Source organism: Pseudomonas sp. MWU12-2020, assembly GCF_023100605.1.
Taxonomy (GTDB): domain Bacteria; phylum Pseudomonadota; class Gammaproteobacteria; order Pseudomonadales; family Pseudomonadaceae; genus Aquipseudomonas; species Aquipseudomonas fluorescens_H.
The window spans coordinates 1-54,866 of record NZ_JALMEX010000011.1; the positions used below are offsets into that span (position 1 = coordinate 1).

Below are 54,866 nucleotides of genomic sequence, written 5' to 3' on the forward strand. Positions count from 1 at the left end.
CGTTAATTTCAGTTTTCTTTCAACAACTTACGGATCGGATAAAAAACATACAAACCCCTCTATATATAAGAAGGAAAACCACTCCTTCTATATAGAAGGGACGCTCAAAGCACTCCATCCGCCCTGAGCGCATCCACTGTACCTGCGTCCAGACCCAGCACCCGCTGCAAAACCTCCAGCGTATGCTCGCCCAACAACGGAGGCGCGCGACGGTACTCAACAGGCGTCTGCGACAACCGGATCGGACTCGCCACCTGCGGAACCATCCCCGCCAGCGCATGCGGGAGTTCTATAGCCAGCCCACGCGCCTTCACCTGCGGATCCTCAAACACTTGGGACAGATCATTGATCGGCCCACACGGCACACCCGCTTGCTCCAACTGAGCCACCCATTCGGCGGTGGTCTTGAACACCGTCGCCTGACGGATCAGCGGAATCAACACCGCACGGTTAGCCACCCGCAGTTTGTTAGTCGCGAATCGCGGATCGTCCGCCCACTGCGGCTGGCCCGCCACCTCGGCAAACTTGCGGAACTGGCCGTCATTGCCAACGGTAAGAATGAAATCACCATCGGCCGTCGGGAAGTCCTGATAAGGCACGATGTTCGGGTGTGCATTGCCCAGACGTTTCGGCGCATTGCCGGTAGTCAGGTAGTTCATTGCCTGGTTCGCCAGGCATGCGACCTGTACATCCAGCAAAGCCATATCGATGTGTTGCCCGCCACCGTCGTGATCACGATGAGCCAACGCCGCCAGTATCGCCACGGTCGAATACAGCCCCGTAAGAATGTCCGTCAGCGCCACTCCCACCTTCACCGGCCCGGCGCCTTCATCACCTTCAGGGCGACCGGTCAGACTCATCAGCCCGCCCAGCCCCTGAATCATGAAGTCATAACCGGCACGCTTGGCATACGGCCCGGTTTGACCGAAGCCTGTGATCGAGCAATAGATCAGGTCCGGATTGATCGCCTTCAGCGACTCATAGTCCAGCCCATAGGCGGCCAACCCACCGACCTTGAAGTTCTCGATCAGAATGTCCGACTTCGCCGCCAGCTCCCGTACCAGGTTCTGCCCTTCAGGCCGAGTGAAGTCGATCGTCACCGATTGCTTGTTGCGGTTGGCCGACAGGTAATAGGCAGCCTCGCTGGTGTTCTCCCCATAAGCGTCTTTAAGGAAGGGCGGCCCCCAGGCACGCGTGTCATCGCCATTGCCCGGGCGCTCGACCTTGATCACCTCGGCGCCAAGGTCGGCGAGAATCTGCCCGGCCCACGGCCCGGCCAGCACACGCGATAAATCCAGTACCCGCAGATGCGACAGCGCGCCCATGGTCGCTCTCCTGTTAATAGAACGCCTGCAGACCGGTTTGCGCGCGACCGAGGATCAGCGCGTGAACGTCGTGGGTACCCTCATAGGTATTCACCACTTCCAGGTTGACCAGGTGACGGGCCACGCCGAACTCATCGGAGATGCCGTTGCCGCCCAACATGTCACGGGCCATGCGGGCGATATCCAGCGACTTGCCACAGGAGTTACGCTTCATGATCGAGGTGATTTCGACCGCAGCCGTGCCCTCATCCTTCATGCGCCCCAGACGCAGACAGCCTTGCAGGGCCAGAGTGATCTCGGTCTGCATGTCGGCTAGCTTCTTCTGGATCAGTTGAGTGGCAGCCAGTGGGCGTCCGAACTGCTGACGATCGAGGGTGTATTGGCGAGCGGTGTGCCAGCAGAACTCAGCAGCGCCCAAGGCTCCCCAGGAAATACCATAGCGTGCGGAATTGAGGCAGGTGAACGGGCCTTTCAGACCACGCACGTCCGGGAAGATGTTCTCTTCCGGCACGAAGACGTTGTCCATGACGATTTCGCCGGTGATCGATGCGCGCAGACCGACCTTGCCGTGAATCGCCGGAGCGCTCAGGCCCTTCCAGCCTTTCTCCAGTACGAAGCCACGGATGTCGCCGGCATCGTCCTTGGCCCAGACCACGAACACATCGGCGATCGGGCTGTTGGTGATCCACATCTTGGCGCCGGTCAGGCTGTAGCCGCCGTCGACCTTGCGCGCACGGGTGATCATTGCGCCCGGGTCGGAACCGTGGTTTGGCTCGGTCAGACCGAAGCAGCCGATCCATTCGCCAGACGCCAGTTTCGGCAGGTATTTCTGTTTCTGTGCTTCTGTACCGAATTCGTTGATCGGCACCATCACCAGCGAGGACTGCACACTCATCATCGAACGGTAGCCGGAGTCGACGCGCTCTACTTCACGGGCGATCAGACCGTAGCTGACATAGTTCAAGCCGCTACCGCCGTACTGCTCAGGAATGGTCGCCCCCAACAGGCCGACTTCGCCCATTTCGCGGAAGATTGCCGGGTCGGTTTTCTCATGGCGGAAAGCTTCTAGCACGCGGGGCGCCAGGCTCTGCTGAGCGAATTGGGCGGCGGTGTCGCGGATCATGCGCTCCTCTTCGGTGAGCTGTTGATCCAGCAGCAGGGGATCGATCCAGTTGAAGCTAGCTTTACCGCCCATGAGTGCGTCCTCGCAAATCGGTGAATTAACGTGGCATTGATCCTAGGCCCGGTTCGCCAGCGCGGCAAACGAGGATTTCGCATCCTGTTGTGCTAATTTCTCACTCCGAAACGTCGCTGAATGCCTTTTATGCGGCGCATTAGTGAGGTTGCAGTACATGCGCAGGAAGATTCCCAGTACCACGGCCCTGATCAGTTTCGAAGCCGCCGCCCGGCACGAGAGCTTTACCAAGGCTGCCGAAGAACTTTCCCTCACCCAGGGCGCCATTTGCCGACAGATCGCCAGCCTTGAGGAGTTCCTCAGTGTGGAACTGTTCCGACGCTCGCGACGCGGAGTGAAGCTGACGGAAGCAGGCCTTTCCTACAGTCGTCGGGTGGCCACGCAACTCGACGCCGTCGAGCGCGACACGCTTTCGGTGATGGGCCAGCAGGGCACAAATGTGATCGAACTGGCCGTGGTGCCCACCTTCGGCACGCAATGGCTGCTGCCACGGCTCAAGGACTTCCAACTCAAACACCCGGAAGTAACGGTCAACTTGACCAACCGCACCCGCCCGTTCCTGTTTGCCGACACTGATTTCGATGCGGCGATCTACTTTGGCGACGCCGATTGGTCGGGTACCGAATCCCACAGGCTGATGGGCGAAAATCCGATGCCGGTGTGCAGCCCCGCTCTCCTCGGCAGCAAGAAACATCTGACGCCCAACGAGATTGCCGAGCTGCCTCTGCTGCAACAAACCACCCGTCCCTACGCCTGGCGGCAGTGGTTCAACTCCCTGAACCTGAACATCCCACGCGACATGACAGGCCCGCGCTACGAGCTATTCTCCATGCTGGCCCAAGCGGCCATGCACGACATGGGCATCGCGCTGATTCCACCGTTCCTGATTCAGCGCGAACTGGCCGAGAAACGCTTGGTGATCGCCAACCCGAGTGCGCTCTCCAGCATCAAGGCGTATTACCTGATGATTCCGGAGCGAAAGGTCGAATCGGCATCACTCAAGGCTTTTCGCGATTGGCTGGTCAACCAGGCAAACAGCTACAGCCTAGAAGGATAAGGCCTTACAGCGATTGCTAACCCGGTAGTCAGGAAAATCAAAGCCCTACAGATATAAGTATTTGTCGCAAAATCGCAGACTGTATCCGAAAGTCGTACAGACGTCCCACAAGCGCCTGCGGACGTGGCTTTGAGCCTCTATTCACGACTCATTACGGCCTATTCACGCCGCCGATGAGAAATTTTTTCAAATTCAGCCAGAATCCTTACAAGGCACGGCCTGCAAGGGATTCAGCTGGCCATCTGCGACATTCGGTCACGGGATGACTTGTAGTTAATTTTCCGTCACCCGTCATAATCCCTTGAAGGGCATAAAGTTCGCCTGCAAAATGCCGCGCCCCGCCCTGATTTGGCGGGATCGTGCTGATCGGCCGCCCCAGTCGCACCATCCGCAGTGCCTGGGTTTACTCAATAAGATCACGCAGGAGATTTGACGTGCACATTGGTGTTCCTCTCGAAACCCAGACCGGTGAAACACGGGTTGCTGCAACCCCTGAAACCATTAAAAAGCTGATCAGCCAAGGTCATAAGGTCACTGTGCAAACCGGCGCCGGCGTCAAAGCCAGCGTTGTCGACAGTGCCTATGAAGCGGCGGGCGCAACCATTGGCAGTGCCAACGATGCGTTCGCTGCCGAGCTGATTCTCAAAGTGGTCGCCCCCAGCGACGCCGAACTGGCGCTGATCAAGCGCGGCACGGTGCTGGTGGGCATGCTCAACCCCTTCAATAACGACACCATCGCCAAAATGGCCGAGTGCGGGATTACTGCGTTCGCCCTGGAGGCGGCGCCGCGTACCTCTCGGGCGCAGAGTCTCGATGTGCTGTCGTCGCAGGCGAACATTGCCGGCTACAAGGCTGTGTTGTTGGCCGCGCACTACTATCCGCGCTTCATGCCGATGCTGATGACCGCTGCGGGCACCGTGAAAGCGGCGCGCGTGCTGATTCTCGGCGCCGGTGTGGCCGGGTTGCAGGCGATTGCCACAGCGAAACGTCTGGGTGCGGTGATCGAAGCGTCTGACGTGCGTCCGGCAGTGAAGGAACAGATCGAATCCCTCGGCGCGAAGTTCGTCGATGTGCCTTACGAGACTGACGAAGAGCGCGAATGCGCGGTCGGTGTCGGCGGTTACGCGCGACCAATGCCGGCGAGCTGGATGCAACGTCAGGCCCAGGCTGTGCACGAACGCGCCAAGCAGGCCGACATCGTCATCACCACCGCACTGATCCCGGGCCGCAAGGCACCCGTATTGCTGAGCGCGGAAACCGTGGCGCAGATGAAGCCAGGCTCGGTGGTCATCGACCTCGCAGCAGCTCAGGGCGGCAACTGCCCGCTGACCGTGGCTGATCAGGTCGTGGTGGAGAACGGCGTGACCATCGTCGGCCCGACCAACCTGGCGGGTGAAGTCGCTGCAGACGCCTCGGCGTTGTACGCACGCAATCTGCTGGACTTCCTCAAGCTGGTGTTCACCAAAGAAGGCCAGTTCGACGTCAACCTCGAAGACGACATCGTCGCCGCGTGCCTGATGTGCCGCGACGGCCAAGTCATCCGCAAAAACGCCTAAGCAGGGATTCAGACGATGGAAGAGCTTATCTCCCCCGGTATCTACAACCTGATCATCTTCGTGCTGGCGATTTATGTCGGTTACCACGTGGTCTGGAACGTTACACCTGCGCTGCACACGCCGTTGATGGCAGTGACCAACGCCATTTCGGCGATCGTGATCGTCGGCGCCATGCTGGCCGCCGCGCTCACCGTCACGCCACTGGGCAAGACCATGGGCACCCTCGCCGTGGCACTGGCTGCGGTCAATGTGTTCGGTGGCTTCCTGGTCACCCGCCGCATGCTTGAGATGTTCAAGAAGAAAGCCCCGAAAGCAAAAGAAGAGGCGCCGAAGTAATGAGCATGAATCTCGTCACGACGCTCTACCTGATCGCGTCGATCTGTTTCATCCAGGCCCTCAAAGGCCTGTCGCACCCGACCACCTCGCGGCGCGGCAATCTGTTCGGCATGCTCGGCATGGCCCTGGCCATCCTCACCACCATCGGCCTCATCTATAAGCTCGGTGCTGAGCTGGCAACTGCCGGCATCGGTTACGTGATCGTCGGCCTGCTGATCGGCGGCACTGCCGGTTCGATCATGGCCAAGCGCGTTGAAATGACCAAGATGCCGGAACTGGTCGCGTTCATGCACAGCATGATCGGTCTGGCGGCGGTGTTCATCGCCACTGCCGCCGTCGTCGAGCCGCAATCGCTGGGCATCGTCAAGCAACTGGGCGACTCGATTCCGGCGGGCAACCGCCTGGAGCTGTTCCTCGGCGCGGCGATTGGTGCAATCACCTTCTCCGGTTCGGTGATCGCCTTCGGCAAGCTCTCGGGCAAGTACAAGTTCCGCCTGTTCCAAGGTGCGCCGGTACAGTTTGCCGGTCAGCACAAGCTGAACGCGGTACTCGGTCTGGCGACACTGGTGCTCGGCGTGACCTTCATGCTCACCGGCAACCTCGCAGCGTTCGCACTGATGCTGGCCCTGGCGTTCGTGATGGGTGTGCTGATCATCATCCCCATCGGCGGCGCCGACATGCCGGTGGTGGTGTCGATGCTCAACAGCTATTCGGGTTGGGCGGCGGCGGGTATCGGCTTTTCGCTGAACAACTCGATGCTGATCATTGCCGGTTCGCTGGTGGGGTCGAGCGGCGCGATCCTCTCGTACATCATGTGCAAGGCGATGAACCGTTCTTTCTTTAATGTACTGCTCGGCGGTTTCGGCAACACGGCTGATGCTGGCCCGGCCGGTGCGAAAGAAGCCCGTCCGGTGAAATCCGGTTCGGCCGACGACGCAACGTTCCTGCTGACCAACGCCGACACCGTGATCATCGTCCCGGGTTACGGCCTGGCGGTGGCCCGCGCGCAGCATGCCTTGAAAGAGCTGACCGAGAAGCTGACCCACCGTGGCGTGACCGTGAAGTACGCGATCCACCCGGTGGCCGGCCGTATGCCGGGACACATGAACGTGCTGCTCGCCGAGGCCGAGGTGCCTTACGATCAGGTGTTCGAGATGGAAGACATCAACTCCGAGTTCGGCCAGGCCGACGTGGTGCTGGTGCTCGGTGCCAACGACGTGGTCAACCCGGCTGCCAAGAACGATCCGAAATCGCCGATTGCCGGCATGCCGATTCTCGAAGCGTTCAAGGCCAAGACCATCATCGTCAACAAGCGCTCGATGGCCAGCGGCTATGCCGGTCTGGACAACGAACTGTTCTACCTGGACAAGACCATGATGGTCTTCGGCGACGCGAAGAAAGTCATCGAAGACATGGTCAAAGCGGTCGAGTAATCCTCCGTGGCGGCACCCAACGCCCCGACTTGTCGGGGCGTTTTTGTTTGCGCAAAACGTCGGACAATTTGCCACGTTGTTGCAGATCCAGTAACGGTGTTTTACTTCAAACCCGCTAAATAGACGCCTCGTTTGCGACCTTGGTAGCGGGACAGGCGCCCGCGAAATTCACTAGACTGCGCATCCTGCTACTCGCTTCCCGAGAAAATAATCCATGTACCGTGACCGTATTCGCCTGCCTTCGTTGTTGGATAAAGTGATGAGCGCCGCCGACGCCGCCGCGCTGATTGAAGACGGCATGACCGTCGGCATGAGCGGCTTCACCCGCGCTGGCGAAGCCAAAGCCGTCCCTCACGCACTGGCCGAGCGAGCCAAGGTCACGCCGCTGAAGATCAGCCTGATGACCGGCGCCAGCCTGGGCAACGACCTCGACAAGCAACTGACCGAGGCCGGCGTGTTGTCGCGGCGCATGCCGTTCCAGGTCGACAGCACCTTGCGCAAGGCGATCAACGCCGGTGAAGTGATGTTCATCGACCAGCACCTGTCGGAAACCGTCGAGCAACTGCGCAACCAGCAACTGAAGCTGCCGGACATCGCAGTGATCGAAGCCGTGGCCATCACCGAGCAAGGCCACATCGTGCCGACCACCTCGGTGGGCAACTCGGCGAGCTTCGCGATTTTCGCCAAGCAGGTGATTGTCGAGATCAACCTGGCGCACAACGCCAACCTCGAAGGCCTGCATGACATCTATATCCCCACCTATCGCCCGACGCGCACGCCGATCCCGCTGGTGAAAGTCGACGATCGCATCGGCAGCACCGCGATCCCGATCCCGCCGGAGAAAATTGTCGCCATCGTCATCACCCAGCAGGCGGACTCGCCGTCCACGGTGTCGACACCGGATGTCGACACCAACGCCATCGCCGAGCACCTGATCACCTTCTTCAAGCAGGAAGTCGACGCCGGGCGCATGACCAACAAACTCGGCCCGTTGCAGGCCGGGATCGGCAACATCGCCAACGCGGTGATGTGCGGTCTGATCGATTCGCCGTTCGAAGACCTGACCATGTACTCCGAAGTGCTGCAGGACTCGACCTTCGATCTGATCGACGCCGGCAAGCTGAGCTTTGCGTCGGGCAGCTCGATCACTTTGTCGGAGCGGCGCAACAGCGACGTGTTCGGCAACCTGGAGAAGTACAAGGACAAACTGGTGCTGCGGCCGCAGGAGATCTCCAACCACCCGGAAGTGGTGCGCCGCCTGGGTATCATCGGCATCAACACCGCGCTGGAGTTCGACATCTACGGCAACGTGAACTCCACCCACGTCTGCGGCACGCGGATGATGAACGGTATCGGCGGTTCGGGGGACTTTGCGCGCAACGCGCACCTGGCGGTGTTCGTGACCAAATCGATCGCCAAGGGCGGCGCGATTTCCAGCGTGGTGCCAATGGTCAGCCACGTTGACCACACGGAGCATGACGTCGACATTCTGGTGACCGAAGTCGGTCTGGCTGACCTGCGCGGCCTGGCCCCACGCGAACGCGCTCGGGTGATCATCGACAACTGTGTGCACCCGGACTATCGCCAGGCGCTGAATGACTACTTCACCGCAGCGTGCGCCATCGGTGGCCACACCCCGCACATTCTGCGTGACGCCTTGAGCTGGCACATAAACCTGGAAGAAACCGGGCACATGCTGGCGGTGTAATTCACACAGTCAAACCGCCGATGCAAACACAGTTTGTGTCGGCGGTTTTTTCATCAGCCTCTTCTGGAAAAAACTGTACTACTGTACCGGTGTTTTCCTACAGCTTTTTCCTACCCCTTCCCCCAAATCGAGCAAAAATGCACCACTTAAGTGCAGACAGGTACAGTTTGCTCAATTTTGACCCGTACACCCCCTATAAACAGTTAACTGGTCACTCACAATACAGTTGAACTGTATCTAGAGAGACTAGGCAAACGAGAGGATCATGGGCACCAGTCAAACCACTACCTGATCCCGCCACAAGCGGAAGGATGTCAACCATGGAACGTACACTCAGTTCCGAACTGTTCTTCGAAGACAAAGCTGCAAAAACCCAGGCTTCCCTGCCTCTGCGCGTTATCGCCAACCTGATGTTGTGGCAGCGCCGCATCTCCAGCCGCCACCAACTGGCTCGTCTGGATTCGCGTCTGCTGGCTGACGCCGGTATCAGCGAAGCACAACGCTACGAAGAGCTGAGCAAGCCGTTCTGGCGCTAAGTAGCGTCGCTGGCTCTGGTCGTTAGACCCACCGCCAGCAACCCGAATCGAACACACAAGACCCGTCGCGGGAAACCGCGACGGGTCTTGTCGTTTCAGGGTTCGAAAACGCCCGTACAGCTTGGTTTTGGAAGTACAAGTACAGTTTCTAACAATCTACATCTGAACCAGTACAATTTTCCATTGGTGTATCTGCCTGCCAAACTGCATCGGGCGCAGCATGTCCTTAACCCATCTCGGCTTAAGGGAAACGCCATGAAAGACTTACAGGATGTTTCGGAAATTTCGGCTCAACCTCTCATTCACTCGCACCCGCTGCGGCGCCTGTTTCGAAGCCTGTGGCAAGGGCTGGAACGCGCCAGGACGCGGCGCTTGCTGGCTCAACTGGATAACCGCGATCTGGCGGATCTCGGCTTGAGCCACGCCGATCGACTGAATGAACTGGAGAAACCCTTCTGGCGCTAGCATTTTGCCCACTGTGCGAACCCGGCGCGCAGGCCTAATATCGCCGCCAGAACGTGGCGAATCTTCTGTAACCCGCGTCTGACTCATCAGACACAAGCCACCTCTCTATACGGTTTACTTTCAGGAGATCCACCATGTCCCGTCTTCGCCTGCTCAGCGCTGCCGCCTTGCTGGCCGTGGCTGCCAATGCCAGCGCATCCAGCTTCATCGTGACCACCGACGCAGTGGTTGGCGCATTGAAGTCCTCTTCCGACGCCACCTCCGATGCCACCTCGTCCCTGCGCGACAACAAGGTTGTAATCGCCGCTCGGGACGACGCTGCCAGCTTCGTCGCCAGCGAAGGCCAGATCCGCGGCGTGAAACTGGAAAGCGCTCTTGACCTTATTCGCCATCAGGCACCGCAATTGAACGCGACTGATGCTCAGCTGGCGCAAGCCATCCTGGCGATCTGATCCTGCATTGCTTGAAGGGACACGCCAGTCGTGTCCCGATGTTTCGCCACTGGCTCTGGCCCGGGCGTTTGCGCTAGCCTTGGGGCTCGTTAACAGTTATCGAGCCCCATGCGTTTACTCAAACTGCTTTTCTCTTCTGTCCTGATCAGCGCCTGCTGGGCGACGTCGGTCGATGCCTTTGATGTCTCCACGCAAAACACCGTGGTCAGCCTTTGGGCGACCGGCATGGTGTCTTCCGCGCCGTTCGACCGTAAACTGATCATCGCTGCTCACGATGATGCGGCTGCGTTTGTTGCCAGTGACGGTGAATTGCGAGGCGCGCAGCTCGAATCCGCACTGCATTACCTACGCAAGAGCCGACCAAAACTTCATGCTGGCGACCTTGAACTGGCGCAGGCAATTCTCGTCCAATAGCTATCCTGATCCCTCGTTAACATTGCCCCTCCGGAGTCGTTCCATGCGTAGCCCGCTGATTGCTGCCGCCCTTGGCCTGTTGTTGTTGGCCGATGTGGCCCAGGCGCACACCCTGGTAGCCACCAGTAACATCATCGTTCGCGCCTCCCAGCGCACCGTTGATTTCACCTCAGACACCACCACCTCGATTCGCGACTCGAAAATCATCCGTGAAGCCCACGACGATGCCGCCAGCTTCGTCGCCAGCAATGGCGACATTCGTGGCGCCAACCTCGAAGCGGCCTTCAATACCTTGCGCAGCCGCGTGCCGGAAGCCCGCGACGCCAGCGACCAGGTATTGGCCGAAGCCATTCTCGCCCTGTGAAGTCACTCAGCGCCTGGCTGCTGGCCAGCGCGTTGTTGCTCCTGGGCAACAGCGCCCATGCCAGCCTGCAATTGCGGCTCAAGACCGACGGCCTGAGCCCTGCCGAACAACAGGCCAGCCAGGCGCTGCTCGATGAAGCGATGCAGAAATTGCCGCCGCGCTTCATCGAGCAACTGGACCGGCGCATCGATGTCGGCTGGACCGACGAAATGCCCGACAACGCCTATGGCGAAGCGGCGCTGGTCTCCGAACTCGACCTGAACCGCAAACTGCTCGCCGGCCTCACCGACGGCAGCGCGGCCAAAGAGAAAACCAATCGCCCCCACGGCACGGTGCGCCAGGAACTGCTGGCAACCGTGCTGCACGAACTCACCCACATTTATGACCGCGCCCGCCTGTGGCCCGCCGCCGAACGCACGCTGATCCAGCGCTGCACTCGGCGCAGCAACAGCGCGGGCCTGATCGGCATTCCCGATGAATGCCGCGGCCAGAACAGTCGCCGCTTCACCCTCAGCGATGACCCACGCCTGCTCGACCTCGCCGGCTGGCAGCAATACGTCGGGCGCCGTGGCGAGCGCGAACAGCACAACCGGCAGATCGCCCGCAGCCCGGACCTTTACGAGATCTCCAGCCCCAAGGAGTTCGTCGCGGTCAACATGGAGTATTTCCTCCTCGACCCGAGCTACGCCTGTCGACGTCCGGCGCTCTATCGCTACTACCAGGAACGCTTTGGCTGGACCCCGCCCGCCAAGGACACCTGCAGCAAGACCTTTGCGTTTCTCAACGCCGGTAACGACTTTGCCAAACAGCCGCTGGGCCAGGTCGATCCGGAACGGGTTTACGCCGTCGACTACCTGCTGGCGGAGGCCAACCAGAACTGGGTCAGCCGCTGGGGCCACAGCATGTTGCGCCTGGTGATCTGTGCACCCGGCCGACCACGGGGTCCGGATTGCCGGCTCGATCTGGATCAACATCTGGTGCTGTCCTACCGCGCTTTCGTCGGTGATGTGCAGCTGTCGAGCTGGGACGGACTGGTCGGCAAGTACCCATCACGGCTGTTCGTACTGCCACTGGCGCAAGTGATCGACGAGTACACCAAGACCGAAATGCGCAGCCTCGCTTCGGTGCCGCTGAACCTGTCGCGTACCGAGATTGAAGAGGTGGTCGAACACGCCGCCGAGATGCATTGGAGCTACGACGGCAACTACTTCTTCCTGTCCAACAACTGCGCCGTGGAAAGCCTGAAACTGCTGCGCAGCGGCAGCAACAACAAGCAACTCGTCGGTCTGGACAGCATCATGCCCAACGGTTTGCTCGAAGTGCTCAAAGGCCGTGGCCTGGCCGACACCAGCGTGCTGGACGATCCGAAAGAGGCCTTGCGGCTGGGCTACCGATTCGACTCGTTCCGTGATCGCTATCAGGCGATGTTCGATGTGTTGAAGAAGCTGTTGCCGATCAAACAGACCAGTGTCGAAGAGTGGCTCTCACTTTCCGCCGAAGAACGTCGTCAGTGGTTCGAGCGTGCAGACCTGCGCACCAGTGCCGCGTTGTTGCTGCTGGAACAGGCGAGTTACCGCCGCCAGTTATTGCTGGCCCAGGATGAGGTCAAGCAGCGCTACCTCGGCGCTCGGGAGCTGGAAAACGGTGGCATGGACAAAGCCAACGCGACCTTGCAGGAGATTCTTGCCAACAGCGGCTTCCTCAGCCGTCCGGCGGAGTTGCTCGACTCCCATGGCTACGGCCTGCCGCAGCCAAGCGAATTCGGTCGTCTGGAAGCTGAAAGCAGCCAGCGCCAGAAACAACTGCTGGCGCTGAGCGGCGACCTGGACAAAGAAGTACGAGCACTGCTGGAGCCCAAGCGCGCTGCGGAAATTGCGGCTTGCGAGGCCAACGTGAAGCAGGTTGGCGAGCATTTGCGCAAATTGCACAAGGCATCCGGCGGACTTGAGCTGCCCTGAAAAAAAAGATCGCAGCCATAGGGCTGCGATCTTTTTAGGGTCTGTCGATCAGTTCAAAACACCGTCCAGAATTTCGTAGACGATCCCGGTACCTACCGCGATCAGCACAATGTCACCGCCGGCACGGCGCCATTCATACCCCGGGTACACCGGCAAGCGACTCAAAGCCCGACCGTCCAGCCGTTCCCCATAGTAGCCATGAGGAAGCGGCCGGCCTCGTTCCAGGCGGATGCCTGGAGGTGGCGGGGCACCGCGAACGAAGTAGCCGTGATTATCACGAATGGTCTGACGGATCGGGCCGAAGTCGTGCGGCGGACCACCTCGGTGGTCGTTCTGTGGGCCGCGATTATCGTAATGGCCCTGTGGCGGGCCGCCGTGGCCATAATCGTCACGCTGATCGGCGCTGGCCAGCAGCGGTGTCGCGCTGATCATCAGCACGCCCAGACTGGCAATCAGACGTTTCGGCATTTTCATGGGGGTTTTTCCTCACTGCACTAACAGCAAAAAGGGATTCAGAACGTGGTTCTGAATCCCTCGGTCTTGCTCATTAGGTTGCGCAGCGAGACGCTAATTCCTCTGTATCAGGAACTTTACTTTCAGCTGACGCGGGCCTGACGCACGCCCTCGGACAGCGCCTTGCACAGACCCAGCACACCATCGACAGCCTGGGCCGGCGTGGTCGCATTGGCGATATGATCGATCAGTGCCGATCCCACCACCACACCGTCGGCCAAACGAGCGATGGACGCCGCCTGCTCCGGAGTCCGGATACCGAAACCGATGCTGATCGGCAGGTCAGTGTGTCGACGCAGACGAGTCACCGCTTCCTCGACGTGTTCCAGGGTTGCCGCACCGGCACCGGTCACACCGGCCACCGACACGTAGTAAACAAACCCGGAACTGCCGTTGAGCACCTTCGGCAGACGCGCATCATCAGTGGTCGGGGTGGTCAGGCGGATGAAGTCCAGGCCCGCAGCTTGCGCCGGATCGCACAGTTCATTGTTGTGCTCTGGCGGCATGTCGACCACGATCAGACCGTCGACGCCAGCGTCTTTGGCGTCAGCGATGAAACGCCCAACGCCATACATGTGGATCGGGTTGAAGTAGCCCATCAGCACCAGCGGCGTGTCGCTGTTGCCTTCGCGAAACTCGCGAACCATTTGCAGGGTTTTCGCCAGATTCTGCTTGGCACCCAACGCACGGATGTTGGCCAGTTGAATCGCCGGGCCGTCGGCCATCGGGTCAGTGAACGGCATGCCCAGCTCGATCACGTCGGCGCCAGCGCCCGGCAGACCTTTGAGGATCGCCAGCGAAGTGTCGTAGTCCGGATCACCGGCGGTGACGAAGGTCACCAGCGCGGCGCGATTCTGTTCTTTGAGATCGGCAAAACGGGTTTGCAGGCGGCTCATCAGTGTTTCTCCTGCTTCGACTGTTCCATGTGATGCATGACGGTCTGCATGTCTTTGTCGCCACGGCCGGACAGGTTGACCACCATCAGGTGATCCTTCGGCAGTTTTGGCGCGCGTTTGAATACTTCAGCCAACGCATGAGCGCTTTCCAGCGCCGGGATGATGCCTTCGAGGCGGCAGCACTGGTGGAACGCGGCGAGGGCTTCGTCGTCGGTCACCGAGGTGTACTGGACGCGGCCGATGTCATGCAACCAGGCGTGCTCGGGGCCGATGCCCGGATAGTCGAGGCCGGCGGAAATAGAGTGGGCGTCGATGATCTGGCCATCGTCGTCCTGCAATAGGAACGTGCGGTTGCCGTGCAGCACACCCGGTACGCCGCCGTTGAGACTGGCCGCGTGCTTGCCGGTTTCGATGCCGTAACCGGCCGCTTCGACGCCGATGATTTCGACGCTCTGATCATCGAGGAACGGGTGGAACAGGCCCATGGCGTTGGAACCGCCGCCGATGCACGCCACCAGGCTGTCCGGCAGACGACCTTCCTGAGCTTGCAGCTGCTCGCGGGTTTCCTTGCCGATCACCGCCTGGAAGTCGCGCACCATGGCTGGATACGGGTGCGGGCCGGCCACGGTGCCGATCAGGTAGAAGGTGCTGTCGACGTTGGTCACCCAGTCACGCAGCGCTTCGTTCATCGCGTCTTTCAGGGTGCCGGTGCCGGCCACTACCGGGATCACTTCGGCGCCCAGCAGCTTCATGCGGAACACGTTGGCCTGCTGACGCTCGATGTCAGTGGTGCCCATGTAGATCACGCAGTCCAGACCGAAACGTGCGGCCACGGTGGCCGTCGCCACGCCGTGCATGCCGGCGCCGGTCTCGGCGATGATGCGTTTCTTGCCCATGCGCCGCGCCAGCAGGATCTGGCCGATGCAGTTGTTGATCTTGTGCGCGCCGGTGTGGTTCAGCTCTTCGCGTTTGAGGTAGATCTTCGCGCCGCCGCAGAACTCGGTCAGACGCTCGGCGAAGTACAGCGGGCTCGGACGTCCGACGTAGTCACGCTGGAAATAGGCCAGTTCTTCTTTGAACGCCGGATCTTCCTTGGCCGTTTCGTATTCACGGGCCAGATCGAGGATCAACGGCATCAGGGTTTCCGCCACGTAGCGGCCACCAAACGCGCCGAACAGGCCGTTATCGTCCGGCCCGCTACGCAGGTTGGAGGTGTTCGAAGTCTGGGTCATGATGTGCTCCAGGTGAATTCGGGTAAGAAGACAATGGCGTCCACTCTACCCCTGACCTTCCAGGCTGAAAACCGATAAGATCGCCGCAACCTGTCAGGAAAACTCACAGATACCATGAGCCACGACCTTCCCCCGCTGAACGCCTTGCGCGCGTTCGAAGCCACCGCCCGACTGAACAGCGTCAGTCAGGCGGCCGAACAGCTGCACGTCACCCACGGCGCGGTTAGCCGTCAGCTCAAGGTGCTCGAAGAGCATCTGGGCGTGAGCCTGTTCGTCAAGGATGGTCGCGGCTTGAAACTCACAGATGCCGGAGTGCGTCTGCGGGACGCCAGCGGTGAGGCCTTTGATCGCTTGCGCAGCGTCTGCGCCGAGCTGACGCAGAGCACCGCTGATGCGCCGTTCGTACTCGGCTGCTCCGGCAGTCTGTTGGCGCGCTGGTTTATTCCACGCCTGGGACGACTCAACGCGGACTTGCCGGACTTGCGTCTGCATCTGTCGGCCGGTGAAGGCGATCTCGACCCGCGGCGCCCCGGACTCGATGCCTTGCTGCTGTTCGCCGAGCCGCCATGGCCGGCCGACATGCAGGTGTACGAGTTGGCGGCGGAACGCATCGGGCCGGTGATGAGCCCGCTGTTCAGCGGTTATCAGCGCCTGCAAACCGCGCCGGCATCAGCCTTGCTCAGCGAACCGCTGCTGCACACCACATCGCGCCCGCAAGCCTGGCCGAGCTGGGCACAGCAAAATCACCTCGACGCCAAGGCGTTGAAGTGGGGGCAAGGTTTTGAGCATTTGTATTATCTGCTGGAAGCCGCAGTGGCCGGACTCGGCGTGGCAATCGCGCCAGAGCCGCTGGTGGCCGAGGACTTGAAGGCCGGTCGCCTGGTTGCGCCGTGGGGCTTTTGCGAAACCCCGGCGCAACTGGCGTTGTGGCTACCCAAGCGCGCCGCAGACGGGCGCGCCCGGCAACTGGCGCAGTGGCTCAAGAATGAGTTGCGCCAAGCGGATCACTCGCCGCGCTTGAACAGCAAGTAGGCGGCCAGCAGACCGATTGCACCGACTGCCACACCGGCGGTGGTCCAAGGGTGTTCCTGCGCGTAATCGCGGGTGGCGATGCCGGTCTCGCGGGTTTTCACTTTGACTTCTTCATAGGCATCGCTGAGCAGGCTGCGCGAATGTTTCAGCGCGCTTTCAGCGTTGCTCTTGAGCGCCTTGAGGGTCTTGCGCGACTCGTCCGAAGCGTCGTCTTTCAAGCTTTCCAACGATTTGAGCAGACTCTCGATCTCGGCTTCCATGCTTTGCAACGAGGCTTTACGTAAAGAGGTGTTGGCCATGGTGGCTCTCCTGCATTGGTGATGAGTGGCGTGTGTTGGTTGGGACTTCAGCGGTTTGAGAAAGTGCAGAAAATCTGAACTTCACTTGCATCGAACCGCCGAAATCATCAGTGCAGATTCACTGCTAGTCTCAAATCCACACATCCAGGAGATCGCCATGAGTGACCATCACACGTACAAGAAAGTCGAGCTGGTCGGCTCGTCCACCAGCAGCATCGAAGACGCCATCAACAACGCGCTGGCCGAAGCCAACAAGAGCATCAAGCATCTGGAATGGTTTGAAGTGGTCGATACCCGTGGCCACATCAAGGACGGCAAGGCGGCGCATTTCCAGGTAACACTCAAAGTCGGCTTCCGCATTGCCAGCAGCTGAGTTTGGGCTACGCTTCTGAACTTGCGCGCTGGCCGAGTGCCATAGGAATGGCAAAGCGCTACAAGGTGAGCGCATCGGCACCGCCGGTGCCCGCCTCTTTTAATCCGACCAGGGAGTGCGACCGATGAAGAAGTTCATATTGGCAGTAGGTTTGTTGAGCCTTGCGGGTGGCGCGTTTGCTGCTGGCAAGTCGTGTGATCAGTTGGAGAAGGAAATCAAGGACAAGCTGGAAGCCAAAGGCGTACATGGTTACGCGCTGCAGATTGTCGACAAGGGAAGTAATAAGGGCGCTGACGGCAAAACCGTAGGAAGCTGCGACGGTGGCAAAAAAGAAATCGTCTACAAACGCCATTGATCTCACTGAAAATGCAAAAGCCGACGCAAATGCGTCGGCTTTTTTGTGTACAACACATTCCCAATGTGGGAGCGGGCTTGCTCGCGAGAGCGTTATGTCAGCCGACATCCAAGGTGTCTGACACTCCGTCTTCGCGAGCAAGCCCGCTCCCACAAGGGCGGTATTCCAGAGTCAACCCTTCATGACTTGAGCCAGCAGTTCGTAGGAGTGCAGGCGATCGGCATGCTCATACAGGTCGCAGGTGAAAATCAGCTCATCAGCCTGCGTCTGCTCGACCAGTACCTCCAGCTTCGCGCGGATTTTCTGCGGGCTGCCGACCATCGCCAGGCCAAGGAAATCGCCCACCGCTTCACGCTCATGGGGCAGCCACAGGCCATCCATGCTCTTCACCGGCGGGCGCTGCACCAGACTTTGCCCACGCATCAACGCGAGAATGCGCTGGTACACCGAGGTCGCCAGGTAGTCGGCCTGCTCATCGGTATCGGCCGCCACCAGCGGCACACCGAGCATCACATAAGGCTTGTCGAGTACCGCTGACGGCTTGAAGTGGTTGCGATAGACGCGAATCGCCTCGTGCATGAAACGCGGGGCGAAGTGCGAGGCGAAGGCGTAAGGCAAACCGCGCTCACCGGCCAGTTGCGCGCTGAACAGGCTGGAACCGAGCAACCAGATCGGCACGTTGGTGCCGGTGCCGGGCATGGCGATCACCCGTTGGTCAGGGGTGCGCGGGCCGAGGAAGCGCGCCAGCTCGGCGACGTCTTCCGGGAAATCATCGGCACTGCCGGAGCGTTCGCGGCGCAGGGCGCGGGCAGTCATCTGGTCGGAGCCCGGCGCGCGGCCCAGACCCAGATCGATGCGTCCCGGATACAGGCTTTCGAGGGTGCCGAACTGCTCGGCGATCACCAGCGGCGCGTGGTTGGGCAGCATCACCCCGCCGGAGCCGACACGAATAGTCGAGGTGCCGCCGGCCAGATACCCCAGCAGCACCGAGGTGGCGGAGCTGGCGATGCCATCCATGTTGTGGTGTTCGGCGACCCAGAAGCGCGTATAGCCGAATTTTTCGACATGCTGCGCCAGATCCAGCGAATTGCGCAGCGATTGCGCCGGGCTGCCGTTCTCGCGCACGGGCACCAGATCGAGGGTGGAAAACTTTACATCGGACAGTTGCTTCATAAACCTGCGTCTCCGAGTGGTCTGCAGGTTTTTTCTTGCGAACGAAAACCTGCCGAATTCATAAGCGTGTTCTGTGCAATGAGGGCATATACCCGAGTTTCAATAGCTGAGGGAAAAATCCTACTAAAAAAGTCAACGATTCACTCGGGCTGAACTTTGTCCCAGCGTCTATCCTCAGAAGCCTTGCAAGCAAAAACCACGACGGCGCGGCGTTCCGCGCCAGATCTTGAGGAGGCAGACATGGCTATCGTGAAGAAAGCATCCGCGCATTGGGCAGGCGATCTGAAAACCGGCATCGGCTCGATCTCTACCGAGACTGGCGTGCTCAGAGAAGCGCCGTACGGCTTCAAGGCCCGCTTCGAAGGCGGCAAGGGCACCAACCCGGAAGAACTGATCGGCGCGGCGCATGCCGGCTGTTTTTCCATGGCGTTCTCGATGATTCTCGGTGATGCGGGCCTGAAGGCCGAGAGCATCGACACCCAGGCTGAAGTCACCTTGGATCAGGTCGAAGGTGGCTTTGCCATCACCGCGATCAAGTTGATCCTCAAGGCGAAAATCCCGGGCGCTACTCAGGCGCAGTTTGAAGAGCTGAGCAACAAGGCCAAGGAAGGGTGCCCGGTGTCCAAGGTGTTGAATGCGAAGATTACCCTTGAGGCATCGCTGGTCAGCTGAGTCAGCGCTGACTGACCTATTCGCGAGCAAGCCCGCTCCCACCTTTGAAATGCATTTCAATGTGGGAGAGGGCTCGCTCGCGAAGGCGATCGGAATAGCAACACAGTCTCTGAAGATGTGAGCGAAGTCAGAACCCGCGCTGCAAAAATATGGTCGAATAAGTGACAGCAGGTTCAGCGCACGCCCGTGCGCGCTGCCCCAGGGAGCTTCAAAATGAAACGTATTGGCTTGGCGATCCTCTGCAGTGCACTGGCCACCTCGGTTCTCGCCGCACCCAAAGACTGCGAAGAACTCAAGAAAGAAATCGAAATCAAGATCCAGGCGAATGCCGTGCCCTCCTACACACTGGAAATCGTCAGCAAGGAAGAGGCCGACAAACACGACGCGGCGATGGTCGTTGGCAAATGCGATTACGGCAGAAAAGCAGTCATCTATCAGAAAAACAGCAACTGACTCATCTCAGCTGAGGCAGTCCATGTCGTGATCCTCGGCAACGATCTCACGCTTGGCGTTGTACAACCGTGCGCTTGGTGTGAAGCCGAGTGAACGGCCCTCCAGCATGTAACGCTGCCCGGCCTCGAAATGGTCGTAGCGGATGTACAGATAGCACAGTCGCTCGACAGGACCGGTCATCAGACTGCCGCCGCCGCCAAACACTTCGAAGTCGTAACGCACCCGCAGCTCATGGCTGCCGGGGGTGACCTGGAAGAAACGCCCGTCGCTCAGGCGTTGATTGTCCAGGCGCTCGGCCATGAGCAATTTGCCGCCCGGGGTCGGCGTCGAGAAATCCACCCAGGCCATTTGTGGATCGACCGGTGGCAATGGGGTCTGGCAGCCGGCGATAACGCCAAACGCGAGCAACAGCATCAACTTGCGCATGATGGATGTCTCAGGATTCAGACCTTAAGCATAACCCCGATCAAGTGCGCTGACAGCCTGCCGGTGTGCCCTGGCCGACCACATTGTGTTGCTCGTCATAAAGCTTGGCCCATGGCCGGAAACCGATGCTGCCAGCTTGCAGCTGATAACGCTGACCGGCGTTGAAGTCCTTGAATTTCACATTCAACTGGCAGTCGCGCCATAGCGGTTCGGCATCGGGGCCGATGTTGGTGGCTTCGACCGGGAATTGATAGCGCACCTGCAATTGGTGGCTGCCGGGCTCAACCTCAAAATAACGTTTGTCGACGGTCACCTTGTCATCGACTTTCAGCGCTTGCAGCGCGGTGTCCTGTTGCCGGGCATCGAGATCGATCCAGGCTTGCGAGGGGTCAGGATCGGGCATTCCGAATCCGGCACAACCGGCCAGCGTCAGCAGGCCTCCTGTCAGCATCAACATGCGCATAGCGAAGCTCCAAATGGCGGGATAGTCTTGCGGGCAGACTTTCCAAAGGATTTTTATTTTGAGCAGGCCGCTTCCAAGCCATGGGTTACTTGATCGCGTTTTTCGGATTTTGTTTCCGGGTGTGATGCTTTTGTTGCTCAACGGTTGTTCCAGCGTCAGCTATTACAGCCAGTTGGCTGGCGGCCAGTTGCAGTTGCTGCGGGCGCGTGAGCCGGTGGCGAAGGTGATTGCCGACCCGAGCCGCGACGCAACATTGCGCGCGCACCTGGTCCAGTCGCAAAAGGCCCGAGTCTTCGCCAGTGAGCACTTGCACCTGCCGGACAACCAGAGCTATCGGCTGTACGCCGACATCGGCCGGCCCTATGTGGTGTGGAACGTGTTCGCCACTCCGGAGTTTTCCCTGACGCCCCAGAGCCATTGCTTCCCGATTGCCGGGTGCGTGGCCTACCGCGGCTATTACAGTCAGAGCGCGGCCCGTGGCGAGGCGGCGCTCCAGCGCCTGCAGGGCATGGACGTGTCGATTGGCGGCGTCGAGGCCTACTCGACGCTCGGCTGGTTCAATGACCCGATTCTCAATTCGATGATGGGCTGGGGCGACGAACGCGTGGCCACGCTGGTCTTTCACGAACTGGCGCATCAGCGCTTCTACGTGAAAGACGACACCGAGTTCAACGAGTCTTACGCCACCTTCGTCGAACAGGAAGGCACCCGCCAGTGGCGCGCGTTTCGCGGCTTGCCGCCGGAGAACAGCTCGTTGATCACCCAGCGCGACCAGTTCACCGTACTGGTGCTCGAGACCCGTTCACGTCTGGAGAAGCTCTATACGCAGCCGCTGCCAGCCGAACAGATGCGCGCACGCAAAGCGGCGGAGTTCGAGCGGTTTCGCCAGAATTACCGGGTGATGCGCGACAGCCAGTGGGGCGGCGACAAGCGTTATGACACTTGGGTCAATGCGCCATTGAATAATGCGCGGTTGTTGCCGTTCGGGCTGTATGACCAGTGGGTGCCGGCGTTTGCGGCGTTGTTCAGGCAGGTCGGGGGGGATTGGCCGCGGTTTTATGCTGAGGTCGAGAGGCTGGGTGAGCTGCCGGTGGCTGAGCGTAAGGCGGCACTTAGAGCGCTGGCCGAATCCTGATTGCGCATTGGCTGAACCGGCCCCTTCGCGAGCAAGCCCGCTCCCACAGTTGAAATGCATTCACTCTGTGGGAGCGGGCTTGCTCGCGAAGACTGACTGATCAGCGCCGCAAAAACGCCTGGTGCAACTCCGCCAGCGTTTCAAAGTGATAAGCCGGCGCCTCGGCACTCAACTCTTCAAAGCTGCCAAACCCATACCCCACCGCCGCCGCATCCACGCCATTGCTGCGCGCACCGATCAGGTCATGCTTGCGGTCGCCGATCATCAGCGTATTGGCCCGATCCAGCCCTTCTTCGGCGATCAGGTGCGCAATCAGCTCGACCTTGTTGGTTCGCGTGCCATCCAGCTCACTGCCGTAGATCACCTTGAAGTGTTTAGCGAAGTCGAAGTGCCGGGCGATTTCCCGGGCGAACTCCCAAGGTTTGGAGGTCGCGATATACAGCTGTCGCCCTTGCCCGTTCAGGGTTTCCAGCAGCGGCGTGACACCCTCGAATACGCGGTTTTCGTACAGGCCGGTGACCTTGAAGCGCTCGCGGTAAAAATTCACCGCTTGCCAGGCCTTGGCCTCGTCGAAGCCATAGAACTGCATGAACGCCTGCAACAGCGGCGGGCCGATGAAGTGTTCGAGCCTGGTCAGGTCCGGTTCGTCGATGCCGAGTTTGCTTAAGGCAAACTGGATGGAACGGGTGATGCCTTCACGCGGGTCGGTCAGGGTGCCATCGAGGTCGAACAGTACGGTCTGGTAATGCATGAGAAATCCTGAGCAGGTGTAAGTCGTTTCAGCGCTGGTCGTAGCCTTCGGCCAGATGCAGGTCCTTGAGCTTCACGTAGTTCGCCGCGCTGTAGGTGAAGAAGGCTTGTTCCTTGTCGGTCAGCGGGCGGATCTGCTTCACCGGGCTGCCCACGTAGAGGAAGCCACTTTCCAGGCGCTTGCCCGGCGGCACCAGGCTGCCGGCGCCGATGATCACATCATCCTCGACCACCGCGCCGTCCATGACGATGCTGCCCATGCCGATCAACACGCGACTGCCAACGCTGCAGCCATGCAGCATGACCTTGTGGGCGATGGTCACGTCATTGCCGATCAGCAGCGGGAAACCATCCGGGTTGAACGGGCCGGCGTGGGTGATGTGTAGCACGCAGCCGTCCTGCACGCTGGTGCGCGCACCGATGCGGATGCGGTGCATGTCGCCACGGATCACGGTCAGCGGCCACACGGAGCTGTCTTCGCCGATTTCGACGTCGCCGATCACCACCGCCGAGGCGTCGACAAACGCGCCTTTGCCGAGTTGCGGGGTGTGATTCTGGTACTTGCGAACGGGCACGATAAGTTCTCTCTCTGTCGCCGATAGCTGCGGTGAGTGTCGATTGTAATTAAGATGGGCGCATGTTTCTTCCAGCCAAGGTGCCAACCGTGAGCGTGAACAACCCTCTTCTGCAGTCCTACGACCTGCCGCCGTTCTCCACGATCCGTGCCGAACACGTGCTGCCAGCCATCGAAACGATCCTGGCCGACAACCGCGCCGCCATTGCCGAAATCCTCAAGACCCAGGGCCAGAATCCGACGTGGGCCGGCCTGGTGCTGGCGATGGACGAACTCAACGATCGCCTCGGCGCTGCCTGGAGCCCGGTCAGCCACCTCAACGCCGTGTGCAACAGCGCTGAACTGCGCGAAGCCTACGAGTCGTGCCTGCCAGCCCTGAGCGCCTACTCCACTGAGATGGGCCAGAACCGCGAACTGTTCCAGGCTTATGAAGCGTTGGCCAACAGCCCGGAAGCCGCCGGTTTCGATGTGGCGCAAAAAACCATTCTGGAACACGCCCTGCGCGATTTCCGTCTGTCGGGTATCGACCTGCCGGAAGCCGAACAGAAGCGTTACGCCGAAGTGCAGAGCAAACTGTCCGAGCTGGGCAGCCGCTTCTCCAACCAGTTGCTCGACGCCACGCAAGCCTGGACCAAGCACATCACCGACGAAGCCGCCCTCGCCGGCCTGACCGATTCGGCCAAGGCGCAAATGGCCGCCGCCGCGCAGGCCAAAGGCCTCGACGGCTGGCTGATCACCCTGGAATTCCCGAGCTACTACGCGGTGATGACCTACGCCCAGGACCGTGCGCTGCGTGAAGAAGTCTACGCCGCCTACTGCACCCGTGCGTCGGATCAAGGCCCGAACGCCGGTCAGAACGACAACGGCCCGGTGATGGAAGAGATCCTCGACCTGCGTCAGGAGCTGGCCAAGCTGTTGGGCTTCGCCAGTTTCGCCGAGCTGAGCCTGGCGACCAAAATGGCCGAGTCCAGCGATCAGGTGCTGAGCTTCCTGCGCGACCTGGCCAAGCGCAGCAAGCCGTTCGCTGCGCAGGATCTGCAGCAGCTGCGCGCCTACGCCGCCGAACAGGGCTGCGCTGATCTGCAAAGCTGGGACAGCGGTTTCTACGGGGAAAAACTCCGCGAGCAACGCTACAGCGTCGCTCAGGAAACCCTGCGCGCCTACTTCCCGATCGATAAAGTCCTCGGCGGTCTGTTCGCTATCGTCCAGCGCCTGTATGGCATCGAAATCGCTGAACTGAAAGGCTTCGATACCTGGCACCCGGACGTGCGCCTGTTCGAAATCAAGGAAAACGGCCAGCACGTCGGCCGCTTCTTCTTTGACCTGTATGCCCGCGCCAACAAGCGCGGCGGTGCGTGGATGGACGGCGCCCGCGACCGTCGCCGCACCGTCGACGGCGTGCTGCAAAGCCCGGTGGCGAACCTGGTGTGCAACTTCACCCCGGCCGACAGCGGCAAGCCTGCGCTGCTGACCCACGATGAAGTGACCACCCTGTTCCATGAATTCGGTCATGGCCTGCATCATCTGCTGACCCGTGTCGATCACGCCGGTGTCTCCGGGATCAACGGCGTGGCGTGGGATGCGGTCGAGCTGCCAAGCCAGTTCATGGAAAACTGGTGCTGGGAGCCGGAAGGCCTGGCGCTGATCTCCGGTCACTACGAAACCGGCGAACCACTGCCGCAAGACCTGCTGGAAAAAATGCTCGCAGCGAAGAACTTCCAGTCCGGGCTGATGATGGTGCGGCAGCTGGAATTCTCGCTGTTCGACTTCGAACTGCACGCCACCCACGGTGACGGTCGCAGCGTGGCCCAGGTGCTGGAGGGCGTGCGCGATGAGGTGTCGGTGATGCGTCCACCGGCGTACAACCGCTTCCCCAACAGCTTCGCGCACATCTTCGCCGGCGGTTACGCGGCGGGTTACTACAGCTACAAGTGGGCGGAAGTGCTGTCAGCCGATGCCTTCTCCAGGTTCGAAGAAGACGGCGTGCTCAACGCCGAGACCGGGCGCGCCTTCCGCGAAGCGATTCTGGCGCGCGGCGGTTCGCAGGCGCCGATGGTGCTGTTCGTCGACTTCCGTGGCCGTGAGCCATCGATTGACGCACTCTTGCGCCATAGCGGCCTGAGTGAGGACGCAGCAGCATGAGTGAGGCACCTGTGATTACCAAGAAGCGCTTTATCGCCGGGGCTGTCTGCCCGGCGTGCAGCGAGCCGGACAAACTGATGATGTGGAACGAGGACAGCGTGCCACACCGCGAGTGCGTGGCCTGCGGTTACTCGGATACGCTGAACGAGCAGGGGTTGTCGGTTCCCAAGGAGTTGGGCACGCGGGTCAATACCAGCGCGCTCAAGCCGGCGGCGGACAAGACGGTCCAGGCCGTGCAGTTTTTCCCGAATCCGAAACTGAAGAAAAAGTCCGAAGACTGAGCCGGCGATTGACCCTCCACGGTGCAATGCCGTGGAGGGTGCGGCTTACTTGAGGTTGACCGACTGGAACCAGCTCTTCATCGAGCAGGTGGCAAAGGCACTGGTGCTGCAATCGCCGTTGGCCAGCGCGGTGCGCAGTTTGTCGACATCAGCCTGCATCACGTAGCGCACGCTATCTTTGAAGTGACCGCTTTCGCCAAAACCACCTTCGGTCATTTCGCGCAACGCGTCTTCCTTGCTCCAGCCCTGCACCACAATCCGGTACATCGCCGCCATCAGGCCGGTGCGGTCGGAACCATGCTTGCAATGCATTAGCACCGGGCCGTTGGTTTCGGCAGCCTGAATCGCGCGCAGGGTCTTGAGCACATCGCTGTCATCAACGTGGTTGGTGCGATACGGCAACTGCACCTGATTGATACCCGGCTCGGACAACCAATTGCTGTCAGCTTCCGGCAGGAAATTGATCACCGTCACCACTTTCAGATTTTTCAACAACGGCACCACGCCGCCATCCGGCAAGGCACTGCGGTAGAGCGTGGGCGACATCTGGAACAGGTTGTATTGCACTTCCACCGGCTGCGCCCACTCCGGCGGGCGCGACGGCGCTGAGGCGTCAGCCTGGGCCGGCATCAAATGCAGCAGGGCAACAAGCGACAAACACAAAGCAGAAAAAAGGCGCACTCGAGACATGCTGGGCTGACCGTATCGGGATTCATCAATGTAAGGTCCCGTAGTTTCCAGGGATGAGGGTCAAAGCCCTGTGAGGCACTTGTCAAAGAATCGTGAATCCGCACGATTTCATTGAGCGCCAGATAAAAAATGGCGGCTTTTTCCGCTGAATCGGTTCATCCCGATGTGTAGCCTGCTACCATTTGTCACACGATGTTGCAGGCGTCCCCCTTTTCCCGGTCAAGCACCGGGCCACGCCGCGACGAAAAAATGCTCAAGCCGTTCGCAGAAACGGACAACCATCAATGCCTGATGAGGTGCACCCCCATGTCTGATGCAGATCGAGACAACCCCCGGCGTGAGTTCCTGCGCAAATCCCTGACCCTGATTCCCGTGGTCACCCTCGCCGGTACCGGTCTGGGCAGCAGCGTGTTGCAAGCTGCGCCTGAGGCTACCCCGGCGGCGCCAGCAGCCACACCGGCCAAGGCGGACGCCAGTGCTTATCAGCCGAGCTATTTCACCGCCGAGGAATGGGCCTTCATCAACGCCGCCGCGGCGCAATTGATCCCCAACGACGAGCAAGGCCCGGGCGCCCTGGAAGCCGGCGTGCCGGAATACATCGACCGCCAGATGAACACCCCGTACGCTGCCGGTGCCCTGTGGTACATGCAAGGCCCGTTCAACGCCGACGCCGCGCCGGAGATGGGCTGGCAGAGCAAACTGGTGCCAAAAGAGATCTATCGCCTGGGCATCGCCGCGACGGATCAGTGGGCAAAATCGCTCAACGGTAAAACATTTGCCGAGCAAGACAGCGCTACCCGAGACGATCTGCTCAAGCAACTTGAAGCCGGAAAACCGCAGTTCGATGCGGTTCCCGCGAAGATTTTCTTCAGCCTGCTGCTGCAAAACACCAAGGAAGGGTTCTTCTGCGACCCGATCCACGGTGGCAATAAAGGCATGGTCGGCTGGACCATGATCGGCTTCCCCGGCGCCCGCGCCGATTTCATGGATTGGGTGGAACGCAACGAGCAATACCCCTTCCCGGCAGTTTCGATTCGCGGCGAGAGGGCTTGAGCATGGCAACGGTAATGAAGAAGGTCGACGCAGTGATCGTCGGTTTCGGCTGGACTGGCGCGATCATGGCCAAGGAGCTGACCGAAGCCGGGCTCAACGTGCTGGCGCTGGAGCGCGGGCCGATGCAGGACACCTATCCCGACGGCAACTATCCGCAGGTGATCGACGAACTCACCTACAGCGTGCGCAAAAAACTCTTTCAGGACATCTCGAAAGAAACCGTCACCATCCGCCACAGCGTCAACGACATTGCCCTGCCGAACCGCCAGTTGGGGGCGTTCCTGCCGGGCAATGGTGTCGGCGGCGCCGGTCTGCACTGGTCGGGCGTGCACTTTCGCGTCGATCCGATCGAACTGCGCATGCGCAGCCATTACGAAGAACGCTACGGCAAGAGTTTCATCCCCAAGGACATGACCATCCAGGACTTCGGCGTCAGCTATGAAGAGCTGGAGCCGTTCTTCGATTTCGCCGAAAAAGTCTTCGGCACCTCCGGCCAGGCCTGGACCGTGAAAGGCCAACTGGTCGGTCAGGGCAAGGGCGGTAACCCGTACGCACCGGATCGCTCCAATCCGTTCCCGCTGGAAGCGCAGAAGAACACCGTTTCCGCACAACTGTTCGGCAAAGCGGCGACAGAAGTCGGTTACAAACCCTACAACCTGCCTTCGGCGAATACTTCAGGCCCTTACACCAATCCCTACGGCGCGCAGATGGGCCCGTGCAACTTCTGCGGATTCTGCAGCGGTTACGTTTGCTACATGTATTCCAAGGCTTCGCCGAATGTGAACATTCTGCCGGCGCTGCGTCCGCTGCCGAATTTCGAACTGCGGCCCAACGCCCATGTGCTGCGGGTCAACCTCGACAGCACCAAGTCCAAAGCCACCGGCGTGACTTACATCGACGGCCAGGGCCGCGAGATCGAGCAACCGGCGGATCTGGTGATCCTCGGCGCCTTCCAGCTGCACAACGTGCGCCTGATGCTGCTCTCGGGCATTGGCAAACCGTACGACCCGATCAGCGGCGAAGGCGTGGTCGGGCGTAACTTCGCCTACCAGAACATGGCGACCATCAAGGCGTTCTTCGACAAGGACACCCACACCAACAACTTCATCGGCGCCGGCGGCAACGGCGTGGCGCTGGACGATTTCAACGCCGACAACTTCGACCACGGTCCGCACGGCTTCGTCGGCGGCTCACCGATGTGGGTCAACCAGGCGGGCAGCCGTCCGATTGCCGGCACTTCGAACCCGCCCGGCACCCCGGCCTGGGGCAGCCAGTGGAAACGCGCGACCGCCGATTACTACACCCATCAGGTGTCGATGGACGCCCACGGCGCGCATCAGTCCTACCGTGGCAACTACCTCGATCTGGACCCGGTGTACCGCGACGCCTACGGTTTGCCGCTGCTGCGCATGACCTTCGACTGGCAGGAAAACGACATCAAGATGAACCGCTTCATGGTCGAGAAGATGGGCAAGGTCGCCCAAGCCATGGGCCCGAAAGCCATCGCGGTGATCGGCAAGCAGGTCGGTGATCACTTCAACACCGCGGCCTACCAGACCACCCACCTCAACGGTGGCGCGATCATGGGCACCGATCCGAAGAAGAGTGCTCTGAACCGTTACTTGCAGAGCTGGGACGTGCACAACGTGTTCGTGCCGGGAGCTTCGGCATTCCCGCAGGGCCTGGGTTACAACCCGACCGGGCTGGTGGCGGCGTTGACCTACTGGTCGGCCAAGGCGATTCGCGAGCAGTACCTGAAAAACCCCGGCCCGCTGGTTCAGGCTTAAGGAGCGATGACCATGAAAAATCTCGTTATCGCCACCCTGGCCCTGCTCGGCAGTGCTGCCGTGCACGCCGCCGACGTCGATCAAGCGTTGATCAAACAAGGCGAATACCTCGCCCGCGCGGGTGACTGCGTGGCCTGCCACACCGCCAAGGGCGGCAAACCGTTCGCCGGCGGCCTGCCGATGGAAACGCCGATCGGCACGATCTATTCGACCAACATCACCCCGGACAAAACCGGTGTCGGTGATTACAGCTTCGAGGACTTCGACAAAGCGGTGCGCCACGGCGTCGCCAAAAACGGCAGCACGTTGTACCCGGCAATGCCGTATCCGTCCTACGCCCGGGTCAGCGAGGGCGATATGAAAGCGCTGTACGCTTACTTCATGCACGGCGTCGAACCGGTGGCCCAAGAGAACAAGGCCAGCGACATTCCATGGCCGCTGAGCATGCGCTGGCCGCTGATGGGCTGGCGCTGGCTGTTCGCGCCGAAGGTCGAGGACTACAAGGCCACCTCGGATGATCCGGTGATCGACCGCGGCGCCTATCTGGTCGAAGGCCTCGGCCATTGCGGCGCCTGCCACACGCCACGGGCCCTGACCATGCAGGAAAAATCCCTGAGCGCCACCGACGGCAAGAACTTCCTCGCCGGCAGTGCGCCGCTGGAAGGCTGGATCGCCAAGAGTTTGCGCGCTGATCACAAGGATGGCCTGGGCAGCTGGAGCGAAGCGCAACTGGTGCAATTCCTCAAGACCGGGCGCAGCGACCGCAGTGCAGTGTTCGGCGGCATGAGCGATGTGGTCACCCACAGCATGCAGTACATGACCGATGCCGACCTGACGGCTATTGCTCGTTACCTCAAGTCGCTGCCGGCAGTTGATCCAAACGATCAGCCGCACCAGTACGACGAGAAAGCGGCCAAAGCCCTGTGGAACGGCGACGACAGCCAGCGCGGCGCGGCGGTGTACATCGACAACTGCGCGGCCTGCCACCGTACCGACGGCCATGGCTACACCCGAGTGTTCCCGGCGCTGGCGGGCAATCCGGTGCTGCAATCGGAAGACCCGACCTCGCTGATCCACATCGTGCTCAAGGGCGGCACCCTGCCGGCCACACACACCGCGCCATCGACCTTCACCATGCCGGCGTACGCCTGGCGGTTGTCGGATCAGGAAGTGGCGGATGTGGTGAGTTTCATTCGTGGCAGCTGGGGCAACAAAGGGGCACCGGTCAAGGCCAGTGATGTGGCCGCGCTGCGCAAGGATGATATGCAGACCACGTCCGGTGATGACCTCGGTCAGGTGACGCAACACAACAACTGAGCAATCGCCCGACGGCACTAGTCAGATGTGCTACGCCCCGATACTGTGTGCATATACAGTATCGGGGCGTTTTCATGTCTACTCCATTGCCACCTCGCGGTCGCGGCACCGCGACCAACCCGCACAACCGCTTTGCGCCGAATCGCTCGGTGGTCGAGGACGACGGCTGGTACCACGAAGTGCCCGAGACGCAGAACACCGAGGTGATGATCGAGACCGCGAAAACCATCATCACCCGCAACACCTCGCCTGACCTGCCGTTCGACCGCTCGATCAATCCCTACCGCGGCTGCGAGCACGGTTGCATCTATTGCTATGCACGACCGAGCCACGCCTATTGGGACATGTCGCCGGGGCTGGATTTCGAAACCCGGCTGATCGCCAAGACCAACGCCGCCCAGGTGCTTGAGGAACAGTTGAGCAAACGCGGTTACCAATGCGCGCCGATCAATCTGGGTTCCAACACCGATCCGTATCAGCCCATCGAACGCGAGCACAAGATCACCCGCCAGACCCTCGAAGTGCTGCTGCGCTACCGGCATCCGGTGACCATTGTCACCAAGGGTTCGCTGATCCTGCGCGACCTCGACCTGCTCACCGAACTGGCGCAGCAACGACTGGTGGCGGTGATGATCAGCCTTACCACGCTGGACGACGAACTCAAACGCATCCTCGAACCCCGTGCCGCCGCGCCCAAAGCCCGCTTACGAGCGATCCGGGTGATGCGCGAGGCGGGGATTCCCGTGGGGGTGCTGTGTTCGCCAATGATTCCGATGATCAACGACAGCGAAATCGAAAGCCTGCTGGCCGAAGCCCACGCCGCTGGCGCGCAAAGCGCCGCCTACATGATGTTGCGCCTGCCGCTGGAGGTGGCGCCGCTGTTCGAGGAATGGCTGCAGGCGCACTATCCGCAGCGGGCCGCCCATGTCCTGAGCCTGATCCGCCAGAGCCGTGGCGGCGAGCTCTACGACAGCCGTTTCGGCGCGAGGATGCGCGGCGAGGGGCCGTTTGCCGACCTGCTGGCGCAGCGTTTCGCCAAAGCCATTAAACGTCTCGGTTTGAACCACCGTGAAGGCTACAACCTCGATTGCGCGGCCTTCTGTCCGCCGGGTCGCCAGATGTCATTGATTTAGCGACAATCAGCCTACGGTTGATGGGTTGGAATCCTTCCGTCGAAACACGCCAGTCACGTTTTTTGTGATCTGGAACACACGTTCTAGAGCGCTTGATTCAGTTTGAGTTAAGTTTCGGCGGCTACCTTGTTCATCGAGTGACTGACGGGTCGGGATGGCCCGGATGTTTTAAACAGCCACTGGCTTCATACCGGAATACACGGGAACGACTCCCCGAATCCGCCAAAGAGGATGAATCATGAGTGACAAGGATAAACAGCCGTTGGCTGCGTCGGCGCAAGCCGTCCCTGGGGCGGCATCCGCCGATGCAGCGCTGCGAACGATCGTTGACGGCTTTTTGCATTTTCATCATGAGGTCTTCCCCCAACAGGAAGAACTCTTCAAGAAACTCGCCACGGCGCAATCGCCACGGGCAATGTTCATCACCTGTGCCGACTCGCGCATCGTGCCCGAGCTGATCACCCAGAGCTCCCCCGGTGATCTGTTCGTGACCCGTAACGTCGGCAACGTCGTGCCGCCTTACGGCCAGATGAACGGCGGCGTTTCCACCGCCATCGAATACGCGGTACTGGCACTGGGCGTGCAGCACATCATCATCTGCGGCCATTCCGATTGCGGCGCCATGCGTGCGGTACTCAACCCGGACAGCCTGGAAAAAATGCCGACGGTCAAAGCCTGGTTGCGCCACGCCGAAGTGGCAAAAACCATGGTGCACGAAAACTGTAACTGCACCGACGAAAAAGAAAGCATGCCGATCCTCACCGAGGAGAACGTCATCGCCCAACTGCAGCACTTGCGTACCCATCCTTCGGTAGCCTCACGCATGGCGAACGGTCAACTGTTCATCCATGGCTGGGTCTACAACATCGAAACCAGCGAAATCAAAGCTTACGACGCGGATCAGGGACGCTTCCTGCCGCTCGACGGCAGCCATCCGATTCCGGTGGCGACGCCCAAAGCGCGCTTCTAAATCTTCCTAAAAATCTGTGTGGTTTGACGCCGGCCGCTGTTTCAGCGGCCCGGCCTCGCCATGCCTGAAGAAAACTTCGGGAGAGTCACCATGCGTGCTGCTCAATTGAAAGCGGTTCTGCCACGGGAGCTGCTGGCTTCGGTGGTGGTGTTTCTGGTCGCGCTGCCGCTGTGCATGGGCATTGCGATTGCGTCAGGGTTGCCGCCAGCCAAAGGCCTGATCACCGGGATCATCGGTGGCGTGGTGGTCGGTTGGCTGGCGGGTTCGCCGTTACAGGTCAGCGGGCCGGCGGCGGGTCTGGCAGTGCTGGTATTCGAGCTGGTGCGCCAGCACGGGATCGAGATGCTCGGGCCGATTCTGTTGCTCGCCGGGTTCCTGCAACTGGTGGCCGGGCGCCTGAAGCTCGGTTGCTGGTTTCGGGTCACGGCACCAGCGGTGGTCTACGGCATGCTCGCCGGGATCGGCGTGCTGATCGTGCTCTCACAAGTGCACGTGATGCTCGATGCCAAGCCACAACCGTCCGGCCTGGATAACCTCACGGCCTTCCCCGGCGCGGTGGCGCAGGCCTTGCCGTCGTTCGGCTGGCAGGCCGGGTTGCTCGGGCTGGCGACCATTGCGGTGATGTGGCTGTGGGAGAAGTTTCGCCCGCATTCGCTGCGCTTCATTCCCGGCGCGCTGCTCGGTGTCGGTCTGGCCACGGGTGCCAGCCTGCTGCTGGCGCTGCAGGTCAAACGCGTCGAGGTGCCGGAGAATCTGGCCGAAGCCATCGACTGGCTGAAACCGGCGGACCTGCTCAGCCTCGCCGACCCGACCCTGCTGATCGCTGCGTTTGCCGTGGCGTTTATCGCCAGCGCCGAAACGCTGTTGTCCGCCGCCGCGGTGGATCGCATGCACAACGGCGTGCGCTCGGACTTCGACCGTGAACTGTCAGCGCAAGGTGTCGGCAACATGCTCTGCGGTCTGGTCGGTGCGCTGCCGATGACCGGGGTGATCGTGCGCAGTTCGGCCAACGTCCAGGCCGGCGCGACCACCCGTTACTCGACGATCTTCCATGGTCTGTGGCTGCTGGCATTCGTGCTGTTGCTGTCGAGCGTGCTGCAGAGCATTCCGGTCGCGAGTCTGGCGGGGGTGCTGGTGTACACCGGTTTCAAACTGGTGGACTTGAAAGCGTTTCGCGGCCTGGGCCGTTACGGGCGGATGCCGATGTTCACCTACGCCGCCACGGCGCTGGCGATCATCTTCACCGACCTGCTGACCGGTGTGTTGATCGGTTTCGGTTTGACGATGTTGAAACTGGCCTTCAAGGCCTCGCGCCTGAAGATCAGCCTGATCGACCTGCCGCAGGACGGCGAGATGGAATTGCGTCTGGTCGGTGCGGCGACCTTTCTCAAGGTGCCGGCGCTGACTCAGGTGCTGGGCAGCATTCCGGCGGGCACGACGGTGCATGTGCCGCTCAATAACCTGAGCTACATCGACCATTCGTGTCTGGAGTTACTGGAAGAGTGGGGCCGGGCGAATGCGGCGAAGGGGTCGAAGCTGTTGATCGAGTCGCGCGGGTTGAAGCGACGGCTTGAAGGTAGGGTTCGGACTAATACCGGGATCGGTGCGGCTGGTTAAATCCCCCGCTTGCAAAGAACCCCTGTGGGAGGGGGCTTGCTCCCGAAGGCGGTGGATCAGTCGATATTGATATTGACTGACCCACCGCCTTCGGGAGCAAGCCCCCTCCCACAATTGGGATTTGTACCGGGCTTTGAATCAGGCGGCTGGCTGATCCAGCTCCAGACCCACACCCAGGCGACGGCCCATGCACGGCCAGCGCTTCCACGCGGCACCGGTATCCGGGCTGCTCAGTTTGTCGCGGTAGGCCTCTACCGATTCCAGCGCAAAACTATCGTCGTCGAGCATCTCGTCGATGGCGTGATGCACCACTTCGTCCAGTTGATTGGCAAATTCCTCACCGAGCAATTGGTGAGCAATCAGATTGGCGACCGTCATGTCCAAGGGGATCAGTGGCTGGCCGAGGTGCTTGATGTACAGGTCGTTGACCTCTTCGACAAAGCGGTGCGCCAGATAGGCTTCGTCCAGCAGGCTGTCCAGGCCGACCGGCGGCTGAAGGAAGTACTGCTCGGCGATTTTCAGCACCGGTTTGATCTGCGACTCGATTCCCGCTTCCCTGGCAACTTCATTGGCTGCGTCCAGCATGTCTGGTACTTCGTCGATATAGGCGGTGACGAATTTCGTCAACGCTTCTTCGCGGTTAGCGTCCGGCAACTGAATGGCGGAATGCAAATGAGGCAACTTGGCTTCCAGCTGACGCTTGAGGCGTCCGGTTTCATTTTCGGTTTGTCGGGCTTTTTGGATCTGCTCGCGCAATGCGGCGGTGTTCATGAAAACTCCAGGAAACAAGGCAATGAAATAGGGAAGACATAACTTAGCTGGCTTACGAAAAATGCTAAGACGCATTTGTCATAATTATTTCATCCTTGATACACCTGCGTTATATCGGTTTGCCACCACTCGTCTGCATCCTTCTCCATTCGTGCCCTTGAGCGCAAGTCCCGGCTGTTTCAGATCATTTACGCGATCGCGTTGCAATTCTCCGCCGCTGTCTATACTCGCCATTGAATGGAGTTAGCTGATGACGCCCGACTGCACCCGCAGCAAGGCCCGGCGATTCAAGTTCGTAGTCTGATGCAGCCGCTCCCTTGCCGCGGGCCGAAGCCGGCGGGATAACAAGAACGATAAGGGGAACCCGCAATGATGCGACATCCACACGTCTGGATGGGCCTCCTGTTGTGGTCGATTTTCAGCCCGGCCAATGCGGCCTGGACTGTGAATATGGCGCCTGGAGCGACTGAAATCAGTCACGCAGTATTCGACCTGCACATGACCATTTTCTGGATCTGTGTGGTGATCGGGATCATCGTCTTCGGCGCCATGTTCTGGTCGATGATCGTGCATCGCCGCTCGACCGGGCAGGTCGCCGCAAAATTCCACGAAAGTACCACCGTCGAGATTCTCTGGACCGTCGTGCCGTTCCTGATCCTGGTGGCGATGGCCGTGCCGGCGACCGCTACTTTGATCCGCATGTACGACACCAGTGAACCGGATATCGATATCCAGATCACCGGTTACCAGTGGAAGTGGCACTACAAATACCTCGGTCAGGATGTCGAGTTCTTCAGCAACCTGGCCACCCCCGCCGAACAGATCCACAACAAGGAAGCCAAGGGCGAGCACTACCTGCTCGAAGTCGACAAGCCGCTGGTGCTGCCGGTCGGCGCCAAGGTGCGCTTCCTCGTGACTTCCGCCGACGTCATCCACTCGTGGTGGGTGCCGGCCTTCGCGGTCAAGCGCGATGCGATCCCCGGGTTCGTCAACGAAGCCTGGACGCGCATCGACAAGCCCGGAATCTACCGCGGGCAGTGCGCCGAATTGTGCGGCAAGGATCACGGCTTCATGCCGATCGTGGTCGACGTCAAAGAGAAGCCCGATTACGACAAATGGCTGGCCGACCGCAAGGCCGAAGCCGCGCAGCTCAAAGAGCTGACCAGCAAGGAATGGACCCTCGACGAACTCAAAGAGCGCGGCGACAAGATCTATCACACCACCTGCGTGGCCTGTCACCAGGCCGAGGGCCAGGGTCTGCCGCCGATGTTCCCGGCGCTCAAGGGCTCGCCGATTGCCACCGGGCCGAAAGCCGACCACCTGCACCGCGTGTACTTTGGCAAGCCCGGCACCGCGATGGCGGCGTTCGGCAAGCAGCTGTCGGAAGTCGATATCGCAGCGGTCGTGACCTACGAACGTAACGCCTGGGGCAACAACAAGGGCGACATGGTCACGCCAAAAGAAGTGCTGGAGCTCAAACAGGCGGAAAGCAAATGAGCCGGTCTATCGCGTACTTCGTGAACCGGCCGGGGCAACGCGCCCTGGCCAGCCCCGTCCACTCACGTAAAGGAGACCGGCCATGAGCGCTGTAATCGATGACCACGGTCATGCCGACCACGCCCACGGCCCCGCCAAAGGCCTGATGCGCTGGGTGCTGACCACCAACCACAAGGATATCGGCACGCTGTACCTGTGGTTTGCGTTCTGCATGTTCCTGCTCGGCGGCTCGTTCGCCATGGTGATCCGCGCCGAACTGTTCCAGCCCGGGCTGCAGATCGTCGAACCGGCGTTCTTCAACCAGATGACCACCATGCACGGCCTGGTGATGGTGTTCGGGGCGGTGATGCCGGCGTTCGTCGGCCTCGCCAACTGGATGATCCCGTTGATGATCGGCGCGCCGGACATGGCCCTGCCTCGGATGAACAACTTCAGCTTCTGGCTGCTGCCGGCGGCGTTTCTGCTGCTGGTCTCGACCCTGTTCATGCCGGGTGGCGGACCGAACTTCGGCTGGACGTTCTACGCGCCGCTGTCCACCACCTACGCGCCGGAAAGCGTCACCTACTTCATCTTCGCCATCCACCTGATGGGGATCAGTTCGATCATGGGCGCGATCAACGTGATCGCCACCATCCTCAACCTGCGCGCCCCCGGCATGACCCTGATGAAAATGCCGCTGTTCGTCTGGACCTGGCTGATCACCGCGTTCCTGCTGATCGCGGTGATGCCAGTGCTGGCCGGTTGCGTGACGATGATGCTGATGGACATCCACTTCGGCACCAGTTTCTTCAGCGCCGCCGGTGGCGGTGACCCGGTGCTGTTCCAGCACGTGTTCTGGTTCTTCGGCCATCCCGAGGTGTACATCATGATCCTGCCGGCCTTCGGCGCCGTCAGCCAGATCATCCCGACCTTCTCGCGCAAGCCGCTGTTCGGCTACACCTCGATGGTCTACGCCACGGCGAGCATCGCGTTCCTGTCATTCATCGTCTGGGCGCACCACATGTTCGTGGTCGGCATCCCGCTGGTGGGCGAGTTGTTTTTCATGTACGCGACCATGCTCATCGCCGTGCCGACCGGGGTGAAAGTGTTCAACTGGGCCAGCACCATGTGGCAAGGCTCGCTGACCTTCGAGACACCGATGCTGTTCGCCGTGGCGTTCGTGATCCTGTTCTCGATCGGCGGTTTCTCCGGGCTGATGCTGGCCATTGCCCCGGCGGACTTCCAGTACCAGGACACCTACTTCGTGGTCGCGCACTTCCACTACGTGCTGGTGCCGGGGGCGATCTTCGGGATCTTTGCCTCAGCCTATTACTGGCTGCCGAAGTGGACCGGGCACATGTACGACGAAACCCTCGGCAAGCTGCACTTCTGGCTGTCGTTCGTCGGCATGAACCTGACTTTCTTCCCGATGCACTTTGTCGGGCTGGCGGGGATGCCGCGACGGATTCCGGACTACAACCTGCAGTTCGCCGACTTCAACATGGTCTCGTCGATCGGCGCTTTCATGTTCGGAACCACGCAGATCTTCTTCCTGTTCATCGTGATCAAGACCATCCGTGGCGGCGAACCGGCACCGGCCAAACCGTGGGATGGCGCCGAAGGCCTGGAGTGGAGCGTGCCGTCACCGGCGCCGTATCACACCTTTACTACGCCGCCGGAAGTGAAATGAAACGCTTCTCTGCTGACACATCCCCTGTGGCGAGGGAGCTTGCTCCCGCTTGGGTGCGCAGCGCCCAGACAATCTTTGGGGCTGCTGCGCAACCCAGCGGGAGCAAGCTCCCTCGCCACAAAGGCTCACTCGCACCTTCGAGGGAGGCATGACTCATGGCTGACTCGATCTCGCTGAAAAAACTGGTCACCCGCCTGCTCGGCGTGGTGGTGGCAATGTTTGTCTTCGGTTTTGCCCTGGTGCCGATCTACGACGTGATGTGCAAGGCCTTCGGCATCAACGGCAAAACCGCCGGGCAGTACGAGGGTGAGCAGGTGGTGGATAACTCGCGGCAGGTGCGCGTGCAGTTTCTGTCGATGAACAACGCCGACATGCCGTGGGAGTTCTACCCCAAGGGTGAGGAACTGGTGACCCATCCCGGCGGCGTAAACGAGATGATCTTCGTCGCCCGCAACCCCACCGACAAACCGATGAGCGCCCAGGCCGTGCCGAGTATCGCACCCAGCGAAGCGGCGGCGTATTTCCACAAGACCGAATGCTTTTGCTTTACCCAGCAGGTGCTGCAGCCCGGTCAGCAGATCGAGATGCCGATGCGTTTCATCATTGACCGCGACATGCCCAAGGACGTGAAGCACCTGACGCTGTCCTACACGCTGTTCGATATCACCGCCCGTCATCCACCGGTGGCTGCAAACACTGGCGGTTAAGCGTGCCCGATAAGGAGAACAATAAATGGCAACTCATGAGCACTATTACGTTCCGGCCCAGAGCAAATGGCCAATCGTCGCCACCATCGGCATGGTCACCACCGTGTACGGCCTGGCGACCTGGTTCAACGATCTGAAGGCTGCGCGCCCGGAATCCCACGGCCCGTACATCTTTTTCGTCGGCGGACTGTTGCTGGCGTACATGCTGTTCGGCTGGTTCGGTGCGGTGATCAAGGAAAGTCGCGCCGGGCTGTACAGCCCGCAGCTGGATCGCTCGTTCCGCTGGGGCATGAGCTGGTTCATCTTCTCCGAGGTGATGTTCTTCGTCGCCTTCTTCGGTGCGCTGTTTTACGTGCGGCACATTTCCGGCCCGGCGCTGGGTGGCGAAGGCCCGAAAGGCATCGCGCACATGCTCTGGCCGAACTTCCAGTTCACCTGGCCGCTGCTGCACACCCCGGACCCGAAACTGTTCCCGCCGCCCAAGGAAGTCATCAGCCCGTGGGGCCTGCCGCTGATCAACACGATTCTGCTGGTCAGCTCCAGCGTGACCATCACCATCGCCCACCACGCCTTGAAAAAAGGCCATCGCGGTGCGCTGAAAATCTGGCTGGCGATCACCGTGCTGCTGGGCTGCGGCTTCCTCGCGTTGCAGGCCGAGGAGTACATGCACGCCTATCACGAACTGGGTTTGACGCTGGGTTCGGGCATTTACGGCGCGACGTTCTTCATGCTCACCGGTTTCCACGGCGCCCACGTGACCATCGGCACGATCATTCTGTTCGTGATGCTGATGCGCATCATGAAGGGCCATTTCGATGCCGAGCATCAGTTCGGCTTCGAGGCGGCGAGCTGGTACTGGCACTTCGTCGATGTGGTGTGGATCGGCTTGTTCGTCTTCGTTTACGTACTCTGAGCGCTGCTCACCAAGGCGCGTGCGACACCAGTTGGCCGCTGTAGAAGCCCCAGGCAATCAGGCCGACGGTGGCCGCGGCCAATGCCACCCGAACACTCAAGGCGATCACCAGGCGATTGGAACTGCTGTCGTCCTTGACCAGGAAAAACAGGCCGCTGAACAGGCTGATCACCGTGGCAATCAGCAGCAGGACGATGGCTGCTTTGAGCATGGAAAGACTCCGGGGGACAGGCGATGCAGTTGAGTATAGCGATCGCGACGACTGACTTTGTGGCGCGGCCATGAAGCGCTTCCGGCCGGGCGTGATACCGACCGTGGTGGTGGCATTGCTGTTGCCGCTGCTGGTGTCGCTGGGTTTCTGGCAACTGGGCCGGGGGGCGGAGAAAACCGCCCTGCTCGCCACTTACGCCGAGCGCCGCGCGGCTGATCCGATGGCCAGCAGCGAATTGCTGCACAGCGCCGACCCGGCCTTTCGCCGCGTGCATCTGCACGGCCAGTTCGATGGCGCCCACAGCCTGCTGCTCGACAACCGCCAGCGCAACGGCAAGGTCGGTATCGAGCTGCTGCAACCGTTTCAGGATCGGGCCACCGGCCAGTGGCTGCTGGTCAATCGCGGCTGGCTGCCATGGCCGGATCGCCGGGTGACGCCGCAATTCGCAACCCCAACCGACGCGGTCAACCTGGATGCCTGGGTCTACGTCGCCCCCGGCGCGACCTTTCAGTTGCACGCCGACCCGGCCAGCAGCACCTGGCCGCAAACGATCACCGCCGTGGAGCCGGCCAAGCTGTGGAAAACCCTCGAACGCGACGGCTTCGCCTACGAACTTCGTGCCGAACCCGGCCCCGCCAGCTATGAGGCCGACTGGCCGGTCGTCGCCATGGGCCCGGAAAAACACCTTGGATACGCCGTGCAGTGGTTCGCCATGGCCACCGCCCTGCTCGGCCTCTACCTCTACCTTGGATTGCACAACGCAAAGGAGAAACACCATGGGAACGGCCATGAATCCACCCAGCATGTCTGAGGCGAAAACCCCGGCCACCCGCCGCCGCGGGCGGATTCAGCTGCTGCTGATTCTGCTCGGCGTGGTCGGCCCGATGGTGCTGGCGACCGGCATGTACAAACTGCAGTTCTGGGTACCGGAAGGTCGCAGCTACCACGGCGAACTGATCGGCAACGGCCAGACCCGTGCCGACCTCGGCGTACAAGCCGATGAACAGCGCTGGCAGATGCTGGTGACCGCGCCGAAGGATTGCGCGGTGGACTGCCAGCAACTGGTGTACCTCGCCCGGCAGATCCAGATCGGCCTCGGTCGCGACGCCGGTCGCGCCAGCCACGCCCTCGCCGCCGCGCAACCGTTGAGCGCCGACTACGAGGCCAAGCTGACCCGCGAATATCCGCAGCTGCAACGCTATCCACTGGACAGCGCTGCGTTCAGCAAGGCCACCGGCGACAAGGCCACGCCGCAACTGTGGATCATCGACCCCCACGGCAACCTGGTGCTGCGCTACGACCCGAGCGTGAAGGGCAAGGATCTGCTCAACGACCTGCGCCACCTGCTGAAACTGTCGAACATCGGATAAGGGCATCGTCATGGCCAAACCTGGATTTCGCCTCGCGTTGTTTGCCACCCTGCTGGCACTGATCGTCGTGCTGCTCGGCGCCTACACCCGCCTGACCCACGCAGGCTTGGGCTGTCCGGACTGGCCGGGCTGTTACGGTTTTATCAGCGTGCCGAAAAGCGAAGCCCAACTGGCGCATGCCGAGCTGCATTACCCCGACTCGCCGGTGGTGGCGCACAAGGGCTGGAACGAGATGATCCACCGCTACTTCGCCGGCACTCTCGGCCTGCTGATTTCGATTCTGGCTGGACGCGCCTGGGTCAATCGTCGTCATCCGGGGCAGCCGCTGAAGCTGCCACTGTTTCTGCTGGCCGTGGTGTTCGCCCAAGCGGCGTTCGGCATGTGGACGGTGACGCTCAAGCTCTGGCCGCAAGTGGTCACCGGGCATCTGCTCGGCGGCTTTGCGACATTGAGTCTGCTGTTCCTGCTGACCTTGCGCCTGTCCGGCGTGCTGCCGGCGCTGACCGTGCCCAAACGCTTGCAGTACTGGGCGACGGCGGGGCTGCTGCTGGTGATCGGCCAGATTGCCCTCGGCGGCTGGGTCAGCTCCAACTACGCGGCGGTGGCCTGCATCGACTTCCCGACCTGCCACGGCCAGTGGCTGCCACCGGCGGACTTCGCCAACGGCTTTCACCTGACCCAACACATCGGCCCCAATTATCTCGGCGGACAACTCGACAGCGATGCGCGCACGGCGATTCACCTGACCCACCGCATCGGCGCGCTGCTGGTGACGATCGTCCTGCTCGGTCTGGCCTGGCAACTGAAAGCCGTCGGCATGACCCGACTCGCCGGGCTGGTGCTGGTCGCCCTCGGCGCACAGATCACCCTCGGTATCAGCAACGTATTGTTCCATCTGCCGCTGCCGGTGGCCGTGGCCCACAACGCCGGTGGTGCAGCGCTGCTGCTGACCATGGTGCTGGTCAATTATCACGCGCGCACCAGTCTGGTTCGGGTCAAACAGCCGGTGCTCGCCCGCTGGCGCCTCAGCCCGCGCAAACACGTGGCGGCGCCCATCACCATTAAAGGAGAAACGCCATGGCGCTTCTGATCGGCGAACGTCCCGCGCAAGCGCTGTGGCGTGACTATCTGGAGCTGACCAAGCCGAAAGTGGTGGTGCTGATGCTGATCACCTCGCTGGTCGGCATGTTCCTCGCGACCCGCGCCGGGGTGCCGTGGACGGTGCTGGTGTTCGGCAATCTGGGGATTGCGTTGTGTGCCGGCGGCGCGGCGGCGGTCAATCATGTGGTGGATCGGCGTATCGACGCGGTAATGGCGCGCACGCACAAACGGCCATTGGCCGAGGGCCGGGTTTCACCGGCAGCAGCGCTGACCTTTGCGCTGGTGCTGGCGCTGCTCGGGCAAGCGATGCTGCTGACCTTCACCAATGCGCTGACCGCGTGGCTGACCCTCGCTTCGTTACTCGGCTACGCGGTGATCTACACCGGTTTCCTCAAACGCGCGACGCCACAGAACATCGTCATCGGCGGTCTTGCCGGCGCCGCTCCTCCGCTGCTCGGCTGGACCGCCGCCACCGGCCATGTCAGCGCCGAACCGTTGCTGCTGGTGCTGATCATCTTCGCCTGGACCCCGCCGCACTTCTGGGCGCTGGCGATCCATCGCAAGGAGGAATACGCCAAGGCCGACATCCCGATGCTGCCGGTGACCCACGGCGAGCACTACACCAAGGTGCATATTCTGCTGTACACCTTCGCGCTGCTCGCGGTGAGCCTGCTGCCGTACGTGATTCACATGAGCGGCGTGCTCTACCTGATCTGCGCCCTCGCGCTGGGCGCAAGGTTTCTGCAATGGGCCGTGGTGCTGTACCGTGGCACTCGGCCGCACGCGGCGATCAACACCTTCAAGTACTCTATTTATTACTTGTTCCTGTTGTTCATCGCCCTGCTCGTAGACCACTACTTACTGTTGAACCTATGACTCGAACCCAGAAAACCGTCTTCATCCTCGTCGCCGTGATCGCGCTGATCCTGGGACTTACCGTCAACAAAGTGCTGAGTGGCAAGGGCCAGGGCGACCCCACCGCGCTGATCGACGCCGGCATCATCCTGCTACCGCAGAGCCGCACGTTGCCGGGCGTGACCATGACCAATCAGGACGGCCAGCCGGTCGCCATCGACGAGTTGAAAGGCAAGTGGAGCCTGCTGTTTTTCGGCTACACCTTCTGCCCGGACATCTGCCCGACCACCCTCGCCCAACTGCGCCAGATCAAGAGCGAGTTGCCCAAGGATGCTGTGGATAAACTGCAGATCGTGCTGGTCAGCGTCGACCCGAATCGCGACACCCCGCAGCAGTTGAAGCAGTACCTGGGTTACTTCGATCCGCAGTTCGTCGGCCTGACGCCGAAGTCGATCGACGAACTGCAGAAGGTCGCCAATGCGGTGAGTATTCCGTTCATTCCGGCCGATACCAGCAAACCGAATTACACCGTCGACCACAGCGGCAACCTGGCGGTGATCGGCCCGGACGGTACGCAGCGCGGCTTTATTCGGGCGCCGCTGAACAACGCCAAACTGGTGGCGCAACTGCCGGTGATGCTCAACCGCAAGTAAGACCAACAGAGATCCCCTGTGGGAGCGGGCTTGCTCGCGAATGCGGTGGGTCAGATAAAGAAATGTTGGCTGACACACCGCTTTCGCGAGCAAGCCCGCTCCCACAAGGACGGTGTTTCAGGCAAAAAAAGGGGGCGCTCATGGCGCCCCCTTTTTTTTGCAGCAATCTAAATCAGAACGCCGGCAACACCGCGCCTTTGTACTTCTCGGTGATGAATTTCTTCACTTCCGGGCTGTGCAGCGCAGCAGCCAGTTTCTGCATCGCGGCGCTGTCCTTGTTGTCGGCACGGGACACCAGGATGTTGACGTACGGCGAGTCGTTGCCTTCGATCACCAGCGCGTCCTTGGACGGATCGAGCTTGGCTTCCAGCGCGTAGTTGGTGTTGATCAGCGCCAAATCGACCTGGGTCAGCACGCGCGGGATGGTCGCGGCTTCCAGCTCACGGATTTTCAGGTCTTTCGGGTTCTGCGCGATGTCTTTCGGGGTCGACAGAATGTTGGTCGGATCCTTCAGGGTGATCAGGCCGGCCTTGGCCAGCAGCAACAGCGCACGGCCGCCGTTGGTGGCGTCGTTCGGAATCACCACGTTGGCGCCGCTTGGCAGGTCTTTCAGATCCTTGATCTTGCTCGAGTAGGCGCCCAGCGGCTCCAGGTGCACGCCGGTCACAGCCACCAGGTTGGTGCCCTTGGCCTTGTTGAACTCATCGAGGTACGGCTGGTGCTGGAAGAAGTTGGCGTCCAGACGCTTTTCGGCCACCTGTACGTTCGGCTGAATGTAGTCGGTGAAGACCTTGACCTTCAGCTCCACGCCTTCTTTGGCCAGGGCCGGCTTCACGAATTCGAGGATTTCCGCGTGCGGCACCGGGGTGGCGGCAACGGTCAGGGTTTCAGCGTGGGCCGAAAATGCGGCTACGGCAGCGAAAGCAGCGATCAGTTTTTTCATTCAGCTAACTCCTTATAAGGCGCCCGTGTGGCGCCTGCCAGCGAATGGCCGGCTCATCTCTTGATTACAAAAACCGGTTATTTGCGCGAGAAATGCACGACCAGTCGGTCGCCGACCATTTGCAGCACTTGTACCAGAATCAACAGCAACACCACGGTAACGATCATCACGTCAGTCTGGAAACGCTGGTAACCGAAACGGATCGCCAGGTCACCCAGACCACCGGCGCCGACCACACCGGCCATCGCCGTGTAGGACACCAGGGTAATCGCGGTCACAGTAATCGCTGCGAAGATGCCCGGACGGGCTTCCGGCAGCAAGGCGTTCATGATGATTTGACGGGTAGTCGCGCCCATCGACTGGGTGGCTTCGATGATGCCGCGATCGACTTCACGCAGCGCGGTTTCCACCAGACGCGCGAAGAACGGCGTCGCACCTACCACCAGCGGCGGAATCGCACCGGCCACGCCCAGCGAAGTGCCGGTGATCAGCACGGTGAACGGGATCATCACGATCAGCAGAATGATGAACGGCAGCGAGCGCAGGATGTTCACCGCCAGCGACATGAAGGCGTAGAGGCCACGACTTTCCAGCAACTGACGCGGACTGCAGAGGAACAGCAACACGCCCAACGGCAAGCCGAGCAACACGGTGAACAGCAGCGATCCGCCAAGCATCAGCATGGTGTCGCCGGTGGCCAGCCAGATTTCGTACCAGTCGATATTGGTGAAGAAACTCATCAGGGCTTCCATTAACGCAGCACCTCCATGTGAACGTCAGCGGCGGTGAAGCGGGCGAAAGCCGCTTCCATGTCGCCACCGGTGACGGCGAGGGTCAATTGCCCGTAAGGAATGTCTTTGATGCGGTCGATGCGACCGGCGAGGATGCTGTAGTCGACCCCGGTTTCCCGGGCAACGGTACCGAGCAACGGCGCGTAGGTTGCTTCGCCCTGGAAGGTCAGACGCACGATGCGACCCGGCACGTGAGCGAAGTCATCGCGCTGTTCACTTTCGTCGATCTGCTCGCTTTCCTGGACGAAACGCTTGGTGGTCGGGTGCTGCGGATGCAGGAACACATCGGCCACCGAGCCTTGCTCGACGATCACCCCGGCGTCCATCACTGCCACCTGATCGCAGACGCGACGGATCACGTCCATCTCGTGGGTGATCAGGACGATGGTCAGCTTCAGTTCGCGGTTGATCTCGGCCAGCAGTTGCAGGACCGACGCGGTGGTCTGCGGATCGAGGGCACTGGTGGCCTCGTCGCACAGCAGGATCTTCGGCTTGGTCGCCAGGGCGCGGGCGATGCCGACGCGTTGTTTCTGACCGCCGGACAATTGTGCCGGGTACTTCTTGGCGTGATCGGACAGACCGACCCGCGCCAGCAACTCGGCGACACGCTGATTGATTTCGCTGCTCGATAGCTCGCCCGCCAGGGTCAGGGGCAGCGCGACGTTGTCGGCCACGGTCTTGGAGGCGAGCAGGTTGAAGTGCTGGAAGATCATCCCGACTTGCTGACGGAAGCGGCGCAGGCCGTTGGCGTCCAGCGCGGTGACTTCTTCGCCGTCGACGATGATCTTGCCGCCGCTGGAGTCTTCCAGGCGATTGATCAGACGCAGCAGGGTACTTTTTCCCGCACCGGAATGGCCAATCAGGCCGAAGACCTGACCATTTTCAATCGAAAGACTGGTCGGGTGCAGGGCGGGGATGTCCTTACCGGCGACGCGGTAAGTTTTGTGGACGTTTTGAAACTCGATCACGTAGCGAACCTTGTGGGGCGCATTAGAAAAGGATCAGCGGTTAGCCGGGCGCGCATTTTAGCCTGTCCGTATAGAGGTTCTTAGCATTTATTTCGCAATTAACCTTCGATTTGGCAATAACAAGATCAAAGGTCATAAAAAAGGAACGCCCATTCCTGCTCATTGGTCACTAGTTAAGCGACTTGAAACCCTGGGTAACCGTGCCCGGAAACGCTCAAGAGTCCCCGTTGAAACGGGGTCAACCGAGGAGTTTACGTCTGATGAGCAGCAAGAAACCTACGACCGACAAAAGCCAACTGGCCGGAACCGATACCAAGGATCGCGCCAACACCAACGCCAAACTCGACAGTCTGGAGAAGTTTCGCTCCGACGCGACCGGCCAGGCCCTGCGCACCAATCAGGGAGTGAAGATCGCCGATAACCAGAACACCCTCAAGGCCGGCCCGCGCGGGCCGTCGTTGCTGGAAGACTTCATCATGCGGGAAAAGATCACGCACTTTGACCACGAACGCATTCCGGAGCGCATCGTCCATGCGCGCGGGACTGGCGCCCATGGTTTCTTCCAGGCCTACGAGAACCATTCGACGCTGACCAAGGCCGGTTTCCTGCAAGACCCGGGGAAAAAGACCCCGGTGTTCGTGCGTTTTTCCACGGTGCAGGGGCCGCGCGGTTCCGGCGATACCGTGCGCGACGTGCGCGGTTTCGCGGTGAAGTTCTTCACCGATGAGGGCAACTTCGATCTGGTCGGCAACAACATGCCGGTGTTTTTCATTCAGGACGCGATCAAGTTTCCCGACTTCGTCCATGCGGTAAAACCCGAACCGCACAATGAGATCCCGACCGGCGGCTCGGCCCACGATACGTTCTGGGACTTCGTTTCGCTGGTGCCGGAATCGGCGCACATGGTGATCTGGGCGATGTCCGACCGGGCGATCCCGAAAAGCCTGCGCAGCATGCAGGGCTTTGGCGTGCACACCTTCCGCCTGGTCAACGCCGAGGGCAAATCGCGCTTCGTCAAATTCCACTGGCGCCCTACCGCCGGCACCTGCTCGCTGGTGTGGGACGAGGCGCAGAAGCTCGCCGGTAAAGACACCGACTACCACCGTCGCGATCTCTGGGAAGCCATCGAGATGGGCGATTACCCGGAATGGGAGCTGGGCGTACAGATCATCGAGGAGGAAAACGAGCACGACTTCGATTTCGACATCCTCGACCCGACCAAGCTGATCCCCGAAGAAATTGTGCCGATCACCCCGCTGGGCAAGATGACCCTGAACCGTAACCCGGACAATTTCTTTGCTGAGACCGAACAGGTCGCGTTCTGCCCAGGCCATATCGTGCCGGGGATCGATTTCTCCAACGATCCGCTGCTGCAAGGCCGGCTGTTTTCCTACACCGACACGCAAATCAGCCGACTCGGTGGGCCGAACTTTCACGAGCTGCCGATCAACCGCCCGGTCGCGCCGTTCCACAACGGCCAGCGCGATGCCCAACACCGCACGGTGATCGACAAGGGGCGCGCGTCCTACGAGCCGAACTCGATCGATGGCGGCTGGCCGAAAGAGACCCCGCCAGCCGCGCAGGACGGTGGTTTCGAGACTTATCCGGAACGCATCGACGCCGCCAAGATCCGCCAGCGCAGCGAATCGTTCAGCGATCACTTCTCGCAGGCGCGACTGTTCTTCAAGAGCATGAGCAAGCACGAGCAGGAACACATCATCGCCGCCTACAGCTTCGAGCTGGGCAAGGTTGAGCGCGAGTTCATCCGTGCACGGCAGGTGAATGAGATTCTCGCCAATATCGACCTGGAACTGGCCAAACGTGTCGCGGCCAACCTCGGGCTGCCGGCGCCAAGCAAAGGCACGGTCGAGGTGCGCAAGACTTCGTTCGATCATTCGCCAGCGCTGAGTCAGGCCAATCTGCTGCCAGAGAACATCAAAACCCGAAAAGTGGCGATTCTTGCGGCGAACGGTGTCGATGGTGCGGCAATTGATGCCATGAAGAAGGCATTGGCAGCGGAAGGTGCCCACGCCAAGCTGCTCGGCCCGACTTCGGCACCGGTGAAGACGGCCGACGGCAAAGCCCTGCCGGTGGACGCTTCCATGGAAGGCATGCCTTCGGTGATCTTCGATGCGGTGTTCGTGCCCGGTGGCGCGGCGTCGATCAAGGCGTTGAGCGCTGACGGTGTGGCGTTGCACTACCTGCTGGAGGCGTACAAGCACCTGAAGGCGATTGCGCTGCACGGCGAGGCCAAGCAGTTGCAGGATCTGCTGAAGCTTGAGGCGGATGCGGGGTTGCTGCAGGGCAAGGATGTGCCGGGGTTGACCAAGCCGTTCTTCGCGGCGATCGGGCAGCATCGGGTTTGGGATCGCGAGCCTAAGGCCAAAGCTGTTCCAGCTTAAGAAAACTGGCTGCCTGAGAGGACGCTTTCGCGAGCAGGCTCGCTCCCACAGGGTTCACGCTGGACCTGTGGGAGCGGGCTTGCTCGCGAAGCTTTTCAGGGTTTAGCTGGAATCAGAACCATCTGCGCCGGCACCGTGCGCAGAATCTGCTTCTCGATGCGCAACTCAAAATCCGGATTCAGTTTCTTCACCCGCTTGCTCAGCAGAGTCGCCAGCCAAGGGTAATCCTGAGTGCGCGGTGCCTGAATGCTCACGGCACATTCGTAATTCACCACATCGGCGGCGATCGCGTCGAGTTGTCGGCGAAGTTTGCGGCTATCGTTGATGTTCAGCGCCACCGTGGTGCTTTCGGCGGTCGGATCGATGACCTTGGCTTTCGGTTTGGCTTCGGCCGCCAGCAGCGCCGCTTCGGCTTTCTCCAGCTCGGCTTTACGAGCTTCGGTGATCGCGCCGTTGACGCCACCGGTCAGCGCCGGGGCCTTGGGCATCAGCGCGCGAGCACGGCTCAGTGCGGTCGCTGCCGCGTTCACATCACCTTTCTGCAACACGATCTGACTGCGGCGCAGGTAGGCTTCGGCCAACTGGCGCTGGTATTGCTCGAGCGACTGATCGTTGGGGTTCTGTGCCTGCAAGGCGGCCAATTGGTCTTCGGCGGTGGCCAGTTCGCTGCTGGCCAGGCTTTGCTCCAGCTGTGCGATGGCCGTGGCCCGCGCGTCGGGGGCTTCGGCCACCGGCGGCGTGCTTTGGCAGGCGCCCAGCAGCACGGAAAATGCGACAAGGAGCAGATAACGGGAGGCGAACGGCTTCATTCCTGCGACTCTCTATTTGCGCAAAAAGCGAGCAAGTCTACACCCCTCGACGGGGCAGAACAAAACTCAGCAGAAACAGTGCGGCTGCCGTCACAACGATTGACGGCCCCGCCGGGGTGTCCTTGAACCATGACAGCGCCAGCCCGCCACACACGGCGAGCATGCCCAGCAGGCTCGCGCCCAGCGCCATCTGCTCCGGCGAACGGGCGTGACGTTGTGCCGCAGCCGCCGGGATGATCAACAACGAAGTAATCAGCAACACACCGACGATTTTCATCGCCACCGCGATCACCACCGCGATCAACAGCATCAGCGCCATGCGCAGACCCGCCACCGGCAGGCCTTCGACCCTGGCCAATTCCTCATGCACGGTAATCGCCAGCAGCGGCCGCCACAGCGTCACCAGCAGCACCAGCACTGCCGCGCTGCCACCGAGGATCCACGCCAGATCGGTCGGACTGATCGCCAGCAAGTCGCCGAACAGATAGGCCATCAGGTCGATCCGCACTTCATGCATGAAGCTTAGTACCACCAGGCCAAGAGAGAGCGTACTCGGCGCGAGAATCCCCAACAGCGTGTCCGACGCCAGCGGCTGACGCTGCTGCAACGTCACCAGCAGCACCGCCAGCAGCAGGCAGCCGACGGTCACCGCCACCGTCGGACTGACATCCAGCAGAAAGCCCAGGGCCACGCCAAGCAGCGCGGCGTGGGACAGGGTGTCGCCGAAATAGGCCATGCGCCGCCAGACCACGAACGAACCCAACGGCCCGGCCGCCAGCGCCAGCGCCAGACCTGCAAGCAGGGCATACAACAGAAAATCAGCCATGCTTGCAGTGGTCTCCGTGAACGTGGGTGTGGCCCGCAGCGGGCGCCTTGACCACCGAACCGTGCAGGTCGTGGGCGTGGTCGTGATGGTGGTGATAGATCGCCAGGCTCGGTGCGTTCTTGCCGAACAGCTCGACGAACGCCGGATCGCCGCTGACCTGCTCCGGATGCCCGGAACAGCAGACGTGTCGGTTGAGGCAGACCACCTGATCGGTGGTGCTCATCACCAGATGCAAATCGTGCGAGACCATCAGCACCCCGCAACCATGGCGGTCGCGCAGGCGGGTGATCAGGCTGTACAGCTCGGCCTGGCCGGCGACATCCACGCCCTGCACCGGCTCGTCGAGCACCAACAATTCCGGCTCGCGCAACAGCGCCCGGGCCAGCAGCACGCGCTGCATTTCGCCGCCGGAAACGGTCTGCACCGGGCTGTCGATAACGTGCTCGGCGCCGACTTCCTTCAGCGCAGCCAGCGCACGCGGGCGATCAACACCCGGCACCAGACGCAGGAAACGCAGCACCGACAGCGGCAAGGTCGGGTCGACGTGAAGTTTTTGCGGCATGTAGCCGACGCGCAGTTTCGGCTTGCGCCAGACACTGCCGCTGTCAGGCTTCAGCAGGCCAAGCACGGCGCGCACCAGTGTGGTCTTGCCGGCGCCGTTGGGGCCGATCAGGGTGACGATCTGCCCCGGTTCGACGCTCAGCTCGATGTTGTCCAGCACGGTCTGCCCGGCAAACGTGACGGCGACGTGCTCCAGACGGATCAACGGGTTGCTCATCAGGCCCCCTGGCAACCGGAGCACAGGCCGACCACTTCGACGGTCTGTGCTTCGACGATGAAACCGACATCCTTGGCGCTATTGATGATCGCGTCGCTGATAGCTTTCTGTTCCAGCTCAATGGCGGCGTGGCAGTCGCGGCAGATCAGGAACTGGCCCTGATGCGCATGTTCCGGATGCACGCAACCGACAAAGGCGTTGAGCGAAGAAATGCGGTGCACCAGGCCATTTTCCAGGAGGAAATCCAGCGCGCGGTACACGGTCGGCGGCGCGGCGCGGCGGCCGTCCTGCTCGCTGAGCACCGCCAGAATGTCGTAGGCGCCCAGCGGCTTGTGGCTCTGCCACACCAGCTCCAGCACCCGCCGGCGCAACGCAGTCAGGCGCAGGCCTTTCTGGGCGCACAAGGTATCGGCCTCGGTCAGTGCGCTGTGCACGCAATGAGAGTGGTCGTGAGGACGGCTGGCAATCGGTGTAATAGGCATGGGCGGCGACGAGTTTTGATAGAGACGTTATTATGTTACCCGTTCTCGCCTCCTTGAGTGGTCATCGTGTCCCGACTTTTTTCTGTTTTTGTGGCGTTTATCGCCAGTTTTCTGCTGATCGGTTCGGCTCAGGCCGAGGTCAAGGTCCTCACCAGCATCAAACCGTTGCAGCTGATTGCCGCGGCCGTGCAGGACGGCGTGGCGATTCCCGAAGTGCTGCTGCCGCCGGGCGCTTCACCGCATAACTACGCGCTGCGCCCGTCCGACGTGCGCAAGGTGCAATCGGTGGATCTGCTGTACTGGATCGGCCCGGACATGGAAGGTTTCCTGCCACGGGTGCTCAACGGTCGTACGCTGCCAAGCGTGGCCGTGCAGGATCTGCCGGGCATGAAGCTGCGCCGCTTCGCCGAAGACAGCCACTCCCACGCCGAAGACGCCGACGAGCATGATCACGATCATCGCCCGGGCACGCTGGACGCACATTTGTGGCTATCGCCGGTCAACGCGCGGGTCATTGCCGAGAAAATGGCTGCCGACCTCAGCGCAGCCGATCCGGCCAACGCCGAACGCTATCAGAGCAACGCCAAGGCTTTCGATGAGCGCCTCGACGCACTGGATGCACGCTTGAAGAAGCGCATGGCCGATGTCGAGGGCAAACCGTACTTCGTGTTCCACGAAGCGTTCGATTACTTCGAAGACGCTTACGGCCTGAAGCACACTGGCGTGTTCAGCGTGGCCGCCGAAGTCCAACCGGGCGCGCAGCATGTCGCCGCGATGCGCAAGCGCCTGCAGGAAGTGGGCAAGACCTGTGTGTTCAGTGAACCCCCGCTGCGTCCGCGCCTGGCGGAAACCCTGGTGGCAGGCCTGCCGGTGAAGCTGGCGGAGCTGGATGCACTGGGCGGTTACACCCCAGCAACCGCTCAGGGTTATGAGCAGGTGCTGGAGAAATTAGGCAACGATTTGGCCGGGTGCCTGGAATCGCTGTAATCCTCGGCATAGGTGTTGCCCCCATTCGCGAGCAGGCTCGCTCCCACAGGATCGCCGAGACCCTGTGGGAGCGGGCTTGCTCGCGAAGCTTTTAAAGGGCGAAAGGTAGCGGTGTATGCACCTGCTGCCGCTGCGCCAAACGCTGCTCGAACTCCTGCGGATCGTGAATCAGCACGTCCTGCCCGGCAAACTGCTCGGCGGCGATCAACCGCGACAACCAGAACCGCACACAGGCCACGCGCAACATGGTCGGCCATAGCTCCGCTTCAGCGGCCGTGAACGGGCGCAGCGCCGCATAGGCACCGAGGAATGCGCGGGCACGCGGTCCGTCGATCAAGCCTTGCTCATCCGAACACCAGTCATTCAAGGCAATCGCCACGTCGTAGAGCATCGGCCCCGAGCAGGCGTTGTAGAAGTCGATCAACCCGGTCAGGTGCGTGCCTTCGAACATCGCGTTGTCGCGGAACAGGTCGGCGTGGATGTTGGCCCGTGGCAGCGCGAGAATTTTGTCTTTCTGCAGGGTGATTTCTTCCAGTGCCTTGTGCAGCAACGCACGCGGCTCGTCACTCAGGTGCGAAAGAAAATCGGTGCCCTCCTCCAGCATCCAGTCCAGGCCACGGTCGGTCTTGCGCTTGATCATGCGCTCGCCCTGGGTCGCCAGGTGCAGATGCGCCTGCAACTCGCCGACCTGCGCGCAATGCTGGGCGTTGGCGACCTTGATGTGCTTGCCGGACAGGCGCGGCTGGAGCAATGCCGGTTTGCCCTTGAGCTCACGCAGCGCCACGCCGTCGGTGGTACGCAGCGCGTAGGGCACCGGCAGATCGGCCTCGTGCAGGACGTCGAGCAGGTCGATGAAGAACGGCATTTCCTGCACCGGGCCGCGCTCGACCAGGGTCAGGACGAATTCGCCCTGCTCCAGGCTGATAAAGAAATTGGTGTTTTCGCTGCCGGCGGCGATCCCCTGGAAATCAAGCAGACGGCCGAGCCCGTAAGGGGCGAGAAAGGTTTCCAGCTCGGGCCGAGCCAGGGGGGTGAACACAGACATGGTTAAAAACTGCTCAGTTCGGGCGCCGCGATCAAGCGGCGCCGATTAAAAGTCGGGAATCTTACTTCCAGGTAAAGATTTCCCACGACGGAATCAGCATATCCGGCTGGTCGGAACGGATGTAGTTCGCGTCCGAACCATCGGCGCGCACCAGGAAATACGGTTTACCGCCCTTCGGCGTGACCTTGATCGCATACACGAAGCCACTGCGGCTGTATTCCTGAATGACCTTGTCGCCTTCGGTGTGCGTGTTAATGGTAACTTCCGGCTCCTTTGACGGCGCATCATCCGCCGCGATCGCGGCCAATGGTGAGACAGCAATCAAACTGACCAGCAGCAAGCGATTTAACGTACGCATGATAACCTTGTCCCTTTGTCGTCAACGGTCCCGCTATTCTAGCGCCGGGCCCGCCGAAAAGGTTGATTCTGCTCATGAGCCAAGCCCCCCTCGTCCTGGTGGACGGTTCGTCTTACCTGTACCGCGCGTTCCATGCACTGCCACCACTGACCACCTCCAAAGGCCTGCCGACCGGCGCGGTCAAAGGTGTGCTGAACATGCTCAAGAGTCTGCGCAAGCAGTACCCGGACAGCCCGTTCGCCGTGGTCTTCGACGCCAAGGGCGGGACGTTTCGCGATGAGATGTACGCCGAATACAAGGCCAACCGCCCGAGCATGCCCGACGACATGCGCGTGCAGATCGAGCCGCTGCACCAGAGCGTGATCGCCCTCGGCTTCCCGCTGCTGTGCGTGGAAGGCGTCGAGGCTGACGACGTGATCGGCACCCTGGCCCGCAGCAGCGCGGCGGCGGATCGTCCGGTGATCATCTCCACCGGCGACAAGGACATGGCGCAATTGGTCGACGGTCACATTACCTTGGTCAACACCATGTCCGGTAGCTCGATGGACGTGGAGGGCGTGAAGGAGAAATTCGGCGTCGCTCCCGAGCAGATCAT

General features: G+C 61.0%; 60 protein-coding genes (1 of these 60 running past the window's edge). 37 read left to right on the forward strand and 23 right to left on the reverse strand.

All coding sequences use genetic code 11. The annotated features are described in order from the left end of the window. Positions 1-104 precede the first annotated feature (104 nt). Both M0814_RS21975 and M0814_RS21980 read right to left on the reverse strand, forming a co-directional pair. Complete coding sequence (locus M0814_RS21975; protein ID WP_103483933.1) at positions 105-1,325, reverse strand: CaiB/BaiF CoA-transferase family protein; 1,221 nt, start codon at positions 1,323-1,325, stop codon at positions 105-107. A 13-nt stretch (positions 1,326-1,338) separates the two neighbouring features. After that, positions 1,339-2,520, reverse strand: a complete 1,182-nt coding sequence (locus M0814_RS21980) for an acyl-CoA dehydrogenase (protein WP_003220420.1) — start codon at positions 2,518-2,520, stop codon at positions 1,339-1,341. Positions 2,521-2,677: 157 nt separating this feature from the next. Between M0814_RS21980 and M0814_RS21985 the strand changes: the two genes are divergently transcribed. From M0814_RS21985 to M0814_RS22035, 11 genes are all read left to right on the forward strand, one after another. Further along, the gene (locus tag M0814_RS21985; protein WP_103483934.1) at positions 2,678-3,577 is read left to right on the forward strand and encodes a LysR family transcriptional regulator; all 900 of its coding nucleotides are present in this window, start codon (positions 2,678-2,680) and stop codon (positions 3,575-3,577) included. A gap of 434 nt (positions 3,578-4,011) precedes the next feature. Beyond that, entirely contained in the window at positions 4,012-5,133 is a 1,122-nt protein-coding gene (locus M0814_RS21990) for a Re/Si-specific NAD(P)(+) transhydrogenase subunit alpha (RefSeq protein WP_003220418.1), read from the forward strand. A 15-nt stretch (positions 5,134-5,148) separates the two neighbouring features. After that, positions 5,149-5,469: an NAD(P) transhydrogenase subunit alpha gene (locus M0814_RS21995; protein ID WP_003220416.1), complete on the forward strand. Its 321-nt coding sequence runs from the start codon at positions 5,149-5,151 to the stop codon at positions 5,467-5,469. After that, the gene (locus M0814_RS22000; protein WP_103483935.1) at positions 5,469-6,902 is read left to right on the forward strand and encodes an NAD(P)(+) transhydrogenase (Re/Si-specific) subunit beta; all 1,434 of its coding nucleotides are present in this window, start codon (positions 5,469-5,471) and stop codon (positions 6,900-6,902) included. The genes M0814_RS21995 and M0814_RS22000 overlap by 1 nt, the downstream gene beginning before the upstream one ends. A 214-nt stretch (positions 6,903-7,116) precedes the next feature. Beyond that, positions 7,117-8,610: an acetyl-CoA hydrolase/transferase family protein gene (locus M0814_RS22005; protein ID WP_003220411.1), complete on the forward strand. Its 1,494-nt coding sequence runs from the start codon at positions 7,117-7,119 to the stop codon at positions 8,608-8,610. A 320-nt stretch (positions 8,611-8,930) separates the two neighbouring features. Then, complete coding sequence (locus M0814_RS22010) at positions 8,931-9,146, forward strand: DUF1127 domain-containing protein (RefSeq protein WP_003220409.1); 216 nt, start codon at positions 8,931-8,933, stop codon at positions 9,144-9,146. A 255-nt stretch (positions 9,147-9,401) separates the two neighbouring features. Further along, entirely contained in the window at positions 9,402-9,611 is a 210-nt protein-coding gene (locus tag M0814_RS22015) for a DUF1127 domain-containing protein (protein WP_103483936.1), read from the forward strand. Positions 9,612-9,745: 134 nt separating this feature from the next. Then, on the forward strand, positions 9,746-10,063 hold the full coding sequence (locus M0814_RS22020; RefSeq protein ID WP_003220405.1) for a DUF2388 domain-containing protein: 318 nt from the start codon (positions 9,746-9,748) through the stop codon (positions 10,061-10,063). Between the two features lie 108 nt (positions 10,064-10,171). After that, positions 10,172-10,477: a DUF2388 domain-containing protein gene (locus M0814_RS22025; protein WP_103483937.1), complete on the forward strand. Its 306-nt coding sequence runs from the start codon at positions 10,172-10,174 to the stop codon at positions 10,475-10,477. Positions 10,478-10,520: 43 nt separating this feature from the next. Beyond that, positions 10,521-10,841, forward strand: coding sequence for a DUF2388 domain-containing protein (locus M0814_RS22030; protein ID WP_003220401.1), 321 nt, complete (start codon positions 10,521-10,523; stop codon positions 10,839-10,841). Continuing rightward, entirely contained in the window at positions 10,838-12,799 is a 1,962-nt protein-coding gene (locus tag M0814_RS22035) for a DUF4105 domain-containing protein (protein ID WP_103483938.1), read from the forward strand. The genes M0814_RS22030 and M0814_RS22035 overlap by 4 nt, the downstream gene beginning before the upstream one ends. A gap of 48 nt (positions 12,800-12,847) precedes the next feature. On the opposite strand, the gene M0814_RS22040 is transcribed toward M0814_RS22035, so the two are convergent. The 3 genes from M0814_RS22040 to trpB form a co-directional block, all read right to left on the reverse strand. Next, positions 12,848-13,273, reverse strand: a complete 426-nt coding sequence (locus M0814_RS22040) for an anti-virulence regulator CigR family protein (RefSeq protein WP_103483939.1) — start codon at positions 13,271-13,273, stop codon at positions 12,848-12,850. Positions 13,274-13,395: 122 nt separating this feature from the next. Further along, positions 13,396-14,208, reverse strand: a complete 813-nt coding sequence (trpA, locus tag M0814_RS22045) for a tryptophan synthase subunit alpha (protein ID WP_103483940.1) — start codon at positions 14,206-14,208, stop codon at positions 13,396-13,398. Continuing rightward, the gene (gene trpB, locus M0814_RS22050) at positions 14,208-15,440 is read right to left on the reverse strand and encodes a tryptophan synthase subunit beta (RefSeq protein WP_103483941.1); all 1,233 of its coding nucleotides are present in this window, start codon (positions 15,438-15,440) and stop codon (positions 14,208-14,210) included. Before trpB ends, trpA begins: the two co-directional genes overlap by 1 nt. 114 nt (positions 15,441-15,554) lie before the next feature. Between trpB and M0814_RS22055 the strand changes: the two genes are divergently transcribed. Next, the gene (locus M0814_RS22055; protein ID WP_103483942.1) at positions 15,555-16,472 is read left to right on the forward strand and encodes a LysR family transcriptional regulator; all 918 of its coding nucleotides are present in this window, start codon (positions 15,555-15,557) and stop codon (positions 16,470-16,472) included. Here M0814_RS22055 and M0814_RS22060 read toward each other — a convergent pair. Further along, complete coding sequence (locus M0814_RS22060) at positions 16,445-16,771, reverse strand: DUF883 family protein (RefSeq protein WP_003220391.1); 327 nt, start codon at positions 16,769-16,771, stop codon at positions 16,445-16,447. The genes M0814_RS22055 and M0814_RS22060 overlap by 28 nt on opposite strands. A gap of 157 nt (positions 16,772-16,928) precedes the next feature. On the opposite strand from M0814_RS22060, the gene M0814_RS22065 reads away from it, so the two are divergent. Together M0814_RS22065 and M0814_RS22070 are read left to right on the forward strand one after the other, a co-directional pair. Further along, positions 16,929-17,144: a dodecin gene (locus M0814_RS22065; protein ID WP_003220389.1), complete on the forward strand. Its 216-nt coding sequence runs from the start codon at positions 16,929-16,931 to the stop codon at positions 17,142-17,144. 124 nt (positions 17,145-17,268) lie between these two features. Beyond that, complete coding sequence (locus M0814_RS22070; protein WP_003220387.1) at positions 17,269-17,499, forward strand: DUF1161 domain-containing protein; 231 nt, start codon at positions 17,269-17,271, stop codon at positions 17,497-17,499. A gap of 171 nt (positions 17,500-17,670) precedes the next feature. Here the strand turns inward: M0814_RS22070 and M0814_RS22075 are convergent, their stop codons facing one another. After that, complete coding sequence (locus M0814_RS22075) at positions 17,671-18,672, reverse strand: LLM class flavin-dependent oxidoreductase (RefSeq protein ID WP_103483943.1); 1,002 nt, start codon at positions 18,670-18,672, stop codon at positions 17,671-17,673. Positions 18,673-18,912: 240 nt separating this feature from the next. On the opposite strand from M0814_RS22075, the gene M0814_RS22080 reads away from it, so the two are divergent. Both M0814_RS22080 and M0814_RS22085 read left to right on the forward strand, forming a co-directional pair. Continuing rightward, positions 18,913-19,344 carry an OsmC family protein gene (locus M0814_RS22080; protein WP_007962818.1) on the forward strand — a complete coding sequence of 144 codons (432 nt, stop codon included), beginning with the start codon at positions 18,913-18,915 and terminating at the stop codon, positions 19,342-19,344. A gap of 213 nt (positions 19,345-19,557) precedes the next feature. Next, the gene (locus M0814_RS22085; protein ID WP_103483944.1) at positions 19,558-19,797 is read left to right on the forward strand and encodes a DUF1161 domain-containing protein; all 240 of its coding nucleotides are present in this window, start codon (positions 19,558-19,560) and stop codon (positions 19,795-19,797) included. A 6-nt stretch (positions 19,798-19,803) separates the two neighbouring features. Here the strand turns inward: M0814_RS22085 and M0814_RS22090 are convergent, their stop codons facing one another. Together M0814_RS22090 and M0814_RS22095 are read right to left on the reverse strand one after the other, a co-directional pair. Then, a complete protein-coding gene (locus M0814_RS22090; RefSeq protein ID WP_003220381.1) occupies positions 19,804-20,223 on the reverse strand; it encodes a hypothetical protein in 420 nt (139 codons plus the stop codon). Between the two features lie 40 nt (positions 20,224-20,263). Continuing rightward, positions 20,264-20,686 (reverse strand): hypothetical protein, encoded by a 423-nt coding sequence (locus M0814_RS22095; RefSeq protein ID WP_003220379.1) that lies wholly within the window; start codon positions 20,684-20,686, stop codon positions 20,264-20,266. 58 nt (positions 20,687-20,744) lie between these two features. Between M0814_RS22095 and M0814_RS22100 the strand changes: the two genes are divergently transcribed. Further along, complete coding sequence (locus M0814_RS22100) at positions 20,745-21,821, forward strand: aminopeptidase (protein ID WP_103483945.1); 1,077 nt, start codon at positions 20,745-20,747, stop codon at positions 21,819-21,821. Positions 21,822-21,921: 100 nt separating this feature from the next. On the opposite strand, the gene M0814_RS22105 is transcribed toward M0814_RS22100, so the two are convergent. Then, positions 21,922-22,572, reverse strand: a complete 651-nt coding sequence (locus M0814_RS22105; RefSeq protein WP_103483946.1) for an HAD family hydrolase — start codon at positions 22,570-22,572, stop codon at positions 21,922-21,924. 28 nt (positions 22,573-22,600) lie between these two features. Beyond that, a complete protein-coding gene (locus M0814_RS22110) occupies positions 22,601-23,146 on the reverse strand; it encodes a gamma carbonic anhydrase family protein (protein WP_103483947.1) in 546 nt (181 codons plus the stop codon). Positions 23,147-23,208: 62 nt separating this feature from the next. Here M0814_RS22110 and prlC point away from each other — a divergent pair, with 62 nt between their 5' ends. Both prlC and M0814_RS22120 read left to right on the forward strand, forming a co-directional pair. Next, positions 23,209-25,287, forward strand: coding sequence for an oligopeptidase A (prlC, locus tag M0814_RS22115; protein WP_177434762.1), 2,079 nt, complete (start codon positions 23,209-23,211; stop codon positions 25,285-25,287). Continuing rightward, positions 25,284-25,568, forward strand: a complete 285-nt coding sequence (locus M0814_RS22120; RefSeq protein WP_003220371.1) for a YheV family putative zinc ribbon protein — start codon at positions 25,284-25,286, stop codon at positions 25,566-25,568. The genes prlC and M0814_RS22120 overlap by 4 nt, the downstream gene beginning before the upstream one ends. A 45-nt stretch (positions 25,569-25,613) precedes the next feature. Here the strand turns inward: M0814_RS22120 and M0814_RS22125 are convergent, their stop codons facing one another. Next, positions 25,614-26,258, reverse strand: coding sequence for a dual specificity protein phosphatase family protein (locus M0814_RS22125; RefSeq protein WP_103483948.1), 645 nt, complete (start codon positions 26,256-26,258; stop codon positions 25,614-25,616). A 306-nt stretch (positions 26,259-26,564) separates the two neighbouring features. Between M0814_RS22125 and M0814_RS22130 the strand changes: the two genes are divergently transcribed. From M0814_RS22130 to M0814_RS22155, 6 genes are all read left to right on the forward strand, one after another. Next, a complete protein-coding gene (locus tag M0814_RS22130; RefSeq protein ID WP_103483949.1) occupies positions 26,565-27,311 on the forward strand; it encodes a gluconate 2-dehydrogenase subunit 3 family protein in 747 nt (248 codons plus the stop codon). Positions 27,312-27,313: 2 nt separating this feature from the next. Then, the gene (locus tag M0814_RS22135; protein ID WP_103483950.1) at positions 27,314-29,098 is read left to right on the forward strand and encodes a GMC family oxidoreductase; all 1,785 of its coding nucleotides are present in this window, start codon (positions 27,314-27,316) and stop codon (positions 29,096-29,098) included. Between the two features lie 12 nt (positions 29,099-29,110). Beyond that, positions 29,111-30,415: a cytochrome c gene (locus M0814_RS22140; RefSeq protein WP_103483951.1), complete on the forward strand. Its 1,305-nt coding sequence runs from the start codon at positions 29,111-29,113 to the stop codon at positions 30,413-30,415. Between the two features lie 74 nt (positions 30,416-30,489). Beyond that, positions 30,490-31,548 carry a PA0069 family radical SAM protein gene (locus M0814_RS22145; protein ID WP_103483952.1) on the forward strand — a complete coding sequence of 353 codons (1,059 nt, stop codon included), beginning with the start codon at positions 30,490-30,492 and terminating at the stop codon, positions 31,546-31,548. Between the two features lie 238 nt (positions 31,549-31,786). Continuing rightward, entirely contained in the window at positions 31,787-32,518 is a 732-nt protein-coding gene (locus M0814_RS22150) for a carbonic anhydrase (protein ID WP_103483953.1), read from the forward strand. A 90-nt stretch (positions 32,519-32,608) separates the two neighbouring features. Continuing rightward, positions 32,609-34,135 (forward strand): SulP family inorganic anion transporter, encoded by a 1,527-nt coding sequence (locus M0814_RS22155; RefSeq protein ID WP_103483954.1) that lies wholly within the window; start codon positions 32,609-32,611, stop codon positions 34,133-34,135. Positions 34,136-34,273: 138 nt separating this feature from the next. Here M0814_RS22155 and M0814_RS22160 read toward each other — a convergent pair whose 3' ends face one another. Then, positions 34,274-34,906, reverse strand: coding sequence for a hypothetical protein (locus M0814_RS22160; protein WP_003220354.1), 633 nt, complete (start codon positions 34,904-34,906; stop codon positions 34,274-34,276). 369 nt (positions 34,907-35,275) lie between these two features. On the opposite strand from M0814_RS22160, the gene coxB reads away from it, so the two are divergent. The 4 genes from coxB to M0814_RS22180 all read left to right on the forward strand — a co-directional run bounded on the left by coxB (position 35,276) and on the right by M0814_RS22180 (position 39,692). Then, the gene (gene coxB, locus M0814_RS22165; RefSeq protein ID WP_003220352.1) at positions 35,276-36,403 is read left to right on the forward strand and encodes a cytochrome c oxidase subunit II; all 1,128 of its coding nucleotides are present in this window, start codon (positions 35,276-35,278) and stop codon (positions 36,401-36,403) included. A gap of 82 nt (positions 36,404-36,485) precedes the next feature. Then, positions 36,486-38,072 carry a cytochrome c oxidase subunit I gene (ctaD, locus tag M0814_RS22170; protein ID WP_103483955.1) on the forward strand — a complete coding sequence of 529 codons (1,587 nt, stop codon included), beginning with the start codon at positions 36,486-36,488 and terminating at the stop codon, positions 38,070-38,072. Between the two features lie 155 nt (positions 38,073-38,227). Next, positions 38,228-38,779 (forward strand): cytochrome c oxidase assembly protein, encoded by a 552-nt coding sequence (locus M0814_RS22175; RefSeq protein ID WP_003220348.1) that lies wholly within the window; start codon positions 38,228-38,230, stop codon positions 38,777-38,779. Positions 38,780-38,804: 25 nt separating this feature from the next. Continuing rightward, positions 38,805-39,692, forward strand: coding sequence for a cytochrome c oxidase subunit 3 (locus M0814_RS22180; RefSeq protein WP_103483956.1), 888 nt, complete (start codon positions 38,805-38,807; stop codon positions 39,690-39,692). 7 nt (positions 39,693-39,699) lie between these two features. Here M0814_RS22180 and M0814_RS22185 read toward each other — a convergent pair whose 3' ends face one another. Next, positions 39,700-39,903, reverse strand: coding sequence for a twin transmembrane helix small protein (locus M0814_RS22185; RefSeq protein ID WP_003220344.1), 204 nt, complete (start codon positions 39,901-39,903; stop codon positions 39,700-39,702). Between the two features lie 70 nt (positions 39,904-39,973). Between M0814_RS22185 and M0814_RS22190 the strand changes: the two genes are divergently transcribed. Genes M0814_RS22190 through M0814_RS22210 form a run of 5 tightly spaced genes read left to right on the forward strand, consistent with a single transcriptional unit; the run spans position 39,974 to position 43,882 of the window. Next, the gene (locus tag M0814_RS22190) at positions 39,974-40,714 is read left to right on the forward strand and encodes an SURF1 family protein (RefSeq protein ID WP_103483957.1); all 741 of its coding nucleotides are present in this window, start codon (positions 39,974-39,976) and stop codon (positions 40,712-40,714) included. Then, positions 40,680-41,273 (forward strand): hypothetical protein, encoded by a 594-nt coding sequence (locus M0814_RS22195; protein ID WP_103484038.1) that lies wholly within the window; start codon positions 40,680-40,682, stop codon positions 41,271-41,273. Before M0814_RS22190 ends, M0814_RS22195 begins: the two co-directional genes overlap by 35 nt. A 10-nt stretch (positions 41,274-41,283) precedes the next feature. Beyond that, entirely contained in the window at positions 41,284-42,363 is a 1,080-nt protein-coding gene (locus M0814_RS22200) for a COX15/CtaA family protein (RefSeq protein ID WP_103483958.1), read from the forward strand. Beyond that, the gene (cyoE, locus tag M0814_RS22205) at positions 42,351-43,250 is read left to right on the forward strand and encodes a heme o synthase (RefSeq protein ID WP_003220336.1); all 900 of its coding nucleotides are present in this window, start codon (positions 42,351-42,353) and stop codon (positions 43,248-43,250) included. The genes M0814_RS22200 and cyoE overlap by 13 nt, the downstream gene beginning before the upstream one ends. Then, a complete protein-coding gene (locus M0814_RS22210; RefSeq protein ID WP_103483959.1) occupies positions 43,247-43,882 on the forward strand; it encodes an SCO family protein in 636 nt (211 codons plus the stop codon). Before cyoE ends, M0814_RS22210 begins: the two co-directional genes overlap by 4 nt. Positions 43,883-44,054: 172 nt before the next feature. On the opposite strand, the gene M0814_RS22215 is transcribed toward M0814_RS22210, so the two are convergent. The 3 genes from M0814_RS22215 to M0814_RS22225 all read right to left on the reverse strand — a co-directional run bounded on the left by M0814_RS22215 (position 44,055) and on the right by M0814_RS22225 (position 46,584). Further along, entirely contained in the window at positions 44,055-44,825 is a 771-nt protein-coding gene (locus M0814_RS22215) for a MetQ/NlpA family ABC transporter substrate-binding protein (RefSeq protein WP_103483960.1), read from the reverse strand. A gap of 77 nt (positions 44,826-44,902) precedes the next feature. Beyond that, positions 44,903-45,577: a methionine ABC transporter permease gene (locus M0814_RS22220; protein ID WP_003220331.1), complete on the reverse strand. Its 675-nt coding sequence runs from the start codon at positions 45,575-45,577 to the stop codon at positions 44,903-44,905. Continuing rightward, entirely contained in the window at positions 45,577-46,584 is a 1,008-nt protein-coding gene (locus M0814_RS22225) for a methionine ABC transporter ATP-binding protein (protein WP_027610230.1), read from the reverse strand. The genes M0814_RS22220 and M0814_RS22225 overlap by 1 nt, the downstream gene beginning before the upstream one ends. A gap of 260 nt (positions 46,585-46,844) precedes the next feature. Here M0814_RS22225 and katE point away from each other — a divergent pair, with 260 nt between their 5' ends. Then, a complete protein-coding gene (gene katE, locus M0814_RS22230) occupies positions 46,845-48,986 on the forward strand; it encodes a catalase HPII (RefSeq protein WP_103483961.1) in 2,142 nt (713 codons plus the stop codon). Positions 48,987-49,081: 95 nt separating this feature from the next. Here the strand turns inward: katE and M0814_RS22235 are convergent, their stop codons facing one another. Genes M0814_RS22235 through M0814_RS22250 form a run of 4 tightly spaced genes read right to left on the reverse strand, consistent with a single transcriptional unit; the run spans position 49,082 to position 51,881 of the window. Then, entirely contained in the window at positions 49,082-49,795 is a 714-nt protein-coding gene (locus M0814_RS22235; protein WP_003220324.1) for a PA5502 family lipoprotein, read from the reverse strand. A 37-nt stretch (positions 49,796-49,832) separates the two neighbouring features. Next, positions 49,833-50,621, reverse strand: a complete 789-nt coding sequence (gene znuB, locus M0814_RS22240) for a zinc ABC transporter permease subunit ZnuB (protein WP_103483962.1) — start codon at positions 50,619-50,621, stop codon at positions 49,833-49,835. After that, entirely contained in the window at positions 50,614-51,399 is a 786-nt protein-coding gene (gene znuC / locus M0814_RS22245) for a zinc ABC transporter ATP-binding protein ZnuC (protein ID WP_003220320.1), read from the reverse strand. The genes znuB and znuC overlap by 8 nt, the downstream gene beginning before the upstream one ends. Continuing rightward, entirely contained in the window at positions 51,399-51,881 is a 483-nt protein-coding gene (locus M0814_RS22250; protein WP_003220319.1) for a Fur family transcriptional regulator, read from the reverse strand. The genes znuC and M0814_RS22250 overlap by 1 nt, the downstream gene beginning before the upstream one ends. A gap of 66 nt (positions 51,882-51,947) precedes the next feature. On the opposite strand from M0814_RS22250, the gene M0814_RS22255 reads away from it, so the two are divergent. Continuing rightward, the gene (locus M0814_RS22255) at positions 51,948-52,868 is read left to right on the forward strand and encodes a zinc ABC transporter substrate-binding protein ZnuA (RefSeq protein WP_103484039.1); all 921 of its coding nucleotides are present in this window, start codon (positions 51,948-51,950) and stop codon (positions 52,866-52,868) included. Between the two features lie 91 nt (positions 52,869-52,959). Here M0814_RS22255 and M0814_RS22260 read toward each other — a convergent pair whose 3' ends face one another. Both M0814_RS22260 and M0814_RS22265 read right to left on the reverse strand, forming a co-directional pair. Beyond that, positions 52,960-53,913, reverse strand: coding sequence for a homoserine kinase (locus M0814_RS22260; RefSeq protein WP_103483963.1), 954 nt, complete (start codon positions 53,911-53,913; stop codon positions 52,960-52,962). A gap of 61 nt (positions 53,914-53,974) precedes the next feature. Then, positions 53,975-54,271: a DUF2782 domain-containing protein gene (locus tag M0814_RS22265; protein WP_003220313.1), complete on the reverse strand. Its 297-nt coding sequence runs from the start codon at positions 54,269-54,271 to the stop codon at positions 53,975-53,977. A gap of 74 nt (positions 54,272-54,345) precedes the next feature. Between M0814_RS22265 and polA the strand changes: the two genes are divergently transcribed. Continuing rightward, positions 54,346-54,866 carry the 5' portion of a DNA polymerase I gene (gene polA / locus M0814_RS22270; protein WP_103483964.1) on the forward strand. Its footprint extends 2,284 nt past the window's final position, so the window shows 521 of its 2,805 coding nt (coding positions 1-521); it begins with the start codon at positions 54,346-54,348; the stop codon falls past the right edge of the window.

Excerpts from the sequence above, each read along its gene's own strand:
- M0814_RS22215 (WP_103483960.1), bottom strand. The coding sequence starts at position 44,825 with ATGAAAAAACTGATCGCTGCTTTCGCTGCCGTAGCCGCATTTTCGGCC.
- znuC (WP_003220320.1), bottom strand. The coding sequence starts at position 51,399 with ATGAGCAACCCGTTGATCCGTCTGGAGCACGTCGCCGTCACGTTTGCC.
- M0814_RS22010 (WP_003220409.1), top strand. The coding sequence starts at position 8,931 with ATGGAACGTACACTCAGTTCCGAACTGTTCTTCGAAGACAAAGCTGCA.
- M0814_RS22155 (WP_103483954.1), top strand. The coding sequence starts at position 32,609 with ATGCGTGCTGCTCAATTGAAAGCGGTTCTGCCACGGGAGCTGCTGGCT.
- M0814_RS22075 (WP_103483943.1), bottom strand. The coding sequence starts at position 18,672 with ATGAAGCAACTGTCCGATGTAAAGTTTTCCACCCTCGATCTGGTGCCC.
- M0814_RS22135 (WP_103483950.1), top strand. The coding sequence starts at position 27,314 with ATGGCAACGGTAATGAAGAAGGTCGACGCAGTGATCGTCGGTTTCGGC.
- M0814_RS22020 (WP_003220405.1), top strand. The coding sequence starts at position 9,746 with ATGTCCCGTCTTCGCCTGCTCAGCGCTGCCGCCTTGCTGGCCGTGGCT.
- M0814_RS22200 (WP_103483958.1), top strand. The coding sequence starts at position 41,284 with ATGGCCAAACCTGGATTTCGCCTCGCGTTGTTTGCCACCCTGCTGGCA.
- ctaD (WP_103483955.1), top strand. The coding sequence starts at position 36,486 with ATGAGCGCTGTAATCGATGACCACGGTCATGCCGACCACGCCCACGGC.
- M0814_RS22070 (WP_003220387.1), top strand. The coding sequence starts at position 17,269 with ATGAAGAAGTTCATATTGGCAGTAGGTTTGTTGAGCCTTGCGGGTGGC.
- M0814_RS22265 (WP_003220313.1), bottom strand. The coding sequence starts at position 54,271 with ATGCGTACGTTAAATCGCTTGCTGCTGGTCAGTTTGATTGCTGTCTCA.
- M0814_RS22150 (WP_103483953.1), top strand. The coding sequence starts at position 31,787 with ATGAGTGACAAGGATAAACAGCCGTTGGCTGCGTCGGCGCAAGCCGTC.
- M0814_RS22065 (WP_003220389.1), top strand. The coding sequence starts at position 16,929 with ATGAGTGACCATCACACGTACAAGAAAGTCGAGCTGGTCGGCTCGTCC.
- M0814_RS22030 (WP_003220401.1), top strand. The coding sequence starts at position 10,521 with ATGCGTAGCCCGCTGATTGCTGCCGCCCTTGGCCTGTTGTTGTTGGCC.
- M0814_RS22140 (WP_103483951.1), top strand. The coding sequence starts at position 29,111 with ATGAAAAATCTCGTTATCGCCACCCTGGCCCTGCTCGGCAGTGCTGCC.
- M0814_RS22195 (WP_103484038.1), top strand. The coding sequence starts at position 40,680 with ATGGGAACGGCCATGAATCCACCCAGCATGTCTGAGGCGAAAACCCCG.
- M0814_RS22160 (WP_003220354.1), bottom strand. The coding sequence starts at position 34,906 with ATGAACACCGCCGCATTGCGCGAGCAGATCCAAAAAGCCCGACAAACC.
- M0814_RS22005 (WP_003220411.1), top strand. The coding sequence starts at position 7,117 with ATGTACCGTGACCGTATTCGCCTGCCTTCGTTGTTGGATAAAGTGATG.
- M0814_RS22185 (WP_003220344.1), bottom strand. The coding sequence starts at position 39,903 with ATGCTCAAAGCAGCCATCGTCCTGCTGCTGATTGCCACGGTGATCAGC.
- M0814_RS22235 (WP_003220324.1), bottom strand. The coding sequence starts at position 49,795 with ATGAAGCCGTTCGCCTCCCGTTATCTGCTCCTTGTCGCATTTTCCGTG.
- M0814_RS22120 (WP_003220371.1), top strand. The coding sequence starts at position 25,284 with ATGAGTGAGGCACCTGTGATTACCAAGAAGCGCTTTATCGCCGGGGCT.
- M0814_RS22175 (WP_003220348.1), top strand. The coding sequence starts at position 38,228 with ATGGCTGACTCGATCTCGCTGAAAAAACTGGTCACCCGCCTGCTCGGC.
- M0814_RS22145 (WP_103483952.1), top strand. The coding sequence starts at position 30,490 with ATGTCTACTCCATTGCCACCTCGCGGTCGCGGCACCGCGACCAACCCG.
- M0814_RS21980 (WP_003220420.1), bottom strand. The coding sequence starts at position 2,520 with ATGGGCGGTAAAGCTAGCTTCAACTGGATCGATCCCCTGCTGCTGGAT.
- trpA (WP_103483940.1), bottom strand. The coding sequence starts at position 14,208 with ATGAGCCGCCTGCAAACCCGTTTTGCCGATCTCAAAGAACAGAATCGC.
- znuB (WP_103483962.1), bottom strand. The coding sequence starts at position 50,621 with ATGGCTGATTTTCTGTTGTATGCCCTGCTTGCAGGTCTGGCGCTGGCG.
- M0814_RS22080 (WP_007962818.1), top strand. The coding sequence starts at position 18,913 with ATGGCTATCGTGAAGAAAGCATCCGCGCATTGGGCAGGCGATCTGAAA.
- M0814_RS22260 (WP_103483963.1), bottom strand. The coding sequence starts at position 53,913 with ATGTCTGTGTTCACCCCCCTGGCTCGGCCCGAGCTGGAAACCTTTCTC.
- M0814_RS21995 (WP_003220416.1), top strand. The coding sequence starts at position 5,149 with ATGGAAGAGCTTATCTCCCCCGGTATCTACAACCTGATCATCTTCGTG.
- M0814_RS22055 (WP_103483942.1), top strand. The coding sequence starts at position 15,555 with ATGAGCCACGACCTTCCCCCGCTGAACGCCTTGCGCGCGTTCGAAGCC.
- M0814_RS22250 (WP_003220319.1), bottom strand. The coding sequence starts at position 51,881 with ATGCCTATTACACCGATTGCCAGCCGTCCTCACGACCACTCTCATTGC.
- coxB (WP_003220352.1), top strand. The coding sequence starts at position 35,276 with ATGATGCGACATCCACACGTCTGGATGGGCCTCCTGTTGTGGTCGATT.
- prlC (WP_177434762.1), top strand. The coding sequence starts at position 23,209 with ATGTTTCTTCCAGCCAAGGTGCCAACCGTGAGCGTGAACAACCCTCTT.
- trpB (WP_103483941.1), bottom strand. The coding sequence starts at position 15,440 with ATGACCCAGACTTCGAACACCTCCAACCTGCGTAGCGGGCCGGACGAT.
- M0814_RS22220 (WP_003220331.1), bottom strand. The coding sequence starts at position 45,577 with ATGGAAGCCCTGATGAGTTTCTTCACCAATATCGACTGGTACGAAATC.
- M0814_RS22040 (WP_103483939.1), bottom strand. The coding sequence starts at position 13,273 with ATGAAAATGCCGAAACGTCTGATTGCCAGTCTGGGCGTGCTGATGATC.
- cyoE (WP_003220336.1), top strand. The coding sequence starts at position 42,351 with ATGGCGCTTCTGATCGGCGAACGTCCCGCGCAAGCGCTGTGGCGTGAC.
- M0814_RS22105 (WP_103483946.1), bottom strand. The coding sequence starts at position 22,572 with ATGCATTACCAGACCGTACTGTTCGACCTCGATGGCACCCTGACCGAC.
- M0814_RS22180 (WP_103483956.1), top strand. The coding sequence starts at position 38,805 with ATGGCAACTCATGAGCACTATTACGTTCCGGCCCAGAGCAAATGGCCA.
- M0814_RS22060 (WP_003220391.1), bottom strand. The coding sequence starts at position 16,771 with ATGGCCAACACCTCTTTACGTAAAGCCTCGTTGCAAAGCATGGAAGCC.
- M0814_RS21975 (WP_103483933.1), bottom strand. The coding sequence starts at position 1,325 with ATGGGCGCGCTGTCGCATCTGCGGGTACTGGATTTATCGCGTGTGCTG.
- M0814_RS22085 (WP_103483944.1), top strand. The coding sequence starts at position 19,558 with ATGAAACGTATTGGCTTGGCGATCCTCTGCAGTGCACTGGCCACCTCG.
- M0814_RS22210 (WP_103483959.1), top strand. The coding sequence starts at position 43,247 with ATGACTCGAACCCAGAAAACCGTCTTCATCCTCGTCGCCGTGATCGCG.
- M0814_RS22190 (WP_103483957.1), top strand. The coding sequence starts at position 39,974 with ATGAAGCGCTTCCGGCCGGGCGTGATACCGACCGTGGTGGTGGCATTG.
- M0814_RS22095 (WP_003220379.1), bottom strand. The coding sequence starts at position 20,686 with ATGCGCATGTTGATGCTGACAGGAGGCCTGCTGACGCTGGCCGGTTGT.
- M0814_RS21985 (WP_103483934.1), top strand. The coding sequence starts at position 2,678 with ATGCGCAGGAAGATTCCCAGTACCACGGCCCTGATCAGTTTCGAAGCC.
- M0814_RS22130 (WP_103483949.1), top strand. The coding sequence starts at position 26,565 with ATGTCTGATGCAGATCGAGACAACCCCCGGCGTGAGTTCCTGCGCAAA.
- M0814_RS22090 (WP_003220381.1), bottom strand. The coding sequence starts at position 20,223 with ATGCGCAAGTTGATGCTGTTGCTCGCGTTTGGCGTTATCGCCGGCTGC.
- katE (WP_103483961.1), top strand. The coding sequence starts at position 46,845 with ATGAGCAGCAAGAAACCTACGACCGACAAAAGCCAACTGGCCGGAACC.
- M0814_RS22025 (WP_103483937.1), top strand. The coding sequence starts at position 10,172 with ATGCGTTTACTCAAACTGCTTTTCTCTTCTGTCCTGATCAGCGCCTGC.
- M0814_RS22015 (WP_103483936.1), top strand. The coding sequence starts at position 9,402 with ATGAAAGACTTACAGGATGTTTCGGAAATTTCGGCTCAACCTCTCATT.
- M0814_RS22000 (WP_103483935.1), top strand. The coding sequence starts at position 5,469 with ATGAGCATGAATCTCGTCACGACGCTCTACCTGATCGCGTCGATCTGT.
- M0814_RS22125 (WP_103483948.1), bottom strand. The coding sequence starts at position 26,258 with ATGTCTCGAGTGCGCCTTTTTTCTGCTTTGTGTTTGTCGCTTGTTGCC.